At 29.4% G+C, this 57,671-nt stretch carries 60 protein-coding genes and 1 riboswitch; of the genes, 59 read left to right on the top strand and 1 reads right to left on the bottom strand.

What is annotated here, in order from left to right; translation table 11 throughout:
* Positions 1 to 81: 81 nt before the first annotated feature.
* A riboswitch (cyclic di-GMP riboswitch) is annotated at positions 82 to 167 on the top strand.
* 162 nt (positions 168 to 329) lie between these two features.
* The 58 genes from KGF48_RS10120 (at position 330) to KGF48_RS09835 (ending at position 55,211) form a co-directional block, all read left to right on the top strand.
* On the top strand, positions 330 to 839 hold the full coding sequence (locus tag KGF48_RS10120; protein WP_227868017.1) for a prepilin-type N-terminal cleavage/methylation domain-containing protein: 510 nt from the start codon (positions 330 to 332) through the stop codon (positions 837 to 839).
* 146 nt (positions 840 to 985) lie between these two features.
* Positions 986 to 2,662 carry a GspE/PulE family protein gene (locus tag KGF48_RS10115; RefSeq protein WP_227842875.1) on the top strand — a complete coding sequence of 559 codons (1,677 nt, stop codon included), beginning with the start codon at positions 986 to 988 and terminating at the stop codon, positions 2,660 to 2,662.
* Positions 2,663 to 2,673: 11 nt separating this feature from the next.
* Positions 2,674 to 3,882: a type II secretion system F family protein gene (locus tag KGF48_RS10110; RefSeq protein ID WP_227868016.1), complete on the top strand. Its 1,209-nt coding sequence runs from the start codon at positions 2,674 to 2,676 to the stop codon at positions 3,880 to 3,882.
* Positions 3,883 to 3,897: 15 nt separating this feature from the next.
* Complete coding sequence (locus KGF48_RS10105) at positions 3,898 to 5,604, top strand: PilN domain-containing protein (protein WP_227868015.1); 1,707 nt, start codon at positions 3,898 to 3,900, stop codon at positions 5,602 to 5,604.
* Entirely contained in the window at positions 5,597 to 6,514 is a 918-nt protein-coding gene (gene pilO / locus KGF48_RS10100) for a type 4a pilus biogenesis protein PilO (protein ID WP_227868014.1), read from the top strand. The genes KGF48_RS10105 and pilO overlap by 8 nt, the downstream gene beginning before the upstream one ends.
* Positions 6,515 to 6,540: 26 nt before the next feature.
* Entirely contained in the window at positions 6,541 to 7,107 is a 567-nt protein-coding gene (locus KGF48_RS10095; protein ID WP_227868023.1) for a prepilin-type N-terminal cleavage/methylation domain-containing protein, read from the top strand.
* A gap of 38 nt (positions 7,108 to 7,145) precedes the next feature.
* A complete protein-coding gene (locus KGF48_RS10090) occupies positions 7,146 to 7,673 on the top strand; it encodes a prepilin-type N-terminal cleavage/methylation domain-containing protein (protein WP_227868013.1) in 528 nt (175 codons plus the stop codon).
* A gap of 20 nt (positions 7,674 to 7,693) precedes the next feature.
* Positions 7,694 to 9,205: a hypothetical protein gene (locus KGF48_RS10085; RefSeq protein ID WP_227868012.1), complete on the top strand. Its 1,512-nt coding sequence runs from the start codon at positions 7,694 to 7,696 to the stop codon at positions 9,203 to 9,205.
* A 105-nt stretch (positions 9,206 to 9,310) separates the two neighbouring features.
* A complete protein-coding gene (locus KGF48_RS10080) occupies positions 9,311 to 10,393 on the top strand; it encodes a type IV pilus twitching motility protein PilT (protein ID WP_227829102.1) in 1,083 nt (360 codons plus the stop codon).
* On the top strand, positions 10,374 to 11,156 hold the full coding sequence (locus tag KGF48_RS10075) for an A24 family peptidase (protein WP_227839017.1): 783 nt from the start codon (positions 10,374 to 10,376) through the stop codon (positions 11,154 to 11,156). The genes KGF48_RS10080 and KGF48_RS10075 overlap by 20 nt, the downstream gene beginning before the upstream one ends.
* 102 nt (positions 11,157 to 11,258) lie before the next feature.
* Positions 11,259 to 11,909, top strand: coding sequence for a prepilin peptidase (locus KGF48_RS10070; protein WP_227839018.1), 651 nt, complete (start codon positions 11,259 to 11,261; stop codon positions 11,907 to 11,909).
* A 13-nt stretch (positions 11,910 to 11,922) separates the two neighbouring features.
* Positions 11,923 to 12,483 carry an aminoacyl-tRNA hydrolase gene (pth, locus tag KGF48_RS10065; protein WP_227839019.1) on the top strand — a complete coding sequence of 187 codons (561 nt, stop codon included), beginning with the start codon at positions 11,923 to 11,925 and terminating at the stop codon, positions 12,481 to 12,483.
* A 16-nt stretch (positions 12,484 to 12,499) separates the two neighbouring features.
* Positions 12,500 to 15,886, top strand: a complete 3,387-nt coding sequence (gene mfd, locus KGF48_RS10060) for a transcription-repair coupling factor (RefSeq protein WP_227868011.1) — start codon at positions 12,500 to 12,502, stop codon at positions 15,884 to 15,886.
* A 30-nt stretch (positions 15,887 to 15,916) separates the two neighbouring features.
* Positions 15,917 to 16,912: a peptidylprolyl isomerase gene (locus KGF48_RS10055; RefSeq protein ID WP_227868010.1), complete on the top strand. Its 996-nt coding sequence runs from the start codon at positions 15,917 to 15,919 to the stop codon at positions 16,910 to 16,912.
* Positions 16,913 to 17,035: 123 nt separating this feature from the next.
* Positions 17,036 to 17,575: a stage V sporulation T C-terminal domain-containing protein gene (locus KGF48_RS10050; RefSeq protein WP_227436300.1), complete on the top strand. Its 540-nt coding sequence runs from the start codon at positions 17,036 to 17,038 to the stop codon at positions 17,573 to 17,575.
* A 119-nt stretch (positions 17,576 to 17,694) separates the two neighbouring features.
* The gene (locus KGF48_RS10045) at positions 17,695 to 19,308 is read left to right on the top strand and encodes a polysaccharide biosynthesis protein (protein ID WP_227839021.1); all 1,614 of its coding nucleotides are present in this window, start codon (positions 17,695 to 17,697) and stop codon (positions 19,306 to 19,308) included.
* Between the two features lie 106 nt (positions 19,309 to 19,414).
* Complete coding sequence (gene mazG / locus KGF48_RS10040; protein ID WP_227839022.1) at positions 19,415 to 20,863, top strand: nucleoside triphosphate pyrophosphohydrolase; 1,449 nt, start codon at positions 19,415 to 19,417, stop codon at positions 20,861 to 20,863.
* A gap of 88 nt (positions 20,864 to 20,951) precedes the next feature.
* Entirely contained in the window at positions 20,952 to 21,230 is a 279-nt protein-coding gene (locus tag KGF48_RS10035; RefSeq protein ID WP_227436295.1) for an HU family DNA-binding protein, read from the top strand.
* 71 nt (positions 21,231 to 21,301) lie between these two features.
* Positions 21,302 to 21,544, top strand: coding sequence for an RNA-binding S4 domain-containing protein (locus KGF48_RS10030; RefSeq protein ID WP_227436285.1), 243 nt, complete (start codon positions 21,302 to 21,304; stop codon positions 21,542 to 21,544).
* A gap of 61 nt (positions 21,545 to 21,605) precedes the next feature.
* Entirely contained in the window at positions 21,606 to 21,860 is a 255-nt protein-coding gene (locus tag KGF48_RS10025; protein ID WP_003421411.1) for a YabP/YqfC family sporulation protein, read from the top strand.
* Positions 21,861 to 22,391, top strand: a complete 531-nt coding sequence (yabQ, locus tag KGF48_RS10020; RefSeq protein ID WP_227829095.1) for a spore cortex biosynthesis protein YabQ — start codon at positions 21,861 to 21,863, stop codon at positions 22,389 to 22,391. It begins immediately after the preceding gene.
* A gap of 5 nt (positions 22,392 to 22,396) precedes the next feature.
* Positions 22,397 to 22,681 (top strand): FtsB family cell division protein, encoded by a 285-nt coding sequence (locus KGF48_RS10015; RefSeq protein ID WP_227436281.1) that lies wholly within the window; start codon positions 22,397 to 22,399, stop codon positions 22,679 to 22,681.
* Between the two features lie 112 nt (positions 22,682 to 22,793).
* Positions 22,794 to 23,714: a Ppx/GppA phosphatase family protein gene (locus KGF48_RS10010; protein WP_227856999.1), complete on the top strand. Its 921-nt coding sequence runs from the start codon at positions 22,794 to 22,796 to the stop codon at positions 23,712 to 23,714.
* A gap of 89 nt (positions 23,715 to 23,803) precedes the next feature.
* The gene (spoIIE, locus tag KGF48_RS10005; protein WP_227868009.1) at positions 23,804 to 26,176 is read left to right on the top strand and encodes a stage II sporulation protein E; all 2,373 of its coding nucleotides are present in this window, start codon (positions 23,804 to 23,806) and stop codon (positions 26,174 to 26,176) included.
* Between the two features lie 350 nt (positions 26,177 to 26,526).
* Positions 26,527 to 28,416, top strand: coding sequence for an oligoendopeptidase F (gene pepF / locus KGF48_RS10000; RefSeq protein WP_227868008.1), 1,890 nt, complete (start codon positions 26,527 to 26,529; stop codon positions 28,414 to 28,416).
* Between the two features lie 117 nt (positions 28,417 to 28,533).
* A complete protein-coding gene (galU, locus tag KGF48_RS09995) occupies positions 28,534 to 29,499 on the top strand; it encodes a UTP--glucose-1-phosphate uridylyltransferase GalU (RefSeq protein ID WP_227839024.1) in 966 nt (321 codons plus the stop codon).
* 499 nt (positions 29,500 to 29,998) lie between these two features.
* Positions 29,999 to 31,618, top strand: a complete 1,620-nt coding sequence (rho, locus tag KGF48_RS09990; RefSeq protein ID WP_227829090.1) for a transcription termination factor Rho — start codon at positions 29,999 to 30,001, stop codon at positions 31,616 to 31,618.
* Positions 31,619 to 31,769: 151 nt separating this feature from the next.
* Positions 31,770 to 31,970, top strand: coding sequence for a 50S ribosomal protein L31 (gene rpmE, locus KGF48_RS09985; RefSeq protein ID WP_003421397.1), 201 nt, complete (start codon positions 31,770 to 31,772; stop codon positions 31,968 to 31,970).
* Positions 31,971 to 32,114: 144 nt separating this feature from the next.
* Entirely contained in the window at positions 32,115 to 33,008 is an 894-nt protein-coding gene (locus tag KGF48_RS09980) for a DUF1385 domain-containing protein (protein WP_227868007.1), read from the top strand.
* Between the two features lie 17 nt (positions 33,009 to 33,025).
* Positions 33,026 to 33,877 carry a peptide chain release factor N(5)-glutamine methyltransferase gene (prmC, locus tag KGF48_RS09975; RefSeq protein WP_227868006.1) on the top strand — a complete coding sequence of 284 codons (852 nt, stop codon included), beginning with the start codon at positions 33,026 to 33,028 and terminating at the stop codon, positions 33,875 to 33,877.
* 43 nt (positions 33,878 to 33,920) lie between these two features.
* On the top strand, positions 33,921 to 34,985 hold the full coding sequence (gene prfA, locus KGF48_RS09970; protein ID WP_227829087.1) for a peptide chain release factor 1: 1,065 nt from the start codon (positions 33,921 to 33,923) through the stop codon (positions 34,983 to 34,985).
* A 128-nt stretch (positions 34,986 to 35,113) separates the two neighbouring features.
* Entirely contained in the window at positions 35,114 to 35,794 is a 681-nt protein-coding gene (locus tag KGF48_RS09965; protein ID WP_227829086.1) for a ZIP family metal transporter, read from the top strand.
* 28 nt (positions 35,795 to 35,822) lie between these two features.
* Entirely contained in the window at positions 35,823 to 36,863 is a 1,041-nt protein-coding gene (locus tag KGF48_RS09960; RefSeq protein WP_227868005.1) for an L-threonylcarbamoyladenylate synthase, read from the top strand.
* Between the two features lie 16 nt (positions 36,864 to 36,879).
* Positions 36,880 to 37,329, top strand: a complete 450-nt coding sequence (locus KGF48_RS09955; protein ID WP_227829084.1) for a low molecular weight protein arginine phosphatase — start codon at positions 36,880 to 36,882, stop codon at positions 37,327 to 37,329.
* Between the two features lie 16 nt (positions 37,330 to 37,345).
* Positions 37,346 to 37,798, top strand: coding sequence for a ribose 5-phosphate isomerase B (gene rpiB / locus KGF48_RS09950; protein WP_227839029.1), 453 nt, complete (start codon positions 37,346 to 37,348; stop codon positions 37,796 to 37,798).
* Positions 37,799 to 37,833: 35 nt separating this feature from the next.
* Positions 37,834 to 38,463 (top strand): uracil phosphoribosyltransferase, encoded by a 630-nt coding sequence (gene upp / locus KGF48_RS09945; protein ID WP_227829082.1) that lies wholly within the window; start codon positions 37,834 to 37,836, stop codon positions 38,461 to 38,463.
* 291 nt (positions 38,464 to 38,754) lie between these two features.
* Positions 38,755 to 39,570, top strand: a complete 816-nt coding sequence (yqeB, locus tag KGF48_RS09940) for a selenium-dependent molybdenum cofactor biosynthesis protein YqeB (RefSeq protein ID WP_227839030.1) — start codon at positions 38,755 to 38,757, stop codon at positions 39,568 to 39,570.
* A gap of 227 nt (positions 39,571 to 39,797) precedes the next feature.
* The gene (locus KGF48_RS09935) at positions 39,798 to 40,235 is read left to right on the top strand and encodes a deoxycytidylate deaminase (RefSeq protein ID WP_227829080.1); all 438 of its coding nucleotides are present in this window, start codon (positions 39,798 to 39,800) and stop codon (positions 40,233 to 40,235) included.
* Positions 40,236 to 40,435: 200 nt separating this feature from the next.
* Positions 40,436 to 40,663: an AtpZ/AtpI family protein gene (locus KGF48_RS09930; RefSeq protein ID WP_227436243.1), complete on the top strand. Its 228-nt coding sequence runs from the start codon at positions 40,436 to 40,438 to the stop codon at positions 40,661 to 40,663.
* A 4-nt stretch (positions 40,664 to 40,667) separates the two neighbouring features.
* Positions 40,668 to 41,054: an ATP synthase subunit I gene (locus tag KGF48_RS09925; RefSeq protein ID WP_227436241.1), complete on the top strand. Its 387-nt coding sequence runs from the start codon at positions 40,668 to 40,670 to the stop codon at positions 41,052 to 41,054.
* Between the two features lie 2 nt (positions 41,055 to 41,056).
* A complete protein-coding gene (locus KGF48_RS09920; protein WP_227436239.1) occupies positions 41,057 to 41,761 on the top strand; it encodes a F0F1 ATP synthase subunit A in 705 nt (234 codons plus the stop codon).
* 62 nt (positions 41,762 to 41,823) lie between these two features.
* Positions 41,824 to 42,084 (top strand): ATP synthase F0 subunit C, encoded by a 261-nt coding sequence (atpE, locus tag KGF48_RS09915; protein WP_021386434.1) that lies wholly within the window; start codon positions 41,824 to 41,826, stop codon positions 42,082 to 42,084.
* Positions 42,085 to 42,207: 123 nt separating this feature from the next.
* The gene (gene atpF, locus KGF48_RS09910; RefSeq protein ID WP_227829079.1) at positions 42,208 to 42,705 is read left to right on the top strand and encodes a F0F1 ATP synthase subunit B; all 498 of its coding nucleotides are present in this window, start codon (positions 42,208 to 42,210) and stop codon (positions 42,703 to 42,705) included.
* On the top strand, positions 42,702 to 43,247 hold the full coding sequence (locus KGF48_RS09905) for a F0F1 ATP synthase subunit delta (protein WP_227868004.1): 546 nt from the start codon (positions 42,702 to 42,704) through the stop codon (positions 43,245 to 43,247). Before atpF ends, KGF48_RS09905 begins: the two co-directional genes overlap by 4 nt.
* 16 nt (positions 43,248 to 43,263) lie before the next feature.
* Positions 43,264 to 44,766, top strand: a complete 1,503-nt coding sequence (gene atpA, locus KGF48_RS09900) for a F0F1 ATP synthase subunit alpha (RefSeq protein ID WP_227868003.1) — start codon at positions 43,264 to 43,266, stop codon at positions 44,764 to 44,766.
* 27 nt (positions 44,767 to 44,793) lie between these two features.
* The gene (gene atpG, locus KGF48_RS09895) at positions 44,794 to 45,672 is read left to right on the top strand and encodes an ATP synthase F1 subunit gamma (RefSeq protein WP_227829076.1); all 879 of its coding nucleotides are present in this window, start codon (positions 44,794 to 44,796) and stop codon (positions 45,670 to 45,672) included.
* A 12-nt stretch (positions 45,673 to 45,684) separates the two neighbouring features.
* On the top strand, positions 45,685 to 47,079 hold the full coding sequence (atpD, locus tag KGF48_RS09890) for a F0F1 ATP synthase subunit beta (protein WP_227436232.1): 1,395 nt from the start codon (positions 45,685 to 45,687) through the stop codon (positions 47,077 to 47,079).
* A gap of 2 nt (positions 47,080 to 47,081) precedes the next feature.
* On the top strand, positions 47,082 to 47,342 hold the full coding sequence (gene atpC, locus KGF48_RS09885; protein ID WP_227436229.1) for an ATP synthase F1 subunit epsilon: 261 nt from the start codon (positions 47,082 to 47,084) through the stop codon (positions 47,340 to 47,342).
* Between the two features lie 474 nt (positions 47,343 to 47,816).
* Positions 47,817 to 48,197 (top strand): holo-ACP synthase, encoded by a 381-nt coding sequence (gene acpS / locus KGF48_RS09880; protein ID WP_227841391.1) that lies wholly within the window; start codon positions 47,817 to 47,819, stop codon positions 48,195 to 48,197.
* 14 nt (positions 48,198 to 48,211) lie between these two features.
* Positions 48,212 to 48,673 carry a CBS domain-containing protein gene (locus KGF48_RS09875; RefSeq protein WP_227829073.1) on the top strand — a complete coding sequence of 154 codons (462 nt, stop codon included), beginning with the start codon at positions 48,212 to 48,214 and terminating at the stop codon, positions 48,671 to 48,673.
* Between the two features lie 20 nt (positions 48,674 to 48,693).
* Positions 48,694 to 49,284 carry a germination lipoprotein GerS gene (gene gerS, locus KGF48_RS09870; RefSeq protein ID WP_227436217.1) on the top strand — a complete coding sequence of 197 codons (591 nt, stop codon included), beginning with the start codon at positions 48,694 to 48,696 and terminating at the stop codon, positions 49,282 to 49,284.
* Between the two features lie 14 nt (positions 49,285 to 49,298).
* Positions 49,299 to 50,456: an alanine racemase gene (alr, locus tag KGF48_RS09865; RefSeq protein WP_227841392.1), complete on the top strand. Its 1,158-nt coding sequence runs from the start codon at positions 49,299 to 49,301 to the stop codon at positions 50,454 to 50,456.
* A 32-nt stretch (positions 50,457 to 50,488) separates the two neighbouring features.
* A complete protein-coding gene (locus KGF48_RS09860; RefSeq protein ID WP_227436214.1) occupies positions 50,489 to 50,776 on the top strand; it encodes an antitoxin in 288 nt (95 codons plus the stop codon).
* A complete protein-coding gene (locus KGF48_RS09855) occupies positions 50,745 to 51,128 on the top strand; it encodes a type II toxin-antitoxin system PemK/MazF family toxin (RefSeq protein WP_003421356.1) in 384 nt (127 codons plus the stop codon). Before KGF48_RS09860 ends, KGF48_RS09855 begins: the two co-directional genes overlap by 32 nt.
* 171 nt (positions 51,129 to 51,299) lie before the next feature.
* Positions 51,300 to 52,127, top strand: coding sequence for a transketolase (locus KGF48_RS09850; protein WP_227841393.1), 828 nt, complete (start codon positions 51,300 to 51,302; stop codon positions 52,125 to 52,127).
* A complete protein-coding gene (locus tag KGF48_RS09845; protein WP_227868002.1) occupies positions 52,120 to 53,061 on the top strand; it encodes a transketolase family protein in 942 nt (313 codons plus the stop codon). Before KGF48_RS09850 ends, KGF48_RS09845 begins: the two co-directional genes overlap by 8 nt.
* 426 nt (positions 53,062 to 53,487) lie before the next feature.
* Positions 53,488 to 54,582 (top strand): hypothetical protein, encoded by a 1,095-nt coding sequence (locus KGF48_RS09840; RefSeq protein WP_227829068.1) that lies wholly within the window; start codon positions 53,488 to 53,490, stop codon positions 54,580 to 54,582.
* Between the two features lie 212 nt (positions 54,583 to 54,794).
* Positions 54,795 to 55,211, top strand: a complete 417-nt coding sequence (locus tag KGF48_RS09835) for a hypothetical protein (protein ID WP_255611832.1) — start codon at positions 54,795 to 54,797, stop codon at positions 55,209 to 55,211.
* Between the two features lie 180 nt (positions 55,212 to 55,391).
* On the opposite strand, the gene KGF48_RS09830 is transcribed toward KGF48_RS09835, so the two are convergent.
* The gene (locus tag KGF48_RS09830) at positions 55,392 to 55,961 is read right to left on the bottom strand and encodes a 5-formyltetrahydrofolate cyclo-ligase (protein ID WP_227841456.1); all 570 of its coding nucleotides are present in this window, start codon (positions 55,959 to 55,961) and stop codon (positions 55,392 to 55,394) included.
* Positions 55,962 to 56,115: 154 nt separating this feature from the next.
* Here KGF48_RS09830 and KGF48_RS09825 point away from each other — a divergent pair, with 154 nt between their 5' ends.
* Entirely contained in the window at positions 56,116 to 57,273 is a 1,158-nt protein-coding gene (locus KGF48_RS09825; RefSeq protein ID WP_227868001.1) for a S41 family peptidase, read from the top strand.
* The last annotated feature ends 398 nt before the right edge of the window (positions 57,274 to 57,671 follow it).

Genomic DNA, 57,671 nt, shown 5'->3' with positions numbered 1-57,671 from the left:
CTGTATTGCTAAAATGTGGTAACTATTATATAATATAAGTGGATATGTATCTCTATTATGAGTTATATATCATTCTAAATTTAATAAAATAGAAACGTTGATGTATGTTCTGTAATGTGGGCACCTTGGAACATATTGAGTTAGTGGTGCAACCGGCTATGAAATTGTATTTATGATACTTTTATTTTCATAGCTTTTTTTGTTCAAAGAAATAGTTATATGTCATGAATAAATCTGGTTGGTACGTGTAAATAATTTTACTTAGATTTTTAACCAGATATATTATAAGTAAGTATTAATTTAAAATATAAAATTGAGGGGGAATAAAAATGAAGTTAAGAAAGAATAAAAAAGGTTTCACTTTAGTGGAATTATTGGTAGTAATTGCAATTATAGGAATATTAGCAGTGGTAGCAGTTCCAGCTTTATTTAGTAATATAAATAAGGCTAAGGTAGCAAGTGTTGAGTCTGATTATAGTTCAGTTAAGAGTGCAGCATTATCTTATTATTCAGATGAGAATAAGATGCCAACTAGTGGTAGTTTAGATACTTTAAAGACTTACATGGATACTCTTCCAGACAAAGCAGATATAGGAGGAGGATATGAATTACTTTTAGTTAACAACAAATTAGCACTAAAGGTAGGTAATGGTACTCCTGCTAATGGAGTTACATTAACAAAAGCGCAAATAGAGAAATTATTAAGTGATTTAGGACCAAATAAAATATACACAGATAATAAACTGGAAACTGATTTAGAAAAAGATTCAACAGTAAAAGATGGGGCTCTATATATAGTTCTTATAGATAATGCTGAAATGGATTCAACAAATAATTAAAGTAATATTTTTATAAGAAATATTATAAACTTAATGAAAGATATAATAAAAAAGACAGGAAGAAAATCTTCCTGTCTTTTATACTATTTTATTTTATATCCAATCATAAATGGTGGTATAATTGAAATAGTAAAGGAGTGAAATTTGTGGCTAAAAAAGTTAGAATAGGAGACAAACTGGTTGAAAAAGGATACATAACAGAAGACCAGCTTAAATGGGCATTATCAGAGCAAAAAAATAGTGGAAAAAGACTAGGAGAATTTCTAGTACAAGAAGGACTTATAGATAGTAACTTATTAATAAGTGTATTAAAAGAACTTTTAGATATAGAAAGTGTATTTTTAGAAGGAACAGAAATAGATACATTAGCTACAAAGATGGTTCCAGAAAATATATGTAAAAGATATACTGTATTTCCGTTCAAAATCGATGGAAATAAAATATGTTTAGCCATGTCAGACCCACAAGATAGAGAAGCAGTTCAAGATGTAAGACGTATGTCAGGTAAAGATGTCGAAATATTTATATCAAGTGCAGAAGATATAAACAAAGCAATAGGTCATGCCTATGCACATTCAGAAATAAATAAAGCAATGACTGAATACAACAAAAACAAGACTGGTGGAATTAGAGAAACAGTAATCCTTGAAGAGGATGTAAATGCTGCTCCAATAGTAAGGCTAGTAAATAATATACTAGAAAATGCTGTTAGAATGGAAGCAAGTGATATACATATAGAACAAAGTGAAAATTACATGCGTGTTAGATTTAGGATAGATGGAATGTTAAGAGAATATATGAGGATGAACTCTGCGCCATACAAGGCAGTAATAAGTCGTATAAAAATAATGTCAGATATAAATATATCTGAAAAGAGGATTCCACAAGATGGTAGAATATATTTAAAAGTAGATAATAAACCGATAGATTTTAGGGTTTCTACAATGCCAACCAATAGGGATGAAAAGATAGCCATGAGGGTACTTGATAAGAGTAATTTTATGGTAAGTAAAGAAGTACTAGGAATAGATGAACATGGCTCTAAAATATATGACGAGTTAATAAATACCCCTTATGGGCTTATATTAGTTGTTGGACCTACTGGAAGTGGAAAAACTACTACATTATATTCAATGCTAAATCAATTGAATACAGAAAATAGAAATTTATTGACAATAGAAGACCCTATAGAGTATGAATTACCTGGTGTAAATCAATCTCAAATAAATGAAAAGGCAGGACTTACTTTTGCTAGTGGGCTTAGAGCTTTTATGCGTCAAGACCCAGATATAATAATGGTTGGAGAGATAAGAGATACAGAAACTGCCGAAATAGCAATTAGAGCCTCTCTTACAGGACATTTAGTTTTAAGCACATTACATGCAAATACAGCAGTTGGAGCAATTTCACGTCTTTTGGATATGGATGTGGAAAGTTTTTTGATAACTTCATCTCTTTTAGGGGTAATATCTCAAAGACTGACACGAAAAATATGTGAGCATTGTAGAGTTTCATATGAAGCAGATACTGGAGAAAAAAAGGCTCTTGGTATTGATATAAACGAATCAGTAACTATCTATAAAGGGCAGGGCTGTGAAAGATGTAATAATACTGGATATAAGGGACGTCTAGGTATATTTGAAATGCTTGAAATTACACCAGAAATAAAAGAGCTAATAGACTCCTCTGCAAATCAAAGAGAAATTTTAAAGTTAGCTAAAAAACAAGGTATGGTTAGTCTAAAAGAGGATATAGTTAAAAAGGTTTTAGGTGGAAAGACAACAGTAGAAGAAATGATTAGAATAATTTTGATGACTGATTAAAGGATGATATTATGAAAAGTTTTAAGTATACAATAATAAAAGAGGATGGGAAAAAGCAAACTGATGTGATTGAAGCTAATGATTTTAATCAAGCTAAAAGTCTTCTTAGAAAAAGAAATCTTAGAGTTCTTGAAATCAAAGAAAGTAAAAGTAAAAATATAAATATATCTTCTAGAAAGAGAAGAAAAGACTTAGGGGCTGACCAGATAAGCCACTTTTGCAGACAGTTTGCTATTATAGTGTCTTCTGGTATAAATAGTATTTCTGGATTAGAAACATTAGCAGGAAGGTCAACTAATGTTACATTAAGAGAAGAAATAAATCGTATAGTAGCAGAGATAAAAGTAGGTTCTACTATTGCTGATTCAATGCTTGCACCAAAGTCGAAGTTTCCAAAGTTACTTGGTGCCATGGTAGCTACAGGTGAAGCTACAGGTAAACTAGATGAAGTATTAAAAAGTATGGCTTCATTTTATTCCAGTGAGCATAGAGTTAAGCAAAAACTTAGAAATGCGGCTACATATCCATTAATAGTTTTGATTTCTTCATTTATAATGATTTTTATATTTACAGCATTTATGGTACCTAAGATGATTAATTCAATTACAACAGTAGGTGCTACTCTTCCACTTATAACAAGGATTGTTATGGGATTTGGTACGTTTATGAAGACATTTTGGCCAATAGTACTTTTAGCTATTATATTGTCTATTTACCAATTTCAGAAGTATCTAAAAACACCAGTTGGTAGAGCTCAAAAGGATAGAGTTATAAATAAAATTCCTGTTTTGGGAAAAGGGATAAACTGCATGGTGGCTACACGATTTTCAAGAGCATTGTATCTATTTGTATCAACAGGATATCCATTAGTACAAGGGCTTGATTATATCATAGATAGTGTAAATAATACTATGGCAGAAAAGATTTTAACATCAGCAAAAGATGGAATAACAAGAGGTGAAGGTCTAGCAGAAAACTTACAAAGATATACGTATTTTGATTCAGTTTTAGTGCAGATGATAGCAATAGGGGAGCAGACAGGGGAATTAGAGAACATAAGTAGACAGATGGCCGAATTCTATGAATATGAATCCGAAATTTATCTAAATAGAATGGCATCAATGATAGAACCTGTTTTAATAATTGCAGTTGGTATTATAGTTGCGGTACTGGTTGTATCAATATTCATGCCAATGCTTAGTATATATGATGCTATGTAGGAGGGAAAACAACAAATGAATAAGGTTTATGTATCATATTATGGGGATTCTATATCCATAGTTGAAGGCAGATACAAACATGATAAAGATAAGTTTTATATAAAAAACTTTAATGTATTTTCAATAGAGGATATTGCTCAAGATTTTTCTAAAGAAAAGTATGCTCTATTGAGATATGCATTAGAAAATGTAAAGTTAAAATCAAAACACATAGTGTTTTGTTTGAATACGAGAGATGTAATTCTAAAACCTCAAAAGTTGCCTAAGATGGATAAAAAAGATTTAGATGGATTTATGAAGCTAGAAATGGATGAAATGATGGCTTTAGAATCAGATGAGTATGTATTTTCATATGAAGTATCTAGTGAGATATCTGATAGGTCAGAAGGAGAAGAGGCTAGTTTAAATCTGATTATTGGAGCTATAAAAAAGGAAGAAATAAATGCAATTGTAGATATAATACATGAATTTGATTTGGTATTGGATAGAATAGATACATTATCAACGGCCTATTTAAGAATTCTCAAGAACTTAGATTACAATGATATAATGGTGACAAATATAAGCGATAATAGCACAATTATAAACATATATAAAAAAGATACTTTATTTATTAGTGATAATATACCGATAAGAATAACTGCTAAAGATATGGAAATGCAATTATTAAATGTGGTCGAAGAGTCAAAAGGACTTATGAATTACTATTCGTCAAGAAACTTTGGTAAGGTAACAGATACTATATTGATATTGGGGAAAAGGTACTCTAATAAATTAATTTATGAGGCTTTTAGTTCTGCATTTTCAAACTATGTTTCTCAAGGTCTTACAGAGATAATGGATATAGCTGATATGGTATCTGGTGATATAGATGAAGATGATATAAATTCAATTGTAGAACTTTTAGGTTGTATGATAGAGCCTAAAGGTAAAAAAGATTTTGAAAATATAAATTTTCTACCAATGGATATACTCAGAAAACAAATGAAAGCTAAACAAATAAAAAGTGTAATGAAGATAGCGCCCGTAGTTATTTTAGTGGTTTCTATTCCATATTTATGTTTAATTTTTTCAAACAGTTTAGCTAATAAAGAACTTGAAAATGTAAATGATGAAATAAGGAATATTGAATCTGCTTACTATCAAATTGGAAATATAGAAAAAATGATACAAAGTAAAACAGAAGAAATAAAGGTATATGATATGTTAATTGGGAAAAAGGTTAAATGGGAAAATCTATTAGATGATATAGATAAAAATACTCCAAGTAGGGTTGAACTGACAAGCTTATCAACAACATATCAAGGAGTAGGAACAACTAATAAAACTGAAAGCTCAGACAACAGTAAAACTAATACAAATAATGATGAAGCTAAAACAAGTACAAATACAAAAAGTAATAATAATGAAAGTAAAAATAGTAATGACTTAAATGAAGATAAAACTGTAAATGTGGCAGAGGCGTTAAATGGTAATGAGGAGTCTGATAGTAATACAGAAGCAGATGATAAGACTCCATTATATGATAAGATACCAAATGTTTTGAATATAGAGGGAAATGCTAAGGATTCTTCTTATGTAGGGCAATTTTTATATAAATTAAAGGGATTGTATTATTTTGAGGATGTTAAACTGCATAGTATAAAAAGCAATGGAGAGGATTCCAACTATACATTTAATATGACATTATACCTGAAAGAAGGTGTATTGACTAATGAATAAGGACATATTTAAAAAAGATAAAAAAGATATAAAAGATATATTTAAAATGGAAGTTAGTCTAAAGGGAATTCTTATAAAAGTTGTAATTTTACTTGCTATTTTATCCTATGGATATTTTGGACTTTATCCACAATATGAGAAATATGTTTCTACGAAAAATTCTGTAAAACAAGCTACACAAAAATTAAATACATATAAAGAGAAAACAGCTCTTATGCCAAAATATGAAAAACAACTTAAAAATATTGAGAATGAATTAAATGAAAAAAGTAAAAATCTATTATATGATATGCAAGATGGTCTGTTTCTAATTGGTTTAGACAAGAAAATGAAAACATATAATATTGACTTAACTAGCTATGATGTTGGAAACATTAGAGAATATGAACATTTTTATGGAATATCAACAACAATAAGTGTTAGAGGGGACTATAGAAATGTTAAAAAATTGATGGCTTATTTAGAAGAACAAAAAAATGTTACTCAGATATTAGACTATACTATGACTTCATATATAGAACCAGAAAAAGAAGAGCAAGAGACAACAAGTAATAAAGATCTAATAAAAAATGTGAACATAAATAAAGATACAAAAATATATTGGGTAGAAGGCGAAGATAAATGGCATTTATATAATGACTGTCCATTGATAAAAGAGGGAGAAATTCTTAAGAATGACAAACTTTTAGATAGGTCAACAAGTTATCTATGTAATACATGTGTACTTAGAGCTGCAACAGAAAAAGAAACAAAAAAAGAAGTAGCGACTCCAGAAGCAGAAGGTGTAGTAGAGGCTACGTTTAAATTTATAATGTATACGAAAGAAAATACTACAATGGTACTTGATACAGATAATCCATCTTCATGGAGACCAGGAAAATATAATCCATTTAAATCTAGTGCAAAATAAAACCAAAGAGGTTTTAAAGATAGGTGATGAGCTTGTACAAAAACAATGAAAAAGGTCTTACTTTATTAGAAATAATAGTGGCTGTATTTATATTGACTATAGTTTTAAGCATTTCTTATAAAGTATTTAATGGTATAACATCAGCAGTAAAAAAACAACAAATCATTACAGATGCTCAAGTAAATATTAATTTAATTAATAAATATTTAAATAGAGACTTAGAAAACTGTAAGGATGTAACAAAGAACAGTTCAGGTAGCGGTTATGAATATAATATAGAAACTCCAGAGAATACAGTAAAGTATGAAGTATCTATAGAGACCAAAAACAATACAGGAGTATACTCTGTAACAAGAATCCAAGAAAATACCACTAATATTGAAGATGCGCTTAGAGAAGAAATAATCTCTAATCAACCATTAGTTCAAAACAATAAAGAAATGAAGGAAACACCATTTAAAATAGAAAAACAAGCTGATAAATCTATTTATACGGTAAGTGTATATTATAATGAATCAGCTCAAGAAGGCCAGAAAAGCAGTAACTTAAATAATAAGACTTATACATTTGATGTTATGTCAAGAATTGGGTAAATGAAAATTTATTTAAAAAATAAGTAGGTTGATAAAATATGGGTAAAAAGAGTAATGAAAAAGGATTTTCTTTAATTGAAGTATTAGTAGCTATGGCGATTATGGGAATTATATTATTTGCATTTTTTAATATTATCAATACTAATGAAAAGGCCAACACTAAAAATGAAGCAGATATAAGTTCCTTAAATTATGTTCAAAGTGAAATAGAGAATTTAAGAGAGAAAATAAAAAGTGGAACATTTGATTTTGACAGTATAGATAAGCGAGAAGATGGAACGGTGGAATATGAAAAATTAATAGATAAATCAAATAAAGTTGTATATGATAAAGTACTTAACAAGGATGATGTGAGCTTGTATGATACTCCATATAAAGAGATTACAACAATAGAAGATAAAGATGGCAATATAATTGACAAGGAAAGTATTACAAACAAAGTAAAGGTTATTGTAGAGGATAAAAGTGGTCAAATATACAAAATAACTGCAACAGGGAAAAGCATGAATGACTATTCAAGTAAAAAAGAAGTTAAAATTGTAACTGAAATATTTAAAGATAAATAATTTTACTTGGGGGTGAGATTTTGAGGAAGTGGAATAAGATAAAAAACGAAAGAGGAGCGGCGTTAGTTTTAGTTTTGGTTGTAGTAGCATTGCTTTCTATTGTTGGGGTGACATTTTCAAATCAAATAGCTAATAGAATAAAGTCTACAAAGACTACTAATGAGGGTATACAGGCCAAGTATTTAGCAGAGACATGTGTGGAAAATAGTGTTGATAAAGCATATGAAAAGTTGTATGATGAGCTTGAAAAAATAGATAATGAGTTTAAAAAATATAACAATAAGGAAAATAAGGTAACTTCAAGAACAGTATCAAATGAGAATAAAGAGGAAAATCTTGAAGAAATACAACTTAATTATATGAATAATATAAAATATTATCTAGCTACAGCTTGTAAAGAGTTAGAGAAAGCAAGAGATGAACTAATAGAAGTAGAAAAATTAGGTATTATGCAAGATGGTGATGCGAATATGGTTCACTCTTCTATTGATTCAAATAAAAAATTTATATTAGCGTTGGGTGAGAAATACAATACTGGTGATATTTCTAATATAACACGACAAAAATTAGAATCAGATATTGATAATATGGTTAATTATGAATCAAAGCTTTTAGGAAATGATATGATGTTTAAATTCTTTTTAAAAGATGGTAATGTTGAAAAAGATGAACATATTGATAATGCGTTTATACACACATATAAAGCTTTGGATAAAATTTCTTTAGCTATACAAAATATGAATGAATATAGGCATACGATATTTCATCGTAATTCGTCAAAAGTAGAAGTTTTAGATGAAATTCCAAATCAAACACAATATTTAGAATTGATACAAAGGGATTTGATTGATAGAAATTGGAGTAAATGTTGGGATGAATTGAATGAATATATAGAAGAAATTCCAAATAGAAGCAAAGAATTAAATGATTTGAGAGCTAAATTATTTGATAATGTACAAAAGTTTGAAGTTCTAAGTTTAAATATATCTAAAGGAGAAAAAAATACATCAGAAAATTATGTACAATACAAGAATCTATTATATGAAATTATAGAGCAGTTTAATAAAATCAAGATTGAAATGTACAGAGAGCTACCTTCAAATTTTGATGCATTTGGATTAAGTGAAACTTTGAAACAACTTCAAAGAGAAACACTGACAGAGATAAAATGTAGAATAAAAGAACTAAAACCTCAAGAGGTGGCTAAAACAGAAGATATATCTTTAAAAATACCTTTTTATAAAGCTGAATATGATGCGACAAAAGAAGATTGGTTAAATCTAATTGAGAATGGATATAGCACAGAGATGAAATTTACAGTTACTGGAGATAAAAATGGAATAACTGAGATAGAACCAGAGAAAATCGAAAAAATCATTCCTGGATTAGGTGAGGAAGTAAATTCAAATTCAAAATATAAAGTTCAGGCAACTGTAAACTTTAAAATCAAGAAAAATGAGTCAGATAACGATAATATAAAAGATATAATTTCAATTAGTCATGACATAAGTTCATATAAAAAAATAAACTAGATACAAATAAAAGATAATTTAGTGTAAATTAAGTAATAAAATAACCTTATGTATTTATTACTAAAAAAGTAAGTAAACTAATAGAAGATATGGAGAATAAATATTATGTATATTTATGATTTATTAGAACAAGGTATAAGATTGAACGCATCAGATATACACATAACAGTTGGTACAAATCCTGTAGCTAGAGTCAAAGGAGGATTTGTAAAGCTAAGTGAACAAATCTTGACACCAGAGATAACAATGCAAATGGCCAAAGACATAGCAGGGGAATCTATGTTTAAAGTAATAGAAGAACATGGAGAAGCTGACTTTTCAGCTTCTCTAAAAACTGGAGAAAGATTTAGGGTAAATTCCTATAGACAAAAAGGAAATTATGCGATAGCAATAAGAACTATAACAGCAGAAATACCAACTTTTGAGAAACTAGGACTTCCAGAAAACATAAAATCCTTTACTGAAAGACATAAAGGATTGGTTTTAGTTACAGGGCCTACAGGAAGTGGTAAAAGTACGACACTTGCAAGTATGATAAATATAATAAATGAAACACAACAAAAACATATAATTACACTAGAAGACCCAATAGAGTATGTCCATCACCATAAACAAAGTTTAGTAAACCAAAGAGAAGTAGGAACTGATACAGAAAGTTTTCACTCAGCTCTTAGAGCTATTTTACGTCAAGACCCAGATGTAATTCTAATAGGGGAAATGAGAGACCCGGAGACTGTGTCAATAGCATTAACAGCCGCAGAAACAGGACATCTAGTATTTTCAACACTACATACAGTTGGTGCTGCTAAGACGATAGACAGAATAGTGGACATGTTCCAGCCAGCTCAACAACAACAAATAAAAACTCAATTGTCTACAGTTTGTGAAGGGGTAGTATCACAACAATTACTTCCTACATCAGATGGGAAAGGTAGGATAGCTGCAATTGAATTGATGTTTGCAACACCAGCAATAAAAAACCTAATAAGAGAAGGAAAAACATATCAAATTCCAAATATGATACAAACTGGAGTTAAAGCAGGTATGAAAACTATGGATCAAGATTTGATGGAACTTTATAAAAATGGAAAGATTACAAAAGATATGGCACTTAGTAGATGTACCGACCAAGAATTTATGACTAGAATGATAGGTGGCGTAAATTATAATGGAAATTATAGTCGTTAATTTATATGTATTTGTAGTTGGGATAGTATTTGGAAGTTTCTTTAATGTTTGTATTTTTAGGATTCCAGAAGGTATATCTATCTCTAGCCCCCCATCTCATTGTATGAGTTGCAATACTAGACTAAAACCTATGGACTTAATACCAGTTTTTAGCTATTTAATGAGCGGTAGAAAATGTAGGTATTGTGGTGAGAAAATTTCTAGCAGATATGCTATAGTAGAGTTAATTACAGGAATTTTATTTTTAACAGTGTTTATAGTTTATGGAATATCTATATCGACTATTTATTATTTGGTTCTTGTATCTTTATTAATTGTAATAACATTTATAGATATTGACCACTTTATAATACCAGATAGGATACTAGTTTTTGGAGCTATATTTGCTATAATTTTTAATCTCCTACTAAAAGAAGTTTCAATTAAAGATTCAATTATAGGTGCTTTTGTATGTGGAGGAAGTGTTTGGCTTATAGTAGTTCTAATTGAATTTATAATAAAAAAAGAATGCATGGGTGGAGGAGATATTAAACTATTCGCAATGTTAGGCTTATATATGGGTACTAAAAATGGTCTTTTAACAGCTTTACTGAGTGTTTATGTAGGAGCAGTATATGGAATTTGTGTGATAGTTTTTAGTAAGATAAAGGGAAAGAAATACAATTCTGTTATACCTTATGGGCCATTTATATCAATTGGAGCATTGATAACAATTTTATTTGGAAGACAATTACTTGAATTTTACTTTTCTATACTTATGTAGATGATAGTTAAATTTAATGTAATTTTAATTTTTATAAAAGTGAATTAAAGTAATCAATAAGGACAATATTATTATTAACCCTACTACAGAGTACTGTAGACTATGGAGTATATAATAATAATTTCCTTATTTTTTGCATATTTGATAAATAAATCCTTATATATTTTTTGTGATGGAGTAAAGAAAAATTCGTATAATATGCTTTTTATTTACATAGTAACTGTAGTTTTATCTGTATTAATATATCTAAAATTTGGGATTAGTGCAGAATGTGTACAATACATAGTATTAATTCCATTTTTAATAATTATATCTATTATAGACTGCTACACAATATATGTATATGATATAACAATAGTTAGTGGTATAATAGTTCAAGGTGTAATTTTTTTAATCTTTTGCAATATAGTACAAATTGACTATATAAGTCATATATTTGGACTGGCAATAGGTTTTATTATACCTTATATTATTGCTAAATTTACAAAAGGATTAGGCTATGGAGATGTAGGTCTCTATAGCTTATGTTGCTTTGCATTGGGAAATAATTATGGATTTTATGTGATAGTTTTATCATTTATTTTAGCATTTTTATTTTTTGTTATTTTATATGGAATTAAAATTTTTAAAAATATAAATATCAAAAAACAAATTCCTTTTACACCATTTATTTCTCTAGCGACAATTATAATAATATTTACAGAGTATAATATATTTGATTTTTATTATAGTTTGTTATATAAATTTCTATAACAGGAGGTAAAAAATGTACGTAGTAGTAGGGTTAGGAAATCCAGGAAAAAAATACGAAAAGACTAGACATAACGTTGGATTTGATGTCATAGATATTCTTGCAAAAGAATACAACATTAGTGTTACTAAAATAAAACACAAAGCTTTAATTGGCGAAGGTAGAGTAGGTACTGAAAAAGTATTACTAGTAAAACCACAAACTTATATGAATTTAAGTGGAGAAACATTAATAGATATATATAAATATTATAAGGTAGATTTAAATACTATAGTAGTAGTGTATGATGATATAGATTTAGATGTTGGAAAGATACGCATAAGAAAAAAAGGAAGTGGTGGTACTCATAATGGAATGAAATCTATAACGAAGTGTTTAGGTTCAAATGATTTCCCAAGAGTAAGAGTAGGTGTATCTAAGCCAGAAGTTGGCCAAGACTTAGCAGATTTTGTACTTTCTAGATTTAGAAAAGAAGAATCTGATAATATAAATGAAGCACTAGAAAAAGCGGCGTGTGCTGTTGACTCAATAATAAGAGAAAATATAGACATGTCTATGAATAAATACAATGGATAGTGAGAGGGAGATTTAAATGAATGATGTTTTTTTATATCCTTTGCAGAACTCAAAAGAGTATAAAGATATAATAAACTGCATAAAAAATACAAAAGGCTCATCATTGGTTAATGGACTTTTGCCAGTACAAAAACCTCATATATCATATTCTATGTTTAATGATTTGTCACGACAAATGATTTTTATCACAAGTAGTGATTTAGAAGCAAAAAAAGTATATGAAGATTTAAATTTTTATGTTGGGGATAAAGTCGAATATTTAGGATTTCAAGATATTTACTTTTATCATTTAGATGCAAAGGACAGAAACGAAGAAGCAAAAAAATTAAAGGTATTATTAAAACTAGCAAAGAAAGAAAAAATAATTTTAGTAACTTCTATTGAAGCAGTTTTAAGAAAATATATACCAAAACAAGTTTTACTTGATAGTGTATCTCATTACAAAGTGGGGGATAGTTTAGATTTAGAAAAATTAACTGAGAAGTTAGTTTCCTTAGGATATGAAAGAGTTTCAAAAATAGAGGGGTTTGGTCAATTTAGTATAAGAGGTGGAATTATTGACGTATTCTCACTTGAGTATACAAATCCGATTCGTATGGAATTATTTGATGATGAGATAGATTCCATACGAACTTTTGACGTATTTTCTCAAAAATCAATTGATAAGTTACAACAGTTCTCTATAACTCCTTCAAGAGAATTTATTTATCCAGAAAAAACTACAGATGCATTAGTTAGGTTAAAAAAGGAAACAACTAAAAATACTGATGAAGGAACCTTTCAAAATATAGAATATATATCAAGTAAGACTTATTTTGAAGGTGTAGAAAACTATATAGATTATATCTATCCAGAAGAAAACAAAAGTATATTTACTTATCTAGCAGATGATGCAATAGTATTTATCAATGATATAACAAGACTTAAGGAAAGATGTGAAAATTACTTAAATGAGTTTAGAGAAAATTACAAACTAAACCTTGAAAGAGGTTTGGCTGTTAAAAATCAAGGAAAACTATTATACCATTATACAGATTTGGAGTACCTAGTAAAAGACAAGTCTGTGGTCTTGAATTCACTATTACCAAAGTCTATAAATAACTTTTCTGTAAAATCCATAATAAATTTTGAAAGTAGAGAAGTACCTACATTTAATGGAAAAGTAGACTTACTTGTAGAAGAATTAAATCGGCTGAAATACAATGGTTATAAAATAATTTTGGCTACAAATACATTGGAAAGAGCAAATAAATTAGGAAAAGATTTATTGGATAAAGGCTTAGAAACGACTGTTTCTAAAGATAGAGATATTGAAATTAAATCTTCTCAAATTGTAATTGTACCTGCACATATAAATAGTGGTTTTCAGTATAAATCTATAAAATTTGTTGTTATAACAGATAATGAAATGATAGGTGTTTATAAAAGAGCCTCTAAGACTAGTAATAAAAAAGCCAAAAAAGGAAAGAAGATAGAGTCATTTTTAGATTTAAGCGTTGGAGATTATGTAGTACATGAAAATAGTGGTGTAGGTAGATACACAGGAATTGAACAGATTACAGTTAATGCAATCAAAAAAGATTACATGAAAATAGTTTACCAAGGTGGAGATAATTTATATGTACCAATAGACCAGATGGATAAAGTACAAAAATATATTGGTGCAGAGGTAGAAAAAGTTAAGTTAAATAAGCTTGGAACCAATGAGTGGACAAAGGCAAAGGCAAAAGTCAAAAAAGAAATTGAAGATATGACAAAAGACTTAATTGAACTCTATGCAAAACGTGAAAAGATACAAGGGTATAAGTTTTCAAAAGATACACCTTGGCAGGCAGAGTTTGAATCATTGTTTCCATATCAAGAAACAGAAGACCAATTAAAAGCAATAGAGGAAACTAAAAAGGATATGGAATCAAGTAAAGTAATGGATAGACTTGTCTGTGGAGACGTTGGCTATGGGAAAACAGAAGTAGCAATTAGAAGCATTTTTAAGGCATGTATGGACCAAAAACAGGTTGCAGTATTAGTTCCAACAACAATACTGGCTCAACAACATTACAATACATTTAAAGAAAGGTTTGAAAATTATCCTTTGAGAGTGGAAGTTTTAAGTAGATTCAAGACTCCAAAACAACAAAAGCAGATTATTGAAGATGCTAAAAAAGGGTTAGTAGATATTCTAATTGGTACTCATAGAATAATATCTAAAGATATAAATTTACCAAACTTGGGTCTTGTAGTTATTGATGAGGAGCAAAGATTTGGTGTAAAGCACAAAGAAGCCTTAAAGAAAATTAAATCTACAGTAGATGTGCTTACACTTTCAGCAACTCCTATACCAAGAACTCTACATATGTCTTTAAGTGGGATAAGAGATATGAGTGTTATAGAAGAACCCCCACAAGAAAGACATCCTGTAATAACATATGTTACTGAGAGTAAGGAAAGCGTAATTCAAGATGAAATAGAAAGAGAATTAAGTAGAGGTGGACAGGTATTCTTTGTATACAATCGAGTTGAGCATATTGAAGAAATGGCAAGTATGATTCAAAAGCTTGTCCCAGATGCTAGAGTAGCTGTTGCACATGGAAGAATGACCTCTAAATCACTAGAAAATATAATCTTAGGATTTTTAAATAAAGACTATGATGTGCTAGTATGTACTACAATAATAGAAACAGGTATGGATATATCCAATGCAAATACTATGATTATATACGATGCAGATAAAATGGGATTAGCTCAGTTATATCAGTTAAGAGGTAGGGTTGGAAGAAGTTCCAGACAAGGATATGCCTATCTCATGTATGAAAAAGATAAGACTTTAAGTGAAATAGCAGAAAAAAGATTAAAGGCTATTAGGGAATTTACAGAATTTGGCTCAGGTTTTAAAATAGCGATGAGAGACCTTGAAATCAGAGGGGCTGGAAATATTTTAGGTTCTCAACAACATGGTCATATGGCAGTTATAGGTTATGATTTATATGTCAAAATGCTTAATGATGCAATTAAAAAGGTTAAAGGTGAGCCTATTGTTGAAGAAATTGATGTTGAAATAGATTTAAGTGTAAATGCATATATTCCAGACAATTATATTAAGGATGAATTGATTAAGATTGAAATGTATAAGAAAATTGCTTCTATTGAAAATAGGGAAGATATGTTGGATATACAAGAAGAACTTGAAGATAGATTCTCTGATATACCTAAACCAGTACAAACACTACTTACAATAGCTTATATAAAATCGTTGTGTAAGATATTAAAAATAGAAAAAATTAGACAAGTAAAAGATGAAATATTATTAGTTCCAATAACAAAGTATAGAACTAAACAAAAAATAGGTTATAATATAGTTACAGAATTAGAAGAACTGTTAGAAAAAATGTGCAAGGTCAAATAACTTGTAAATTTAAGAAGGGATGTTTTAAATTTGAAAAAAGTAATAACGTTAGTAATAGCTATGATAGTTGTAGTATCAATAACAGCTTGTAGTGCAAGCACAGATGGAACTGTAGCAACAGTAAACGGTACAAAAATATCATCAGATGAATTTAAAAAAACTATAGCTCTTTATAAAGATTCTATGGAACAAACTTACGGAAAAGATATCTGGGACAAAGAAGTTGAAAAAGGAGTAAAGTATAAGGACAAGTTTAAAGACTTAATTCTTGAACAACTTATAACTACAGAAGTTATATATTCACAAGCTAAAAAAGATAACTTACTTCCTAAAAAAGAAGATGTTGAAAAAAGTTTTAAAGATTTAAAAGATGCTATGAGTAAAGATGAAAAATATAAAGAGCAACTTGAAAAATTAGGTATAGATGATACATTTTTAAAAGACCAACAAGAAAAAGATTTAGCTATGCAAAACTATCAAGCTAATTTTACTAAAGAAACTAAAATATCAGATGAAGAAATGAAAAAATACTATGATACACATAAAGATGAATTCAAAAAAGATGAGGTAGAAGCTTCTCATATTTTATTAAAAACAGTAGATGACAACAATAAACCACTTTCAGAAGAGAAAAAGGCAGAAGCTAAGAAAAAAGCTGAAGAAGCCCTTAAAGAAGTTAAATCAGGTGAAGATTTTGCAAAGGTTGCAAAGAAATATTCACAAGATGCTTCAGCAAGTGATGGTGGTAAATTAGGATTCTTCTCAAGAGGTCAAATGGTCGCTGAATTTGAAGAAGCAGCATTTTCTATGAAAAAGGGTGAAATATCTAACTTAGTTGAAACTCAATATGGATACCATATAATCAAAGTAACAGATAAAGTAAATGAACAAACACCATTTGAAGATTCTAAAGAAACTATAAAAGATCAATTATTAAAAAACAAATATCAAGAGAAAATAGAAAAATTAACTAAAGAAGCTAAAGTAGAAAAAGATGAAAAAGTAATAAATACAATCACAATCTAAAAACTAAAAAAATAGTAATATGCTTAAAAAAGCTATATCTGGAGAAGATATAGCTTTTTTTGTATATTTTTCTTAACAATGGTAAAAATAAACTTAAAGTAATTTATGGAGGGATTAAAAAATATGAAAGCAACAGGTATAGTTAGAAGAATAGATGATCTTGGAAGGGTAGTTATCCCAAAGGAGATAAGAAAGACATTAAGAATTAGAGAAGGAGATCCTTTAGAGATATTCACAGCAAAAGATGGAGAAGTCATACTTAAAAAATACTCTCCAATAGGAGAATTAAATGAATTCTCCCAAGAATATGCTGAAACATTAGCAGAAGTATTAGGATATGGTGTATTAATAACCGATTTAGATTCTATAATAGCTGTATCTAAACTTCCTAAAAAAGATTATAAAGAAAAAAGTATAAGTGATGAGTTAGAAGCAATAATAAGTGAAAGAACAGTAAAGTACTCAAAAGATAAAAATATTTTACCTTTATTTAAAGAAGACCAAAAGGAATATATTAGTCAAGTTATTATGCCTATAATTAGTGCATCTGGTGACTGTATAGGTTCTATTGTAGTTGTTTCAAAAGATAAAGATACAATTGCAGAAAGTGAAGAAAAATCTTTAAAAATAGCTGCTAACTTTTTAGGAAAACAAGTTCAATAATTTTATCATAAAGACCTTTTACGTGAAGGTCTTTTGAAGTTTTTGTTTAAAATATTGAATATAGCATTAAAAATATGGTATATTAAAGTTTGTTATATAAACAGTATGGAGGTTATGTTATGAACAATAACAAAAACAAAGACTCCTTTTTAAAAGGAGCCCTTATACTTGGGCTAGCAGGTGTAATCGTAAAAATAATGGGTGGATTTTTTAGAATTCCCCTTGGGAACATGATTGGTTCAGAAGGAATGGGATACTATCAGGCGGCTTATCCTGTGTACACTCTATTTTTAACATTAGCTACTGCTGGATTCCCAACAGCTGTGGCAAAATTGGTTTCGGAAAAAGTTGCTATTGGAAATTATAAAGGTGCAAATAAGATATTTAAAGTATCGCATACAGTTTTATTTATAACTGGTATAATATCATTTTGTATATTGTTTTTTGGAGCCGACTACATAGTAACAAACATAATGAAAAATCCTGGTGCATTGTACTCTATGAAAGCTATTGCTCCAGCTTTATTATTTGTTCCAGCGATGTCAGCATATAGAGGCTATTTTCAAGGTAGACAAGACATGACTAAGATTGCTGTGTCTCAAGTTGCAGAGCAATTTTTTAGAGTTGTATTAGGTCTTACTTTGGCCTACCTACTTATGAAAAGTTTTGGGCAAACTTTAGGAGCAGCAGGTGCTATATCAGGAGCTACAATAGGTTCAGTAGCATCTATGGTTTATCTGATGTTTGCTTATATGTTAGGAAGAAGAGAACGTAGAGCTGAGATAGATGCGAGTCAAAGGTTCAAGGATGAACAAGTTTCTTATATCTTTAAAAAGCTTTTAACAGTTGCTATTCCGATAACAATAGGTGCATCAGTAATGCCACTTGTAAATATGATAGATAATGTTATTGTAATAAGAAGACTTATGGAAGCAGGCTTTACATATAAAGTAGCAAATTCAATGTTTGGTCAATTGACAGGTATGGCAATGGCAACAATAAATTTACCAGCCGTTATAACAACTGCAATGAGTATGAGCTTAGTTCCAGCTATTTCTAAAGCATATGCATTAGGTAATAAATCAAAGGCTAGAAAAGATACTAAAAGTGCTGTTAAGGTGACTTTACTTATAGTATTACCTTGTGCGTTTGGTATGGCATCATTAGCGATACCAATAATGGGTCTTTTATTTCCACATGAGCCATCATCTGTAGGAACTATCTTGTTTACTCTTACTCCATGTGTACTGTTCCTAGGATTAATACAAACATTAACAGGTATAATTCAAGGAATGGGAAAACCAATAGTTCCCGTAATTGCTCTATGTGTGGGTATGTTATGTAAGATTGTTATAAGTTACACATTGACAGGTATACCAGATATCAATGTATTAGGTTCAGCTTTTGGAACAGTTACAGCATACTTTGTGGCAGCTATGATTAACTTATTATATGTTAAAAAATATATGAATGTAAAATTTCCTAAGAAGGAATTTATAATAAAACCATTTATAACAGTTATGACAATGTTTATAATGGTTAAGTTGAGTTATGGTGCTTTAGTTGGATTATTGGGCAATAGTCTATCTACAATAATCGCAATAGGTGTTGGTGGGATTGTGTATGTAGTAGTTATTCTTGGAATAGGCGGAATTAAAAAAGAAGAGATATTAACTATGCCAAAAGGTGATAAATTATATAAATTGTTAAAAAAAGTTAAACTTATAAGATAATATAGGAATATATATGCAAATAAAGGAAATACTATACAAATAGTAAAGCTCCTTATTTGTATAATAATACAAAAATAAAGTGAAATTTGCTAATGGGAGTGATGTTATGGGTAAGATAAGTATTGTAGGGCTTGGACCAGGAGACTATTCTCTTATAAGCCAAGGTGTACTGGAATCTTTAAAAAACAGCCCTAGAGTCTTTTTTAGAACAGAGAAACATCCAATAATTGATAAACTTAAAGAAACTATACAATACACTTCTTTAGATTACTTTTATGAAAATGAGGAAAACTTTGAGAGTGTTTACTTAAAAATATCTGAATTTATTATAGAAGAATCTACAAAAGGTGATTTAGTATATGCGGTTCCTGGTCATCCAAGGGTCGCAGAAAAGACTGTAAGTATAATAGAGAGACTTGCCGATGAAAAGCACATAAAAGTGGAGATAGTACCTTCTATGAGCTTTGTAGACGCTATGTTTAACTATTTAGCTATAGACCCATCTGATGGATTTAAATTGATAGATGCCTTTGAGATAGAAAACTCATACATAGATTTAGATACAAGTATGATAATAACTCAAGTGTATGATAAATTTATAGCATCAAATGTAAAGTTAAAACTTATGGAATATTATGATTATAATCAAGAAGTATGTATAGTAAATGGAGCAGGTGTCAAAGATTTAGAAAGTAAAAAGTTTATAAAATTATGTGAATTAGACAGAAATGAAAACTTTTTTGACTATTTAACTAGCTTATATATACCCAAAAGTTCTAAAAAGATGTATAATACAGTACATGACTTAGAAATAATAGTTAATACATTAAGAAGTCCATCTGGATGTGAATGGGATAAAAAACAAACACATCAATCATTAAAAAATTCTGTTATAGAGGAAGCATATGAACTTTGTAATGCAATTGATAATAATGATATAGATGAAATGGTAGAAGAGCTAGGAGATGTTCTTTTACAAGTTATATTCCATTGTCAGATAGGTAATGAGGAAGGCTACTTTGATTTAAAAGAAGTGGTAAATGGTATATGCAAAAAATTAATTCATAGACATCCTCATATATTTAATGGTGTAAAACTAGATATGTCTAAGTTTGAAAAAACTTGGGAAGAGTTAAAGAAAGAAGAAAAAGGCGAAAGCACTGTAACAGATGGCCTTAGAAGAATACCAAAACATTTACCAGCTCTTATGAAGGCTAGTAAAGTTCAACATAAAGCAGCTCTTGTTGGCTTTGATTGGGACAATGTAGAAGATGTATTTAAAAAAATTGAAGAAGAATATCAGGAATTACTTGACGAACACAGGGTCGGGAATATAAAATACATAAAGGAAGAACTAGGCGATTTATTATTTTCGATAGTAAATCTAGCTAGATTTTTAGACATAGACTCAGGAGAAGCCTTGAACTGTACTACAGATAAATTCATAAATAGATTTGAGTTTGTAGAAAAAAGTGCAATGAATTTAAATAGAAAATTAGAAGACATGACACTTGAAGAGATGGATGAATTTTGGAATCAGGCTAAAAAACAATAAAATTGTGGAAGGAAATTTGTCAAAAATCTAGAACTTTTATCAGAAAGATAGGAGTCTATATTATAAACATTTTTAGGAGGTAAATATCGTGAATAAAGCTGAATTAGTATCAAAGATGGCAGAAAAAAGTGGATTAACAAAGAAGGAAGCAGAGGCTGCGTTAAACGCATTTATGAGTTCTGTTCAAGATGCACTAGTAAATAATGAAAAAGTTCAATTAGTTGGATTTGGAACATTTGAGACAAGAGAAAGAGCTGCTAGACAAGGAAGAAATCCAAGAGATCCAGAGCAAATTATAGATATACCAGCTTCTAAAGCACCAGTTTTCAAAGCTGGAAAAGGATTAAAGGATACAATAAATGGATAATTAGAAATCTTGTGAAAAAGTGTGGATAAATTTACCACACTTTTTCTATAGAGCTAAGGAAGGTGATAATTATGAGATTAGATAAGTTTTTAAAAGTATCTAGGATTATAAAGAGAAGAACTGTTGCTAAAGATGCATGTGATAAAGGAATTGTCACTATAAATGGAAAAGTCGCTAAATCTTCTTCAGAAGTGAATATTGGAGATACACTAGAAATACAATTTGGAGAGAAGAAGATGAAGTTTAAGATAAATGAAGTAAGAGAGCATGTATTAAAAAATGATGCAAAAGAAATGTACGAAATTTTAGAATAAAATTAATAGTCCTCTAGTATATTAATAGTAGTATTAGTGAAATATTTACTGGGGGGATATTATGGAACAGAACATAACTTTGAAAGATAGATCAAAGCTGGTTATTTCAGGAGTCGAGCACATATATTCTTTTAATGATAAAAGAGTAGAGCTTAAAACTTCTGTAGGCGAGATGGTGATTGAAGGCGAAAACCTAGATATGAGCAAGCTAAGTATAGACGAAAATATAATTAGCATAGATGGAACTATAAATTCTATGGTATATGCAAAGCCTAAAAAGCCACAAGAAAGTTTTTTGAAAAAGGTATTTAGATAGATGATACCTTTTACTCAAGATGTAAGTATTTTCTACGCTACTATTTATGGTGGAATACTCATAGGAGTGTTGTTTGATTTTTATAGAGGCCTGAGAGGGAGTTTTAAATTCATCAATTATTTTGCAATAATTTTTGATGTATTGTTTTGGTTTCTAGCAACCATTATAATATTTATAACAATAAACCTTACAGAGTTTTTTAATTTAAGATATTACCATTTTGTGGCTTTGTTTATTGGTTTTATTTTATACTATAACACCATAAGTAAAATTGTTTTATCAATTATCAATAAAATAATTCGTTTTGTGAGGAATTCTTTTAAAAAAGTTACACACTACATAGTCAGTTTTTTAAACAATTTGTATTACGTTATAATCTATTCACTACACCTACTATTTGATATTATATTTTATATACCAAACATATTTATGGCAACAAAAAAAAGTATAAAGAGAAAATCAAATAAAAAATCAAAAAACAAGAAAAAATCAAAATCTAAGAAAAAAACTAAAACTAAAAAAAGGGTGTAGGAAAAATGAACTTAAGAAAAAAATTTTCAGGACAAATTATTGTTATCAGTTTATTTTTAGGAATATCAATTTTTAGTATAATGACAGGATTTGTATTTGAGTACGAAAAAGCTAAAGAATATAAAACAGAAATAGCAAGTCTAAATAAACAATTAAAAAAGACTGAAATACAAATAAACAGCTTAAAGAAAGATGAAAAATCATATGAAGGAGACTTAGAAGAAATAGCTAGAAAAAGGTTAAACATGGTAAAGCCTAATGAAACCGTTTATGTAGATATAAATCGCTGATTAAAACTGGCTAATAAGTCTACAAGAATATTGATTTTAAAATTTAAGATTAAATAAAAAAGTCATTCAGTTTAAGGATGACTTTTTATTTTGATTAAGGAGGAATTTTATAATGAAAATAGGAGCTATTGATATTGGGACAAACTCAATGAGATTGTTGATAGTAGATTATGTAGATGGAAAACTTATAAATAGAAAAAAATTTGTTAATACAACTAGAATTGGGCAAGGCGTAGATAGCGAAGGATATATAAAGGAAGATGCGATTCAAAGAAATATAAAAGCATTAAAAGAATTCTCTGACAAGTGTAATGATGAAAAATGTGAAAATATTTATTGCATGGGGACATCTGCCCTTAGAGATAGTAAAAATGGAGATTACTTTGTTAAACTAGCAAAAGAAGAAGTTGGTATAGATGTTGATATAGTTACGGGTATAGAAGAATCAAATTTGGGCTTTAAAGGTGTTTTAGAAGGTATACAAGAGGATAATGATATTATTGTTATAGATATTGGAGGAGGTTCAACAGAGTTTATTGTAGGTGATTCAGATGGAATTAAATTTAATAAAAGTGAAAATGTAGGAGCTCTTAGAATGACAGAGAAATTTTTAAAACACGATATCATTGAAAATGAAGAGTTTGAAGCTATGAGTTCATTTATATATAATGAAATTAGTGAGACTTTAAATTACATAAAAGAAAAGGGATTAAAAACTCTTATAGGTATAGGAGGTACAATCACATCATTGTCAGCAATGAATCAAGAATTAGAAATTTACTCTATGGAAAAAATACATAACAGTAAAATATGCAAAAAAGAAATAGAAGAAATTCTACAAAAATTAATAAAGATGACATTAAGTGATAAAAAGAACTTAAAAGGGCTACAAGAAAAACGTGCGGATATTATAACTGCTGGTGTAAAAATATTGAATATAATAATGGAAAAATTAGAAATAGAAGAAATAACCGTAAGTGAATACGATAATTTGGAAGGCCTAATATGTCAAAAGTCAAAAAAAATGTATTAATATTTTTTGATATTTGGAACCGATTATGACAAAAAAAATTACTCCTCTTTGTTACAATTCTTAATATAAACAAAAGAGGAGGTTTTTTTATGCAAAGAAGTGTAGCAGTTGTAAAGAACAAAACTGTAAAACCAAATGTCATAAAATTAATAAGCGGATATATTGATTTTACTACGGCGGCATTCGCCGTAATGGGATTTTTACTTAGTAGGTCTATTATAGTAGACTCTGTAGCTCCTTTAGGAATTGCCTTTTTTATATGTGCATCAAAGATTGATAAGTATAAGATACCTGTATTTATATCAACATTAATAGGAATATTGTTATCATTCAATGATTTTGGAAATGTAGCAAAATATGCTGTGTGCCTTACAATATTTATGGCATTAAATAAGAAACTAAAACTATTAGATTCAATTGCCAAAATGGCGTTTATAGGTGCAGTAGTATTACTTCCAATTTCCATGGGACAAGCTTTCTTTTCAGATAGGTGTGTATATAATCTGCTTGTTGCAGGTGTAGAAGCAATAATAATGTTTATATCTATATATGTATTTTCTTATGGTATAGGTTTAATGGCCAATGTCAACAATAGGATGTCTGTACGGACAGAAGAAGCCATATCAATAAGTTTACTGCTAACCTTTAGTATAATGGGGATAGGAGATATATCTTTGTTTGGAATATCGATAAGGACCATTTTGTCAACTGTATTGATATTACTGACCTCAATAGTAGGTGGAGCTACTATGGGAGCATCTAGTGGTGTAATTATTGGTGTGGCATCTATTTTAAATAATATGACATCAGCTATTTATATGGGTATATATTCTTTTTCAGGATTAATAAGTGGTGCATTTAATAAGATAAACAAATATTTCTGTATATTAGGATATATTCTAAGTTGGACAATAATATACCTATATACTTCTGGTATTACTTCAAACATGATGCAACTAAGAGATATATTGTTAGGGTGTTTGATAGTGCTTGTGTTGCCAGAAAGATTATTCAATAAGATTGAAAAATTAATAAAAAGTAATGTAGCTTCAAATGAAATTGTATACGATTATATTATGAGAAGCAAAAACTTAACGAATAGTCGATTAAATAGTATATATAAAACTTATGATGACCTTGCAGATACATTTGATAAGATAAGAGAAAAGGATAAAGTGTTAGACCAAAGAGACATAGCGAATGTAATAGATATGATTCATAATGATGAATGTAAAAGTTGTAGTATGAGAAGAATGTGTTGGGAATCAAGATTTAATCATACATACACTATGATATATAATATTCTTGAAAAAATTGAAGAGAAAGGAGAATTAAGTGTAAACGATATACCTAAAAATTTTAGAAAGGAATGTATGAAGCCAGAATCAATAGTGAAAATATCAAATCACTATTATAAAATGTTTGTATTAGATTATGATTGGAGTGTGAAGTTTTCAGAAAGTAGAAAATTAATAGCAAACCAGATAAGAAGTATTTCAAAATCAATTAAATCGCTGTCTCAGGACTTAGAGGGCGATATAATGTTGGATATAGAGAAAGAAAAAAATATATATGAACAATTAGAGAGATATGATATAACTGTTGATAAAGTAAGTTACTTAACAAAGAGTAACAGCGAATTTGAAATATCAATAGAAAAGAAGACTTGTAACGATGGTTGCATGTGTGAAAATAAAATTGTAGATATAATTTCAGACCTAGTAGGAGAGAATATGTCTGTTAGAAAAATAGGATGTCACTGTTTAGGAGGTAAATGTAAAGCAACATTTGTTAAGTCTCAAAAATATAAGGCTGTTACAGAAGTTTCAGCAATGTCTAGGGATGGACATATCCTTTGTGGAGATAATTACACATATATGGAGATAAATGATGGTAAATATATGATGGCTATAAGCGACGGTATGGGAAAGGGTAAAAAAGCTTATGAAGAGTCTTCTGCTACTATTGATATACTAGAAAAAATGATAGATGCAAAGATTAAAGATGAAATAGTCATAGATACTATAAATAATATGTTGTTATTAAAGTCTTCAGAAGAAATGTTTTCAACTCTCGATTTAGGTATTTTAGATTTAAAACGAGGTTGTTTAGAAACTATAAAGATGGGAGCATGTTCTACCTATATAAAAAGAGAGGATGGAGAAGTTGATTTAATATCATCATCATCTTTACCTGTTGGTATATTATCAGATGTAAAGATTGATAGAAAAAATGTAAAAGTTAAGGAAGGTGACTATGTTATAATGGTTTCTGATGGAATTGTAGATGCAGGAAGAAATAACAATTTAGGCGATAATTGGTTAATATATTTCTTAAAAAACATAGAAACTACTAATCCAAAGGAAATTTCAAATTTAATATTAGATAGAGCATTGGAGTTACAAGCGTTACAAATCGAAGATGACATGACTGTTCTAGTTACAAAAATATGTACAAAATAAAATTTATAAATTTCTGTGTATAATATGTGGATAACTTGTGTATAATATGTTAATAGACTTTTGAAAAAAGTAAAGTTATTAACAAAAAAAACGTATAAATCAACAAAATTTGTTGATAAGTATGGCATAAATGTTAATAAAATGTAAAAAAAGAAAAAATAAAAGCTATTATCAAAAGAGATTCATGTTGAAATAACTAAATTTCTAAGCAAGTAAAGCCTGTGAATATGTTGATTATTATGTGGATAACTATTAATTCGATATTTATTTATATAGTATGAATAATTGAATAATATATCTAAAAAAAGCCATCCTATTATTAAGTAAACTTATTGAAAGGATGGCTTTTTATGAATAGGAAATTGTGCAAAGCAATAATACCTTTATTTATCTCTATTTTTTGCATGTTAATAATAAGTATAAAAGCTGACCAAGGATATCAAGAAAATAATGATAGAGCAATTACTGTCATGAATAATGATACTGAAGATGATGCTGAAAAAAAACAAGAAATAGATTATGAAAAAACATGTTGGAATTTACAGTCTCTATTTAAAAGTGATGACCAATGGAAAAAAGAACTTAAGAGTTTTAATAAAGATACAAAAGAACTTAAAAATTACATAGGTAAAGTTACAAAGTCACCAACGCATTTGTCTTTTGCGTTAGATATCAAAGAGAAACTTGATATAAGATTAAATAAACTTTCTGCCTATGTAAAATTAAAACAAGATACTAATAAAAATTCATATAAATATTTAGATATGAGTGATAGTATGGGTAAATCTTATGGAGACTATATGGGGATTTGCTCAGATTTAGAGTTAGAGATATTAAAATTATCAAATAGAGATTATAAGAAGATTATTTCAAATAAAAATATAAATAGAAAATATGGTGTATATTTAAGAGATATAAGAAGAAATAAAGTACATTATTTGGATGATAAATCAGAAGATATTCTAAGTAAAGTGTCTTCAATAAGTAGTCTTCCAAGTCAAGTATATGAATTATTTAGAAATATGGATAGAAAAACTAATCTGACACCAGCTCAATATGCAAGTGAATTGGAATCTCCAGATAGAGAAAATAGAAAAAAAGCTTATCAAGATGAACTCATTACTTATAATGATAATATAAATACAATTGCGGGCTTGATTACTGGCCAAGTTAAAAAGAATATATTTTATTCTCAGGAAAGAGGTTATGAGTCGTCTTTAGAAATGTATTTAGAATCTGATAATGTAGATGAAAAAGTATACAATAATTTAATAAGAACTGTAAACAGTAATATGGATAGTTTACACAAATATATAGACTTAAGAAAAAAAGTCTTAAAGTTGGATAAGGTTCACTCATATGATATGTCTGTACCTATAGTTAAAGCTGTTGATAGTAATATCAACTATGAAAAGGCACAAAGTATAGTATATTCAGCATTATCACCTTTGGGAAAAGAATACAATGATGTGGTATACAAAGCGTTTAATGAAAAATGGATAGATGTTTATTCACATGAAAATAAAGTAAGTGGTGGATATTGCTTATCTGTCTATGAAAATCATCCATATATACTTTTAAATTATAATAATTCATTAGGCTCAGTTTCAACTTTATCACATGAATTAGGTCATGCTGTATATGAATATTTAAGTTCTAAGAATCAAAATTATTTTAATTCAAATCCATCTATATTTACTCATGAAGTTGCGTCTACTACTAATGAGGCATTGCTTTATGAGATGCTTATAAGAGAATCTAAAAGTAATGGAGAGAAAGCCTATTATATAACACAATATCTAGACTTAATAAAGGATACTCTTTATACACAAACTATGTATGCTGAATTTGAAAAAACTATACATGAATTAGTAGAAAAAGGAAAAAGTGTAAATGCATTAGTGTTAAACGATGCTTGGGGACAACTTCTTAAGAAGTATTATGGGCAAAACTATGAATTAGACCAATTATCTAAGGTCGGATGGGCAAGAATCCCACATTTTTATAATAGTTTTTATGTCTATAAATATGCTACAGGTTGTAGTGCAGGAGTGAGTTTCGCCCAAGATATACTAAAAAATGGCTCAGATAATTATATAAATTTTCTTAAAAAAGGAAGCTCAGATTATCCAATAGACTTATTAAAAGGAAGTGGGATAAATTTAACTAATACAAAACCTATAGAAAATACAATCAAAAAATTTGACAGCTTGGTAGCAGAACTTGAAAAGCTATTATAAAAGATTTATTATAATCCACATGGAAAATATATTGAATTAATGTTAAAATATACTAAAAGTTTAAAGTCCTATTTTATAATAGGACTTTTTATCTATTAATTAGTGGGAGATGATTCTATGCAAGTTAAAGTTAAAAAAGCTGTAATACCAGCAGCAGGCTTAGGTACTAGATTTTTGCCAGCGACAAAGGCACAACCAAAAGAAATGTTACCAATAGTTGATAAACCAACTCTACAATACATAATAGAAGAGGCTGTAGCTTCAGGAATAGAGGAAATACTAATAATAACAGGCAGAAATAAAAAATCTATTGAAGACCACTTTGATAAATCTGTAGAATTAGAACTTGATTTAGAAAAAAAAGGTAAAAAAGAGTTGTTAGAAATAGTACAAAACATATCTAACATGATTAATATACATTATATAAGACAGAAAGAGCCAAAAGGACTGGGAGATGCGATTTATTGTGCTAGACACTTTATAGGTGATGAACCTTTTGCTGTAATGCTAGGAGATGACATTGTAGACAATGATGTGCCTTGTTTAAAACAATTAACAGACGCATATGAAGAGTATAGAACTACAATATTAGGTGTGCAAAAAGTGAATCCAGAAGATACTAATAAATATGGTATAATAGAAGCTAAAAATATAGAGGGCAGGGTTTATAAAGTAAAAGATATGGTAGAAAAACCAGAATCAGGAAAGGCACCTTCAAATATAGCTATTTTGGGTAGGTATATAATAACTCCTGAGATATTTGATATACTTAAGGATTTACCACCAGGTAAAGGTGGAGAAGTACAACTTACAGATGCTTTAAAAGTATTGTCTAAAAAAGAAGCCATGTATGCATATAACTTTGAGGGTAAGAGATATGATGTTGGTGATAAATTAGGATTTTTAGAAGCGACTGTCGATTTTGCTCTAAAGAAAGAAGACCTTAAGGAAGATTTTATTAAGTATTTAAGACATGTTTGTAATGAATTTGATAAAGATGTCAATGTGCTATACAATAATACAAATGAAGAAATAGATTCAGATAAGATTTGCGAAATTAAGGAGCTCGAAATTCAAAAATAATTAGGAAAGGTGATGTAGTGTGGCAAAATCAAGTCAAAAAAAGATTAATAGAATAATAGCTGTTGGGATTGTGGGTGTTCTTGTATTAACAAGTATAACAGCTGTTTTAAGTATGATTGCAGCTATGTTATAGAAATAAATAACTACTGTGGTGTACATAAATATAAAAACCATATATAACTTGATGTAGTCAAAAATTTACAGAATTCTAGTTATATATGGTTTTTAGAATTTATAAAGATAAAAAATAATTTTTATAACAGTTGCATATTTTAAGGGAAAATATTATTATAAGATATAAATATAGTGATAAATTTATAGAAGCGTGCTAAGATTGGACTTGAGATATAATAAATATAATGGATAATAATGTTTTAAATTTTATTTATTGACCATAATGTATAAATAGTGATATTATTAGACTTAACTGTTTGAATAAAACTTTTCTTTTTCATGCCTTCAATTTCCAAAAAAAGTATATATATAAATGAATATATAGATGAGGAGGATTTTTTTGATTTTAGATGATAAAGTATTAGAAGGATTGGGTAGTAAAACATTAGTTGAACTACGAGAAATAGCAAAAGAATTAAAAATAAAATCAATTACTACATATAAGAAAAATGAGCTAATTGAGATTATAAATTCTAAGAGCAAGAATGAAATAAAAACAAATGAGATAAAAGCAAATGAAGAAATTAAAGATAAAAATGAAAATATAAAAGAAGACATGAAAAATAGAAAAGAAAATATAGAGAACGAAAGCATAGAAAAAGAAGTTGAATATAAGAGCCCTGCCAAATCATATAACAAAAAAGAAATAGATAATCAGAATATTTCCCAAAGCCAAGATAACAGAAACCAAAAAAATGATTATAATAAGACATCAAATACAAATGATTACAATAAGGCATCAAATACATGTAATAGAATGGTCAGAAATAATAATAAAAACTATTATATGCCTAAACAAGTAGATGAATCTAAGATAGTAGATGAATTCAACACATCAAAGGAAGATGAAGTAGTCGGTGTACTTGAGATTTTACCAGATGGATTTGGTTTTTTAAGAGGCTCAAATTATTTATCTACTGAAGGAGATGTATATGTTTCACCATCTCAAATAAGAAGATTTAATATGAAAACAGGAGATAAGATTAAGGGTATAACTAGACATCCAAAAAGTGGAGAAAAGTTTAGAGCACTTTTATATGTTCAAAAGATAAATGATGAGAACCCTGATACAGCTATACAAAGAAATGCATTTGAGACATTGACACCAATCTTTCCAGAAGAACGACTTACACTGGAAACAAATAGAAATGAGATAGCTACAAGAATTATAGATTTAATTTCTCCTATAGGTAAAGGACAAAGAGGATTGATAGTTGCACCTCCAAAAGCTGGGAAAACAATTCTTTTAAAAAGTGTCGCAAACAGTATAGCTAAAAACCATCCAAATGTTGAACTTATAGTCCTTCTTATAGATGAAAGACCAGAGGAAGTTACTGATATGAAGGAATCTATTGAAGGAGATGTTATATATTCTACTTTTGACCAAGTATCAAGTCATCATGTTAAGGTTGCAGAAATGGTATTAAATAGAGCTCAAAGACTAGTTGAACACGGTAAAGATGTAGTAATCTTACTAGACAGTATAACTAGACTTGCAAGAGCATATAACCTTACAATATCTCCTACAGGTAGAACTTTATCTGGAGGTATTGACCCTGGTGCACTTCATGGACCTAAAAAATTCTTTGGAGCTGCCAGAAATATAAGACAAGGTGGTTCTTTGACAATACTAGGAACAGCACTAGTTGAAACTGGCTCTAGAATGGATGATGTAATTTTCGAGGAATTTAAAGGTACAGGAAATATGGAATTACACTTAGATAGAAAATTAGCTGAAAAAAGGATATTCCCTGCAATTGATATTTATAAGTCTGGGACAAGAAGAGATGACTTATTGCTTGATGATGAAGAAAAAACAGCTCTTTGGAGATTAAGAAGAGAAATGAGTAATAATTCAGTGATGGAAATTACAGATAAAGTCATTGAACTTATAAAAAGGACTAAAGACAATAAAGAATTTGTAAAATCGATAAAGAGTTTGTAAAATCAAGGAATAATTGTAAAAATAGATTATATAAAGTAATAGAAAAATCACTTGAATGGCATAATAAGTTGTGCTATAATAATGTAGTTGATAATGTAAAAAGAAAGTTAATATAATTAATTTTTTTAAATAAAGAGAAGAGGTGACTATAATGCAAAAGGAAATACAACCAAAATACAATCCAGTTGAAGTGCGTTGTGCTTGTGGGAACACATTTGTTGCTGGTTCAACTAAGGACGAAATAAAAGTTGAAATATGTTCAGAGTGCCATCCATTCTATACAGGAAAACAAAAGAACATAGAAAAAGGTGGAAGAATCGACAAATTCAAAAAAAGATTCAAAATGGACTAATTTTTATAAAAATGGAGTTGGAGGAAGCCAACTCCTATTTTATTACAAAAAAAGATTCATATTCTACTTTAAATTGTCTTTTTGTATTATAATAATAAATATGTTAAATCAAGTATTTAAAATGCAATTGAATGAGGTGAGTGGATGGGAAAACAATCTGTAGGTGGTCAAGCTGTTATTGAAGGCGTAATGATGCAATCAAAAGATAAAAGAGCTGTAGCTGTTAGAAAAAGTGACGGAGAAATAGCCTTAAAAGAAGATAGAATAAAAAGTTGGGTAAGAGATAAGAATATAGATAAGATACCTTTTATTAGAGGTTCTTTTGTTATGATAGATACAATGATTCAAGGAATAAAGAGTTTGAACTTTTCTTCAGAGTTCTTTATGGAAGAAGCTGAAGAGGATAAATTTGATTTATTTATGAAGAAGATTTTTAAAGACAAGGCAAATGATATACTTATAGTATTTTCCTTGGTTGTAGCGATGATACTTTCTGCTGGTTTATTTATTTTTATACCTACACTAGTAGGAGGGGCCTTTTCTAAGGTAATACCTAGTGATTTTATGCTCAATTTAATAGAAGGTATTATAAGGATAGTTATATTATTTGCATATATAGTATTAATTTCTAGAAGTAAGGATATAGAAAGAGTATTTCAATATCATGGTGCAGAGCATAAATCTATATATTGTTATGAAAATAATTTGGAACTTACAGTAGAAAATGCTAGAAAATTTAAAAGGCTTCATCCTAGATGTGGTACAAATTTTTTATTTATAGTTATGGCTGTATCAATAATATTGTTTGCATTTTTTGGTTGGCCAAATCCAATACTTAGGATATTTATGAGAATCATATGTGTTCCTATAGTAGCAGGATTATCTTATGAAGTAATTAGAATTCTTGGAAGATATGACAATGGATTCACTAAGATTATTGCATATCCAGGTATGATGTTGCAATACTTTACAACTAAAGAGCCTGATGATGAGCAGTTAGAAGTAGCTTTAGAAGCATTAAAGGCAGTAGTAGATTAAAGAAAAGGGTATTTATTATGACGATAAAAGATATAATTATTAAATATTCAGAGGAATTTAAAGATATAAGTGATACTCCAAGACTAGATACAGAATTGTTATTACAAAAAGCATTAGGTGATGTTGATAGATTGTATATTCACTTAAATCTAAATAAGGAATTAGATGAAGAACAGAAAACAAAATTTATAGGTTTTGCAGAAGAAAGAATAAATGGAAGACCAATAGCATATATAGTTGAAAAGAGAGAGTTTATGGGGCTAGATTTCTTTGTTAAGGAAGGAGTATTAATCCCAAGACCAGATACAGAAACTTTAGTAGAAGAAATAATTGAAATATGTAAAGATAGAAAAAATGTAAGCATACTAGATATAGGTACTGGTTCAGGTGCTATTACAGTTAGTTTAGCAAAATACATTGAAAATTCCAATGTGACATCTTTTGATATATCAGAAATAGCTCTAGAAATAGGAAAGAAAAATGCTATTATAAATGAAGTTGATGAAAAAATAGAGTACATCAAATCAGATTTATTTACAGCATTAAATGATAGTAATATAAAATTTGATATTATAGTTTCAAATCCACCATATATAAAAAAGCAAGATATAGAAACATTACACACACAAGTTAAGGATTATGAGCCATATAATGCGCTTGAGGGTGGAGAAGATGGATTGGATTTTTATAGAAAAATAACAGAACAAGGAAAGAAATATTTAAATGAATGTGGAATATTAGCATATGAAGTTGGTCATAATCAAGCTGAAGATGTAATTAATATTATGAAAAGTAATGGATATAAACAAATATATACAAAGAAGGATATACAAGGCATTGATAGAGTTGTTATAGGCTACAATATATGATATAATCAACAATTGATATGTTACATTTAATCGAGGTGAAAGTATGTTAAAAAAATTAGAGGTATTGGAAGATACATATAAAGACTTAAGTGAAAAAATAGGTGATCCTGATGTAATAAATGATCAAAAAGTTTGGCAAAAGTATATAAAAGAACATGCTGACTTAGAGCCTATTGTCATGAAATACAGAGAGTATAAAAGTGTTTTAGATAGTATAAAGGAATCAAAAGAAATTTTACAAGAAGAGTCAGACGAAGAGTTAAGAGAATTAGCAAAAATGGAGTTATCTGAAATGGAAGAAAAAGTAACTCCAATAGAAGAAGAAATAAAAATACTACTATTACCTAAAGACCCTAACGATGATAAGAACGTTATAGTTGAAATTAGAGGTGGAGCTGGAGGAGATGAAGCAGCTCTATTTGCAGGTGATTTATTTAGAATGTATTCGAGATATGCTGAGAGAAGAAGATGGAAAATAGAATTATTAAGTGCTAGTGATACTGGAGTGGGTGGATATAAAGAAGTATCTTTTATGATAAAAGGTAAAGGAGCTTACTCAAGATTAAAGTATGAGTCTGGAGTTCATAGAGTTCAAAGGATACCATCAACTGAATCTGGTGGAAGAATACACACATCAACTTCTACTGTTGCAGTATTACCAGAAGTTGAAGATGTAGAAGTTGACATAAATCCAAATGACTTAAGAATAGACGTTTTCCGTTCTTCAGGTAATGGAGGGCAAAGTGTCAATACTACTGACTCTGCTGTTAGGGTAACACACATACCTACAGGTGAAGTAGTATCTTGCCAAGATGGAAAATCACAATTAAAAAATAAAGAGCAAGCTTTAAAAATATTAAAAGCTAGACTTTACGATAAAGCATTGGCAGAACAACACAAAGATATAGCAGCAGAAAGAAAAAGCCAAGTCGGAACTGGTGACAGATCAGAAAGAATAAGAACATATAATTTCCCTCAAGGTAGAATAAGTGACCATAGAATAAATTTAACTTTATATAAGCTAGATGCATTCTTAGATGGGGATATAGATGAAATGATAGACGCTTTAATTACTGTTGACCAAACAGAAAAAATGACTGCAATATAAGGAATGTTTTAAAAGAGCTGTTTCTTTCTAGAAATTATTTTCTATTTTGAAACAGCTATTTTGCATTTTAGGTCATGTTATCATATTCTACTGTATATAATTGTTATATACAAGTACAGGAGGGTTATATGATACTAAAAGTAACGATGATTGGACTTTTGGCAGGTGTTATAGGGACAGGATTAGGGGGAGTCATATCAGCTATCTTCAAAAGAGAAGTTGATAAATACCTAAATTTCTTTATGGGATTGTCTGGCGGGATAATGTTGGCTGTAGTAGTATTTGATTTGATGAAAGAATCTATGGATAAAATGGGAGTAATCAATACAGTTATATTTACATTTGTTGGAGCTCTCATAACTATGTACATAAAAACAAGATTGGATGTATCTGGAAGCATGGCATCTGGATATCTTATATTCATAAGTATATTACTACATAATTTACCAGAAGGATTAGCTATTGGTTCTTCTTTTATGTCAACTGAAAGTTTAGGTATCACTCTTGCTATAGTAATAGGTCTACATAATATACCAGAAGGGTTAGCTATGGCATTGGGTCTGGTATGTAATAAAATGAGGATGAGTAAAGTTATTTTATTTACAATAATAGCTGGATTACCTATGGGTCTAGGAAGTTTTTTAGGTGTTTATTTTGGAGGAGTATTTACTTCTCTTATAGGTGTGTTTCTTGCTACAGCAGGAGGTACAATGATGTATGTTGTATTGGAAGAAATTTTTCCACACTCAAAAAGTGTGTATTGTATAGTTGGTTTTTTGTTAGGTACAATAATTGTAAACTATATCTAAAATTAAAATGAAAGCAGGCATACGAAAGATGAAGACTATTATAAGTAATATTGATATAAATAATATTGATTATGAGGAAATAAAAATACAAGCAAAACTTCTTAGAGAAGGTAAAACGGTTATTTTTCCAACTGAGACAGTATATGGATTAGGTGCAAATGCATTAGATGAAAATGCAGTAAAGAAGATTTATGAAGCTAAAGGAAGACCTAGTGATAATCCACTTATAGTCCATATTTATGAAAAAGAAGAAGTTTGTGATTTAGCTAAAGATATAAGTAATAAAGCTAAGCTTGTTATGGAAAAGCTTTGGCCAGGGCCTATAACCATAATACTAAATAAAAAAAATATAATTCCATATAGAACTAGTGGAGGGCTTGATACAGTTGCAATAAGAATGCCTTCTCATATTATTGCCAGGGCAATAATAAAAGAAGCAGGTGTACCTATTGCAGCTCCTTCTGCAAATATATCAGGGAGACCATCTCCAACAAAAGCGAAACATGTATATGAAGAAATGAATGGAAGAGTTGATGGAATAGTTTTAGGAGGAGATAGTAACTTTGGATTGGAATCGACTGTATTAGACCTTACAGGTGAGATTCCTATGATATTAAGACCTGGAAGTATAACTAAAGAAGTTTTAGAAGAACTTCTTGGCGAAGTAAGGCTTGACCCATCATTAAGTAAAAAAGAAGATAATCAAAAAGCCAAGGCTCCAGGAATGAAATACAAGCATTATTCACCAAATGCAGATGTATATATTATATCTGGAAAAAGAGAAAGTGTAGCAACAAAGATTAATGATATGATAAAATCTAATAAAGAAAAAGGTCTAAAAACAGGTGTAATGTGTATTAGTAGAAATAAAGAGTTTTATAATGGAGAAGTAATAGATTTGGGAAGTACTCTTGAGGAAGTAGCAAGTAATTTGTTTGATGCTCTAATAGAAATGGATAAAAAAGGTATAGATGTCATATATTCAGAGGAATTTCCTAAGAGTGGTGTTGGACAAGCAATTATGAATAGATTACTTAAGTCAGCAGGATATAAAGTAATAAAAGCTTAAAAGGGAGTTGTGAAATATGAATATACTTATTGTATGCACAGGAAATACTTGTAGAAGTCCCATGGCTGAAGTTATATTAAAGAAAGTTATTGAAGAGTCTGGAAAAAATATTGAAGAATATTGTATATCTTCAGCAGGTATATCTACAGTGAATGGTATGGATGCTTCTAAAAACTCTATAGAAGCTTTAAAAGAACTTGGAATAGATTTATCAAAGCATAAAAGTAGAGTAATCACTAAAGATTTAATAGATAAATCAGATATTATACTAACAATGACTAAATCTCATAAAGAAATTTTAGTCCAAGCAGTTCCAAAATGCAAAGAAAAAGTGTATACTTTTAAAGGGTTCGCAAATCAGGATGAGTCAGATATATCTGACCCATTTGGTGGAAGTTTGGATACTTATAGAGATACTATGAAAGAAATAATATATTCTGTCAACAAAATAGTAAAAAATATATAAAATGGAGGATAAAGAAATGAAAATAGGATTAGGCTGTGACCATGGAGGATATAATTTAAAAAAAGAGATAATAAACTATTTAGAAGGAAAAGGTATTGAATGTGTAGATTATGGAACTAATAATGCTACAGATTCTGTTGATTATCCTGCTTATGGAGAAATAGTTGCAAATGCAGTTATAGATAAAGAGGTAGATTATGGAATATTATGCTGTGGTACAGGGATAGGTATATCTCTAGCTGCCAATAAAGTTCCTGGAATAAGATGTGCAGTTGTGTCAGATGTATTTTCTGCAAAAATGTCAAAAGCACATAATGACGCAAATATGTTGTCATTAGGTGAAAGAGTTTTAGGTAAAGGTTTAGCACTTGAAATAGTTGAGGCTTGGATTAGCACAGATTTTGAAGGTGATAGACATGCTAGAAGAGTAAATATGATTAAAGCAATAGAAGAAAAACATAATAAATAATAAAAATTACAGTTTTATCAGGAGGAATTATCAAAATGAGTAAAGTGGTAGAGACAAACCATCCATTAATACAACATAAATTAACTTTAATGAGAGATAAAAATACTGGTTCTAAGGATTTCAGAGAACTTTTAACTGAAATTGCAATGTTAATGGGATACGAAATAACAAAAGATATACCATTAAAAGATATAGAAATAGAGACGCCTATTCAAAAAACATCATCTAAAGTTGTTGCAGGTAAAAAATTAGCTATAATTCCAATTTTAAGAGCAGGGCTTGGAATGGTAGATGGATTAGTAAGTTTAATGCCAGCAGCAAAAGTTGGTCATGTAGGATTATATAGAGACCCAGAAACATTAAAACCAGTTGAATATTATTGTAAACTTCCTCAAGACATAGGAGAAAGAGATATAATAGTAGTTGACCCTATGCTTGCTACAGGAGGTTCTGCTGTTGCGGCAATAGATTTACTTAAATCTAAAGGAGCTAAAAGTATAAAATTAGCTAATTTAGTAGCTGCTCCAGAAGGAATACAAGAAGTACAAAAATATCATGATGATGTTGATATATATGTTGCATCAATTGATGAAAAATTAAATGAACATGGATATATAATTCCTGGGCTTGGTGATGCTGGAGACAGATTATTTGGAACTAAATAAAAATTAATAACTATAAATATTTATTGGGAACTTTCTTATATAGTAAAAATTATTTAATATAAGGAAGTTCCTTTTTATATGTATTTTCTCAGAATAAGAATTCTTGAATTGATAAATTTCTCGAATTGAGAATAAAAAGCTTTTACCAATTAAAAAAGAATGGCTATTTTACACGAGTTTATAACTTATTAATAATTTAAAATATGGCATGTTAGTTGCTTACGATTAAATTGATATGTATTAATTGAGTTTAAATTAAAATATTAATGATATTATTGGGAGTGATAATACATGACAAATTGTATAGTAGTAAGAGGAGCTGGAGATTTAGCAACAGCAGTTATATATAAATTACATAATAGTGGTTTTAAAGTGGTTGCATTAGAAATAGAGGAGCCTTTAGCTATACGAAGACAGGTTTCTTTTTGTGAGGCTGTCTATGAAAAAGAAGTTACTATTGAAGGTATAGAGTGTAAACTTTGTAAAAACGAAGACGAAATCGAAAAAACGTTATCTCAAGGTAAAGTAGCACTTATTGTAGACCCAAAAGGGGAAAAATTATCTAAGATAAATCCAGTTGTTTTGATTGACGGAATATTAGCCAAAAAAAATTTGGGTACAACTAAAGATATGGCTCCACTTACAATAGCTTTGGGACCTGGATTTTGTGCAGGAAAAGATGTTGATGTGGTCATAGAGACAATGAGAGGTCATAATCTAGGAAGAATAATAACTAGTGGTAGAGCTGAAAAAAATACAGGAATACCAGGTGCAATAAAAGGGATTTCCAAAGAAAGAGTAATGCACTCAGAACATAGTGGAATAATGGAAAATGTATGTAAGATAGGCGATATAGTTGAAAAGGGTGATTTACTTTGTTATATTAATGATTATGGAAAAAAATATGAAGTTAGAGCAACAATATCTGGAGTTCTTAGAGGATTACTAAAAGATGGAGCGAAAGTAAATAAAAATTTAAAAATATTAGACATAGACCCTAGAAAAGAGGAAGTTAAGAATGCTTTTACGATATCAGATAAAGCTAGATGTATAGCTGGAGGGGTTTTAGAAGCCATATTAAAAAATGGAATCTATCCAATAAATTAATTTATAATAAATAAGACTATTAATATTTCATTAAGGTGATATAATAAATTTAATAGATTAAGGAGAGCATATAACGGGTATTTAAAATTTAAATGGTAAAAATGCTCTTTTTTTATTGGACATTCAATTGACATGTGTATATAATATAAAAATAAGTATTTATTTAGGAAGAAATCTAATAAATATATATGAGACCAGTACATAAACAAAGAGGAGAAAAGTAAATTATGAGACCATCATGGGATGAATACTTTATGGAAATTGCAGAAGTGGTAAAAAAGCGTTCAACTTGTATTAGGAGACAAGTCGGAGCTGTTATTGTAAGAGATAAACAAATTCTAACAACTGGATATAATGGTTCCCCAAGAAATCTTGAACATTGTGAAAATATTGGATGTAAAAGACAGGAACTAAATATTCCTTCAGGAGAAAGACATGAACTGTGTAGGGCATTGCATGCTGAGCAAAATGCTATAATACAAGCAGCTCATAATGGTATTAGTGTAGCTGGAGCAACTTTATATGTTACTACAAGACCTTGTGTTTTGTGTGCAAAAATGTGCATAAATGCAGGCATATTGAAAATTGTTTATGAAGGTGATTATCCAGATGATATGTCTACAGAATTGTTAAAAGAAGCAGGAATAGAACTTATAAAATTCTAGTAGATAAATTTTTTAGTGAATAATTTTAGGGTGACAATAAATGATAAAATTTGACACTGAAATACATGCTCATGAAATGATTAAAAGAAAGTGTTTGAAAAATAATCAGATTAGTAGTAAGATATATTTTATAATTAAATAAATTTATTATATAGATTAATTACATGTTATTTATTTTGTAATAATGAGGGATACTATTTATGAGTAAAAAAAATACACATATGGAAATTGCAAAGCTGTTTAGTTTAATAAGTCAAATAGGATTGATGATTGTAATATCAATATTAGGATGTACTTTCTTAGGAAAATTTTTAGATAGTAAATTAAATACAAGTCCAGTTCTAACAATAATATTTTTACTGTTAGGGGTTGGAGGTGCTTTTAGTGGTGTTTATAAAACTCTAATAGTATATACACGAAGGAAGTGATATATTGGATATAAAATTACTTAACCAAGTAAGGTCAGTAACAAAGGGTATAGTAATATTTGATGTAATTTTAATTGTGCTAATGTTGATAACATCAACATTAAGTAAGCCAGTATTTTTAGGACTTATATTTGGCTCTATAATAGCTATGTTAAATTTTAGATTATTAGCAATATCACTAGAAAAAACAGTGTCATTGCCAGCTGGAAAAGCACAAGCTTATGCATCAGCACAATATACCATTAGGCTATTTATAATGGCAGTTGTTCTATTTGCTTCAGCTAAGGTTCCACATTTAAATATAATCGGAACAGCACTAGGATTATTGAGTACAAAGTTTGTCATATTATCAAAAAACTTTATAAATAAATTAAAGAGGAAGGAGGCGTAAGTATGAGTCAAGCGCATTATTATCTCATAGGAAACTTTAAAATTAGTGAAACAATACTAGTGAGTTGGGGAATAATGGCCTTTTTAGCGATAGCATCTTATTTTTTAACTAGAAATTTGAAAAAAGTTCCAACTAGTAAAGTTCAAATATTTTTGGAATTTGCAATAGGTGGTCTTGCTAAAATGGTTACAAATGTTATGGGTAAAAACACAGTAAAAAGAATGCCATATATGATACCATACATAGGAAGTTTGTTTTTATTTTTCGCGTGCTCAAATTTAAGCCCATTACTTGGATTAAGATCACCAACAACTGACCTAGATACAACTGCTGCATGGGCAATGATTACATTTTTTATGATTTATTTTGCAGGAGTTAAATTTAAAGGAGTATCATACTTTAAAGAATTGGCTCAACCACTTGCCATAATGTTACCAATTAATATTATAGGTGAGTTAGCTAGACCAATATCATTAAGTTTCCGTCCATTTGGAAATATTTTAGGTGGAACAATTATAATGGGTCTATTTTATCAACTTTTAGGTTTTATATCTAGTCTAATACCAGGATTATCAATACCGATTGGACAGATATTAATACCAGTTCCATTACACTTGTACTTCGATTTATTTGCAGGATTGTTACAAGCATATATATTCATAATGCTAACAATGGTGTTTATATCAAGTGCAGGGGAATTAGATTAAGAAATCAACTTATATTAAGATAAAAAATAAAAAACAATTTAAATTTTAAGGAGGAAATAATTATGGAAACAGCAATAGTAGCGGCAGCATCAGCAATAGGAGCAGGAATAGCAGTTGCAACAGGTATAGGTGCAGGAATTGGTCAAGGTGTAGCAGCAGGTAAGGCAGCAGAAGCAGTAGGAAATCAACCAGAAGCTAAAGGTGATATAACTTCAACTTTATTACTAGGTGTTGCTATAGCAGAGTCTTCAGCAATATATGGCTTGGTTGTATCAATAATACTTCTATTCGTAAATCCATTCTTCAAATACTTAGGAATGTAGATTTAGTCCTTAAATATTTTGAGATAGGTTTTATAGATAAATCATCTCAAACTTATAATCATGAGATGAATTTTATCATCTCGTGATTATAAGTAGTTATGATTTATGGAAAGGAGGATAATTATGGAAAAAGCACTAGTAGGTATAACATGGGAATTTGTATTCCAAATTGTTAATACTTTTATAATATTTTTACTTCTAAGAAAGCTTTTATTTAAGCCAGTTTTAAATATAATCCAATCAAGAGAAAATGATATTAAAAATGACTTAGCAGAAGGCGAAAAAGCAAAAACTGAAGGATTGGCGCTAAAAAAAGAATATGAGTCAAAAATCAATTTTGCTAAAGATGAAGGTCAAGAAATCATAAAACAAGCAACTATAAGAGCAGAGAAAAAATCAGATGACATAATAAGTACTGCAAAACAAGATGCTCTTGATATAAAAGATAAAGCAAGCAAAGATATAGAACAAGAAAAACAAAAGGTTATGAATGAAATTAAAAGTGATATATCAAATATAGCACTACTTGCGGCATCTAAAGTTATTGAAAAAGATTTAGATAAATCTAAACATGAAGAATTGATAGAAAACTTTATAAAAGAGGTAGGGGAGGCTAAATGATAAACGTAGTAGCAAATAGATATGCCGAAGCCCTATTTCAATTAGGAGAAGAAGAAAATTCAACTGATATATTATTTAAAGAATTAGAAAAAGTAGTAGATATGATGACTAAAGTTAGCAAAGATTTCTACAAAGTTTTAAAATCACCATTAGTTTCAAAATCAGAAAAGAAAAACTTGGTAGAAATCATTTTTGATAAGGAAGTAAGTTCTAACATAAAAAACTTCTTAAAAGTTTTAGTAGATAAAGACAGAATAGCGTTTTTGGAAGACATAGAGTTAGCTTATAAAGACTTATTAAATAAGAAAAATAATATAACTGATGGTGTTGCAATAAGTGCGATTCCAATGAGTGAAACAGATATTAAAGAACTTGAAATTAAACTTTCAAACAAATACAACAAAAATGTTACTATAGAAAATGTAGTTGACAAGACTATACTAGGGGGAGTTCTAGTTAGAATTGGAAATGAGCAAATAGATGGCACTGTAAAAACTCGTCTAGATAAGATGAAAGAAAAGCTATCTGAAGTAATATCTTAAGAATGGCGGTGAACCCATGAACTTAAAACCTGAAGAAATAAGTTCTATAATTAAACAGCAAATAAAGAATTATGAGAATAAAGTTGAATTGACAGATACAGGTAGTGTTTTAACAGTTGGGGATGGTATAGCTAGTGTATATGGATTAGAAAAAGCTATGTCTGGTGAGTTACTAGAGTTCCCAGGTGAAGTATATGGTATGGCACTTAACTTAGAAGAAGAAGTAGTTGGAGCTGTTATACTTGGAGATGACAGTGGAATAAAAGAAGGCGATATAGTTAAGAGAACTGGAAGAATAGTTGAAGTTCCAGTTGGAGAAGCTTTAATAGGTAGAGTTGTAAACTCTCTAGGTCAGCCAATAGATGGAAAAGGACCTGTAGCTTGTACAAAAACTAGACCAGTTGAATCTGAAGCACCTGGTATAATAGATAGAAGATCTGTTTATGAGCCATTACAAACAGGTATAAAATCAATAGATTCAATGATACCAATTGGTAGAGGTCAGAGAGAGTTAATAATAGGTGACAGACAAACTGGTAAAACATCTATAGTTGTTGACACTATATTAAATCAAAAAGGAAAAGATGTTATCTGTATATATGTAGCAATTGGGCAAAAACGTTCTACTATAGCTCAATTAGTTAGTTCATTAGAAAAAGGTGGAGCTTTAGACTATACAATAATAGTTTCAGCAACAGCATCTGAATCAGCACCACTTCAATATATAGCACCATACGCTGGAGCAGCTATGGGTGAAGAGTTTATGTACAATGGAAAACATGTGCTTATAGTATATGATGATTTAAGTAAACAAGCCGTTGCATATAGAGAAATGTCATTATTACTTAGAAGACCACCAGGACGTGAGGCATATCCTGGAGATGTATTCTACTTACATTCAAGATTACTTGAAAGAGCAGCTAAGTTATCTGATGAATTAGGAGGAGGCTCAATGACTGCCTTACCTATAATAGAAACTCAAGCTGGAGACGTTTCTGCGTATATACCAACAAATGTTATATCTATAACAGATGGTCAAATATACTTACAACCAGAATTATTCTATTCAGGTGTAAGACCAGCAGTTGACCCTGGTATATCAGTATCAAGGGTTGGTGGTTCTGCGCAAATTAAGGCAATGAAAAAAGTTGCAGGTACATTAAAACTTGCATATTCACAATATAGAGAGCTTGCAGCATTCTCACAATTTGGTTCTGACTTAGATGAAGATACTAAAAAGAGACTTGCTCAAGGTGAAAGAATCGTTGAGATACTAAAACAAGGTGAGCATCAACCAATAAAAGTTGAAAATCAAGTTATGATAATATATGCTGTTATAAATAATCATTTGGAAGATATTCCAATAGATAATATAGCTAGATTTGAATCAGAATTGTATGCATTTGTAGATAATAATTATCCAGAAATATCAAGAAAAATATTAGATGGAGAAGACTTCACTCATGATTTAACAGATGCAATAAATGAATTTAAAGAAAAGTTTGTTGTTGAAGTATAATCCTTTTTAAAAAAGGAGGTAAATTAATTGGCAGGAGCTGGAATTAAAGCGATTAAAACACGTATGGGTAGTGTTGAAAGTACAAAACAAATAACTAAAGCAATGGAACTTGTTGCATCTTCTAAGCTTAGAAAAGCAAAAGAAAAAGCTGAAGATTCAAGGGAATACTTTAATACTTTGTACGATACAGTAAAGGATATTGCCCAAACAACACGTGGAGTTAGAAATGAATTTTTAAAAGTAAGAGAAGTAAAAAATAAATGCTATATAGTAGTAGCTGGAGATAGAGGTCTTGCAGGTGGATACAATTCCAATGTATTAAAGGAATCTGTATCTCACATGGAAGGAAAAAAAGAAACAGTTATCACAGTAGGAAAGAAGGCTCACGAGTTTTTTTCTAAGAGAAATTACAATATAGCAAAAGATATAAATAGTGTTGAAGCTTGTGGATATGAAGAAGCGATAGAAATTTCACAAACTGTTATTGACCTGTATAAAAAAGGTGAAGTAGATGAAGTTTATATAGCTTATACAAAATTTAAATCAGCTTTATTACAAGAAGTTGAAGTTTTAAAATTGCTTCCATTGGTGTTTGAAAAAGATACAGATGACCAAGCCATTGTAATAAAAGAAGAAAAACAAAATAAATCGAAAGTACAATATATACCATCAGCAGAAGCCGTCTTAAGTTATATTGTGCCTCAGTTTGTATCAGGTACAATATATGGTGGGATTTTAGAATCTTTTGCATCAGAGCAAGGAGCTAGAAGAACTGCGATGGAATCAGCCACAGATAATGCGAATGAAATGCTATCTAATTTAGAGTTAAGTTATAACAGAGCAAGACAGTCAGCTGTAACTCAAGAAATAACAGAGATAGTTGGTGGAGTTGAAGCTCTAAAATAGGGAGGTTAGGAAATGGCAAATGTAGGTGAAATAGTACAGATTGTAGGAGCTGTACTAGATGTTAAGTTTGATAATGAACAAAGCCTACCTAACTTATTAAATGCGTTAGTAATAAAGTTAGGAGATAAAGAAATAGTTGCAGAAGTTGCTCAACATATAGGTGATGATACAGTAAGATGTATCTCTATGAGTGCAACAGATGGACTTGTAAGAGGTATGGAAGTTGTAGATACAGGAGGACCAATAAGTGTTCCTGTTGGAGATGAAACTCTAGGTAGAATATTCAATGTTCTTGGAAAACCAGTTGATGGAAAGCCAGCTCCAAAGTCTGCGCCTAAGTTACCTATACATAGACCAGCACCAGCATATGACGAACTAGAAACTACAGCTGAAATACTAGAAACAGGTATTAAGGTAGTTGACTTGCTAGCACCATATCTAAAAGGTGGAAAAATAGGTCTATTTGGAGGAGCAGGAGTAGGAAAAACAGTTTTAATACAAGAACTTATAAACAATATTGCCAAGCAACATGGTGGTATTTCTGTATTCTCAGGTGTAGGAGAAAGAACAAGAGAAGGTAATGACCTTTATGGAGAAATGAGTGAGTCTGGAGTTATAAACAAGACAGCTCTAGTATTTGGTCAGATGAACGAGCCACCTGGAGCAAGAATGAGAGTTGCTTTAACTGGACTTACAATGGCAGAACATTTTAGAGATGAGCAAGGACAAGACGTTTTACTTTTCGTTGATAATATATTCCGTTTCACACAAGCTGGTTCAGAAGTTTCAGCACTTCTAGGACGTATGCCATCAGCCGTTGGTTACCAACCAACATTAGCTACTGAAATGGGTGCACTTCAAGAGAGAATAACATCAACTAAGAAAGGTTCAATAACATCTGTTCAAGCAGTATATGTACCAGCAGATGACTTAACTGACCCAGCACCAGCTACAACATTCTCTCACTTAGATGCAAAAACAGTTTTATCTAGACAAATATCATCACTTGGTATATACCCAGCGGTTGACCCTCTTGAATCTACATCAAGAATTCTTGACCCTAGTATAGTAGGAAAAGAACATTATGAAGTAGCCAGAGGAGTTCAATCAATACTTCAAAGATATAAAGAACTACAAGATATAATTGCCATACTTGGTATGGATGAATTATCTGATGAAGATAAGTTAATAGTTGCACGTGCTAGAAAAATACAAAGATTCTTATCTCAATCGTTTACAGTTGCAGAGCAATTTACAGGAAACCCAGGTCAATATGTTCCTGTTAAAGAAACTGTAAGAGGATTCAAAGAGATACTTGAAGGTAAACATGATGACTTACCAGAGTCAGCATTCCTGTTTGTAGGTACAATAGAAGATGCTGTTAAAAAAGCGAAGGGAAGTATGTAGTCATGGCTAGTGAATTTTCATTGAAAGTTGTAACTCCAAATGATACGTTTTATGATGGAGAAGTTGAAATGATAGTAGTTAGAACTACAAAGGGAGACAAAGGGGTATTGAAAGGTCATATACCGTTTGTTTCAGGCATACCTGTAGGAACTTTGAAGATAAAAAAAGATGGAAATTTTAAAGAAGCAAAAATATCAGAAGGATTTGTTAATGTAGACCAAAATAAAACTGTCATATTGACAGAATCTGCTGAATGGATTTAATAATTTAATATAAAACATGAAAAGTCATTTTTACTAAAATTATTTTTGGTCAAAATGACTTTTTTTATAATTTTGGTGTTAATAAAATAACAAAAAATAGAGTATAAAATATAGTGGAAGTGTAGTGACAGTAAATTCACAAAGTGTTTGAATTTACTGCAAAATTATGTTGCAATTAATAAGATAAAGAAGGTTTAGATAGATTATATAGAAGTGAAAAAATATTCATATAAGAAATCTATATAAAATTTTTATAAAATTTAAAAAATTTGCTTAGTTGTGTAGTATAATAAATAATATAATAGATTTACATAGATTATTTATTATAAATAATTTTAAAAGTTACAATTTTATTATAATGATTATTAAATTGGGATAAGTAACATAAACTAAACAATAATAGGTATTATCAATAGTAAATTTATAAATTCATTATTAAATGAAAAGAGCTATTATAAATTTTCTGGAGGAAAAATGGATATATTTGATATTGGAGTAGACATAGTTGAAATTGACAGAATAAAAAAAGCTGTAGAAAAAAATAATCGGTTTTTAAAGAAAATATTTACAGATAAAGAAATTGAATATTTTAATTCTAAAAATTTTAAGGCAGAAAGTATAGCTGGTAATTTTGCAGCTAAGGAAGCTATAAGTAAATCTATGGGTACAGGAATCAGAATGTTTAACTTTAAAGATATAGAGGTTATCAGAAATGAAATGGGAAAACCAATAGTAAAAACTTATAATAATCTGGCAAAAATGTGCATAGATTATAATGTTTTAGAAATAAAAGTTTCAATATCACATTCAAAAGATTATGCTATAGCAAATGCGATAACTATAATTAAGGACTAAGGAGTGATTACATTATGATGGATAAAACAGCAAAAGAAATAATGACAACAGATGTAATAGTAGCAAAACAAGATGATAGTATAGCAGATGTAGCTAATATGCTAATTGCGGAGAAAATAGGAGGATTGCCAGTTGTAGATTCAGAAAATAAAGTTGTTGGAATAATTTCTGAAACAGACATTCTTAAAAAAGAAAAATATATAGAAGCACCTCTATATATAAATTTATTACAAGGGCTGATTTTTTTAGATGATTTAAAAAAGGTAGAAAAAGACATAAAGCAAGTAGCAGCTTATAAAGTCGGAGAATTGATGTCTAAGGACATAATAAAAGTTCATGAAGATGATAAGTTTGACGATGTGGCTAATATAATGATTAAAAAATCAATAAACAGAGTTCCTGTAGTAGATGATGACAATAAACTTAAAGGTATAATTTGTAGATATGATATAATAAAAGCTTTATATAATGAATAGACTAAAGTAGGAGGTGTGATGTGAGAAAAAAGTGGACTATAGTATGTATTATGTTCTTGGCACTGGTTATAATTGTAATAGGATGCCAAAAACGACAGTCCACAAAAGAAGAAGTATACAAAGATTTTCAAAAGCAGATTTCTGATATGAATTCTTACAGTTGTAAAGCTGAAGTAGAAGTAGTTGGAAATAAGAGCCCACACAATTATGTTTTAATTCATACTTATAAAAAAACTGATAACTATAAATTAGAAGTAATTTCCCCAAAACACTTAAAGGGGAAAAGTATAGAGTATCAAGGTGATAAAATATTAGTTAAAAATCCAAATATCAGTGATATAGTGGAATTGCCTAATACAGGAAAAAATAATCAATATCTTTTTATAGGAGACTTTATAAAAAATTATCTTCAAAACGAAGAGATGAAAATAAAGTTATCCAAAGGAAACTTGGTTTTGGAGACTTTTATTCCTGGGGATAATAAATATTTTAATAAGCAAGTATTATATGTAAATGCTGACACAAAGAACCCTGAAAAGATGGAAGTATTAGATAATGAAGGAGTGCCAAGATTTACAGTAAAATACAGAGATTTTGAATACAGAAACTAAGGGGGACTAAAGAAATGCAAAAAATAACAGTGCCTACATGGGCAGAGATAAATCTAGATAACTTAAGATTTAACTTAAAAAATATTAAAAATTTATTAGAAGAAGATATTAAAGTTTGTGGAGTAATAAAAGCTGATGCATATGGACATGGTGCAGTAGAAGTTGCAAAATTATTACAAAAGGAAAAAGTAGATTATTTAGCAGTAGCAAGAACTGCTGAAGGAATTGAGCTTAGACAAAATGGTATAACACTTCCTATTTTGAACTTAGGATATACTCCAGATGAAGCTTTTGAAGATTCTATAAAAAATAAAATAACTATGACAGTTTATTCTTTAGAAACAGCACAAAAGATAAACGAAATTGCAAAATCTTTAGGAGAAAAAGCCTGTGTTCATATTAAAATAGACTCAGGAATGACTAGAATAGGTTTCCAACCTAATGAAGAGTCAGTACAGGATATAGTAAAATTAAATAAATTAGAATATATAAATTTAGAAGGTATGTTTACTCATTTTGCTACAGCTGATGAAGTAAGTAAAGAGTACACTTATAAACAAGCTAATAATTATAAATTTATGTCTGATAAGTTAGATGAAGCTGGTGTAGAAATAGCTATAAAGCATGTATCAAATAGTGCAGCTATTATGGATTGCCCTGATTTAAGATTAAATATGGTAAGAGCAGGAATAATATTATATGGTCATTATCCATCTGATGATGTATTTAAAGAAAGACTAGAACTAAAACCAGCCATGAAATTAAAATCAAAAATCGGACATATAAAACAAGTTGAACCAGGTGTAGGAATAAGTTATGGACTAAAATATACAACTACTAGTATGGAAACAATAGCTACAATTCCAATAGGATATGCGGATGGATTCACTAGAATTCAAAAGAATCCAAAAGTTCTTATTAAAGGAGAAGTATTTGATGTGGTTGGTAGAATTTGTATGGATCAAATAATGGTTAGAATTGACAAAGATATAGACATAAAAGTTGGAGATGAGGTTATACTATTTGGAGAAGGTGAAGTTACAGCTGAACGTATAGCCAAAGACTTAGGAACTATAAACTATGAAGTGTTATGCATGATATCAAGAAGAGTTGACCGTGTTTATATGGAAAATAATGAGCTTGTACAAATAAACAGTTATTTGCTAAAATAAAACCATGATATTATAATCTGGGAGGCGATTTTGTGTACGATAAGAGTAAAGAAAAAATAGAAGTTACTTTACCAGACTCTCTGATTTCTGAAGTTGATAGTATTGTTCAGATGGAGAACAGTAACAGAGAAGATTTTGCAAAAGCTGCTTTTCAGTTCTATATAACTCAGAAAAAGAGAATTCATATTAAAGAATCTATGAAAACGGGTTATAGAGAAATGGGTCAAATTAATCTGTCATTAGCTGAACTAGGCATGACAGTTGACGAAGTATCTTCTGATGATAAAAATGAAGGGAAGATTGCCCAAGGTGAGTACTAATTGTGAAATAAAGCGTGGTGATTTATATTACGCTGATTTAAGTCCAGTTGTTGGTTCAGAACAGGGAGGAGTTAGGCCTGTTCTGATAATACAAAATGATGTAGGTAATAAATATAGTCCTACAGTTATAGTATCAGCTATAACATCTCAGATTAATAAAGCCAAATTACCTACTCATGTAGAGATAAGTTCCAATGAATATGGTCTTAATAAAGACTCAGTGATTCTTTTAGAACAAATCAGAACTATTGATAAAAAGAGACTGAGGGAAAAAATTGGTTGTCTAGATGAAAATATGATGATAAAAGTAGATGATGGGCTTCAAATAAGTTTAGGATTGTTTACTTTTTAAAGAGGGGTTTGTCTTTTGTTAGACAATCCCTTTTTTCTTTAAAAATATTTCATAGAGTTTAATTTTAGTGGCCTAAGCTAATAAAATCAAAAATAACGCAAAAAAATAGCATAAAAGTGATATAATAAGATGGAATTGATATAAAATTACAAACTCAAGGGAGGTAATTACATGAGAGACCATAAGGGATTAAATGAGATTGCGCGTATCATAAGAAGAGATATAGTCTCTATGATACATAGAGCCAAATCTGGACATCCAGGAGGGTCATTATCAGTAGTTGAAATACTTACTGCGTTATACTTTGATGAAATGAATGTGGATTCTTCAAAACCTAAAATGGAGGATAGAGATAGATTTGTATTATCAAAAGGACATGCTGCACCAGCATTATATGCAACATTGGCTGAAAAAGGTTATTTTGATAAGGAAGAATTAAATGGACTGAGGAAAATAGGAAGAATGTTACAAGGACATCCAGATATGAAAGGAACACCTGGCGTGGAGATATCCACAGGTTCTTTAGGGCAAGGTTTTTCGGCTGCATGTGGGATGGCTATGGCATCAAAATTAGATAATGCACCATGGAATGTATACACTTTACTTGGTGATGGAGAAGTTCAAGAAGGTATAGTTTGGGAAGCTGCTATGAGTGCTGCACATTATAAGCTTGATAATTTAATTGCTTTTTTAGACAATAATGGACTTCAGATAGATGGAAACATAGAAAGTGTAATGAACTTAGGTTCAATCGTTGATAAATTTAAGGCTTTTGGATGGAATGTAATTGAAATAGATGGTCATGATTTTGACCAAATATTTGCTGCTCTTGATATAGCTAAATCAACAGTTAAAAAGCCTACAATGATAATTGCAAAGACTATAAAAGGTAAAGGAATATCTTTTATGGAAAATCAAGCAGGATGGCATGGGACAGCTCCAAATGATGCAGAACTAGAACAAGCCTTACTTGAATTAGGAGGTGCTGACAATGAATAAAATGGCAACAAGAGAAGCATATGGTAAAGCTTTAGTAAAATTAGGTCAAATAAATGACAATGTTGTAGTATTAGATGCAGATTTATCAAAGTCTACAAAGACACATGATTTTTATGAAGCATTTCCAGATAGATTTTTTAATATGGGTATAGCCGAACAAAATCTAATAGGTGCTGCTTGCGGATTATCAACTGCTGGAAAAATACCTTTTGCTAGTACTTTTGCTATGTTCGCTACAGGGAGAGCCTTTGAGATTATAAGAAATTCAGTTTGTTATCCAAAGTTAAATGTAAAAATTTGTGCTACTCATGCAGGACTTACTGTTGGAGAAGATGGAGCATCTCATGAAAGTGTAGAGGATATTGCAATAATGAGAGCTATACCAAATATGACAGTTCTTGTTCCAGCTGATGGAGTAGAGACAGAGAAGATGATTTTTGAAATAGCTAAATACAATGGACCTGTTTATGTTAGATTAGGAAGAAGTTCAGTTCCAGTTTTATTTGATGAGGATTATCATTTTGAAATAGGAAAAGGTGTAGTACTAAGAGATGGCAATGATGTCACAATTATAGCTTGTGGGATTATGGTGAATGATGCTATAATGGCACAAGAAAAATTGCAAGAAGAAGGCATTAGTGCCAGAGTCATAAATATGTCCACAATAAAACCTATAGATAAGGATTTAATATTAAAAGCAGCAAAAGAAACTAATACTATTGTAACTGTAGAAGAACATAGTATAATTGGAGGTTTAGGTTCTGCTGTGAGTGAGACAGTTGGAGAATCTTATCCAACTATTGTAAAAAAAGTTGGGATTAAAGATTCATTTGGAGAATCTGGTGCTCCAAATGAATTGTTAAAAAAATATGAATTAACTTGTGATGATATAGTAAAAGCTGTAAAAGAAGCTATTCTTGCAAAAAGAATGTAAGAAATATAAATTATGCATGTTTGTTAATAATATAATATGTGTATAAGAGAGATATAAAGCATTATATGAATTTATATCTCTCTTTTTTATACACTATATCAATTTATCAAAAACCTAACCAAATATTCAAATTTTTACAAAAATAGAGAAAATATTCAAATATATATTGACTATTCAGAAAAATATGACTAATATATAGTTTATAGGGAAATTAATTTTATACATATAATAACTACTTAAACAAAAATAATTTAAAGAATTGTATGAAGGGAGGTATACTGTATAAAAAGTATATTATAAGTTTTAAGTTATTATACAAAAAGTTTTAAAACAGTTATCATGGATTTTATGTTAAAGGAAATTGTAAGTAGTTTATCGAAGTAATTAAGCAGATGAAAAAATTTCACGTGGGGAGGTAACTGAGATATGTCAGAAAAAGTAAATGTTAAAACAGTCATCAGTTTCGCAGGAGCTTATGTAGCAACAGTAATCGGTTCTGGATTTGCAACAGGACAAGAAATAATGCAATTCTTCACTTTTTATGGGTTTGCAGGTATTATTGGTGGGATAATTTCAATGGTATTATTCTCATGGATGGGTGCTTCAGTAATGTCAAAAGGTAAAGAACTTCAACTTAAGGAACCTATCAAAATTTATCGTGTTTATTGTGGTAAGTATTTAGGAATATTCTTTGAGTGGTTTGGACCTTTATTCTTATTTGGTGTTTTCGTAGTAATGATTTCAGGAGCGGGAGCAACTTTAACTGAATACTATGGATTAAATCCATTTGTAGGTAGAATAGGTATGGCAGTAGTAGCATTATTAACTGTTTCATTAGGTCTTGATAAATTATCAAAGATACTAGGTGGAATAGGACCTGTAATAATAATATTTACACTTTTAGTTGGAGCTATAAGTTTAAGCAGTAATATAGGTAATTTATCTCAAGCAGGAGAGATTCTTAAAACTGTAGAGGTATCTAGACCAGTTCCAAACGCATATCTATCTGGTGTAATATACACTACTTATAATACAATCGTTGTCATGGCGTTCTTAACAGGATTAGGAGCAAGTGCTGCTAATAAAAAAGAAGCTGTTTGCGGTGGTATACTAGGTGGGGTAGCACTTATGGCAGCAGCTATAATGATGAACTTAGCAATGCTTTCTGATGTAGGAAACTTATATTCAAAAGCAATACCTTCATTATTCTTAGCTGATAAGATTTCACCAGTAGTTGGAGTTTTATTCTCAGTAGTTCTTATATTAGGAATATATACAACAGCTGTACCTTTATTATGGTCAGTAACTAATAGATTTGTAGATGATAATCATCCTAAATTTAAATTAATAACAGTAATAACAGCTATATTAGGTCTTATAGGTGGATTCTTACCATTTGATAAGCTGGTTGGTATCTTATATCCATATACCGGATATATGGGCGTCATAATACTGGTTTGTGTTCTTTATAGACAGATTACAAAAACATCTGGCTATCAAGAAGGAGTTAATGGTAAATAAATAATTTAGAACTGTAAAATAGAGAGTTATATAAAAACAATTAAATTGTTTTTATATAACTCTTTTTTATTTTATAATTTATTTGTCATAAAATCCTTTTTTTATTATTTCATATTTAAGGGTAACTATAATAAACACTTTATTATTGATAATTTAAAGTCTAAGACAAAATTATGAATCATATATTTAAATAGATGGAAGGAGTGATAAAATTGGATGTAAAGTTTAATATTAAAGGTATAATTTATGGAGTTATAGCTCTTATATTTGTGATAGGAGGGTTTATATTCATACCAAGTATGTTTATAGAAAAAACTAAGCCAATAGATTATACAGTATTGCAAAGGAATTCAATACCAGAAAAGATACTAGATGTTATGGACAAATACACAAATGAAGAAAGGGCATTAGCAGCTAAAATTGATAATAAAATATACATCATAGTAACTAGGGGAAATAATAAATATGGTATTGAGATGGATAACATAGAAAGTGTAAGTGAAGAAGGAAAAGAAGTTTTGAGAGTTAAGATAAAGTATAAGGATAAGGAGGATTCTCTTCCATACATAGTGGTTGAAACAAATATAAGTGAACTTCCAGATAGAATAGAATTGAATTCTACTAAATAAATATATATTTTGTAATTAGATAACTATTTATTTGTATAGTAAAATAAAGTCATGGTTTTTATTAATGTAAATAAATCATGTCGAGGCTTTATTGATGTAAAAGCCATGACTTAAAATATTCATTGAATAATATAAAAATTAAATATTAAACAGAGTGTTATATTAATAGTATTGAGAGTGTTAATTATTTGGTGTAAGAATTCTGGTTTCAGTAACTATATAGTTTAATTGTGCATCATGAGTTTCTTTTGGAATAGAATCAAATACCTGAAAGTCAAATGCTATTCCTATAGTTATTGCGTCTTTTCTTAAGTTCTCTAAAAATCTATCATAAAATCCTCCACCATATCCTAATCTATAGCAATGTATGTCATATGCAACAGCTGGAACAATTACAACATCTAAAGATTTAATATCAATTGTAGGTGATTTTTCGTTAGGTTCCCTTATTCCATATGCACCAATTTTTAGTCCATTATCTAAATCTGTTATTTGAGTAGGAATTAATGTATGATTTTCTTTTATTGTAATAGGGCTTGAGACTATTTTCTTTAGAGATAAAAGCTTTTTGATTAAATTATCTGTGTTAACTTCATTATTAAAATCTAGATAAAGCATTATATTAGTTGCGTTTTTTATATCCTCCACTTGAAGTAATTTTTCTGTTATCAAATTTGAATTATTTAGTACAAACTCAGCACTTTTATTTTTTCTATGTTCAATAACTTTTTTTCTAAATTCTTTTTTCATAAAATATTTCTCCTTTAATATGTTATAATGTGAACAGAATTTGTATTCTAATATAAATTTTAGTATAGTTTATTGTAATAAGGCAATATATTTGGGTAAATGTAATAAAAATAACAGCTAGTCATATAATATATAATAGTTTATGTAAAAGGAGATGTATCTTGTGATTTCAAAAAAGAAAGCTATTTTTTTAGGGATGATTTTAGTAATTATAACAGCTATGGCCACATCAGCGTTTCAACTTACATTAGGGAACAAAGTTGTAGTATCAAAAGAACTCTATGAAGGCTATAAAAAATATGATAAGTTGTTAGGATTAGAATCTATTATAAAACAAGATTTTTATAAAAAAGTCTCTGATAAAGATTTAGTGGATGGAGCATCAAAGGGGTTATTTCTAGGAACAAATGACAAATATTCTGGTTATTACACTAAAGATGAAATGGAAAAGCTAATAGAAGATAGTGAGGGCTCTTATGTTGGTGTAGGAATGTATATAGGAGCATCAAAAGATGGAGGACTAGTAGTAGTTCCTATGAAAGATTCTCCAGCAGAAAAAGCAGGAGTAAAAGCAGGAGATAAATTAATAAAAGTCAACGGAAAATCTGTATCATATAAAAATTCGGATGAAGCTGTGAGTATGATGAAAGGTAAAAAAGGTAAAAAAGTAGAGCTAGTAGTATTGAGAGAAGATAAACAACTAAGCTTTGAGTTGAAAACAGAACAGATAGTTGAGAAAAGTATAGAAAGTAAAGTAATTGATAATGATTTAGGATATATAGAAATTACCCAATTTATATCAAGTACATATACTGATTTTGACAAAGCTTTAAAAGGATTGAAAGAAAAAAATATTAAGGGATTAGTAATAGACCTTAGAAACAATCCTGGAGGTATGTTGGATATATGTAAAGAAGTTGCTGATGAATTAATTGGTGAAGGAACTATAGTATATACTAAAGACAATAAAGGAAATACAGAATACTTAAAATCTGATAAAGAAAAATTGGGACTTCCAATAGTAGTTTTAACCAATGGAGAAAGTGCTTCTGCTGCTGAGATATTAACAGCTGCAATTGTTGATAATAAAGAAGGTATTTCTGTAGGGACTACGACTTATGGTAAAGGGCTGGTACAGTCAGTTGTAAGGTTGAAAGATGGAACAGGATATAAATTAACTACTGCTCAATACTTTACACCTAATGGAGATTATATCAATGAAAAAGGGATAAAACCTACAATTGAAGAAAAAGATGAGAAAAAACAATTGGATGTAGCAACTGAATGGCTTAGAGAGCAGATTAATAAATAGAATTTAAAGTTTGTAGATGTAATAGAAAATAAAAAAATTGTTATAAGTAAAAATATAGAGTGGATAAAACTAACTTTTGGTATTGTTTCAACATTTTACTATATAGTTTTATTGTTAAAAGTTTTAACTTAGCTTTTAAAATATGGGTAATTAAACATTTTAAAATACATGTAAAAATATTACTGGAAATTTAGCAGTCCAGTAATATTTTTTTGATTTAAGGAATATTAATATTAATAATTCTATTTTCTAATACTATACCTACTCTTATGTGAACTACCATCCACTTAACTACCTACGGTAATGTTTGAAGTGGTGGCTTCTTGGTCAAGATAACTATTGTTATCAGTATCTCCAAGCTATTAGGCTAGTTCCTAACCCTTATGATTACCATTTAT

It is taken from the genome of Clostridioides sp. ZZV15-6388 (genome assembly GCF_020657755.1).
Lineage (GTDB): Bacteria > Bacillota > Clostridia > Peptostreptococcales > Peptostreptococcaceae > Clostridioides.
This window is presented reverse-complemented; position numbering and strand designations above follow the sequence as displayed.

Bases quoted from the DNA above. Each gene is read 5' to 3' on its own strand.
- KGF48_RS10120 (WP_227868017.1), top strand. From the start codon at position 330: ATGAAGTTAAGAAAGAATAAAAAAGGTTTCACTTTAGTGGAATTATTG.
- KGF48_RS10110 (WP_227868016.1), top strand. From the start codon at position 2,674: ATGAAAAGTTTTAAGTATACAATAATAAAAGAGGATGGGAAAAAGCAA.
- KGF48_RS10105 (WP_227868015.1), top strand. From the start codon at position 3,898: ATGAATAAGGTTTATGTATCATATTATGGGGATTCTATATCCATAGTT.
- pilO (WP_227868014.1), top strand. From the start codon at position 5,597: ATGAATAAGGACATATTTAAAAAAGATAAAAAAGATATAAAAGATATA.
- KGF48_RS10095 (WP_227868023.1), top strand. From the start codon at position 6,541: ATGAGCTTGTACAAAAACAATGAAAAAGGTCTTACTTTATTAGAAATA.
- KGF48_RS10090 (WP_227868013.1), top strand. From the start codon at position 7,146: ATGGGTAAAAAGAGTAATGAAAAAGGATTTTCTTTAATTGAAGTATTA.
- KGF48_RS10080 (WP_227829102.1), top strand. From the start codon at position 9,311: ATGTATATTTATGATTTATTAGAACAAGGTATAAGATTGAACGCATCA.
- KGF48_RS10075 (WP_227839017.1), top strand. From the start codon at position 10,374: ATGGAAATTATAGTCGTTAATTTATATGTATTTGTAGTTGGGATAGTA.
- KGF48_RS10070 (WP_227839018.1), top strand. From the start codon at position 11,259: ATGGAGTATATAATAATAATTTCCTTATTTTTTGCATATTTGATAAAT.
- pth (WP_227839019.1), top strand. From the start codon at position 11,923: ATGTACGTAGTAGTAGGGTTAGGAAATCCAGGAAAAAAATACGAAAAG.
- mfd (WP_227868011.1), top strand. From the start codon at position 12,500: ATGAATGATGTTTTTTTATATCCTTTGCAGAACTCAAAAGAGTATAAA.
- KGF48_RS10050 (WP_227436300.1), top strand. From the start codon at position 17,036: ATGAAAGCAACAGGTATAGTTAGAAGAATAGATGATCTTGGAAGGGTA.
- KGF48_RS10045 (WP_227839021.1), top strand. From the start codon at position 17,695: ATGAACAATAACAAAAACAAAGACTCCTTTTTAAAAGGAGCCCTTATA.
- mazG (WP_227839022.1), top strand. From the start codon at position 19,415: ATGGGTAAGATAAGTATTGTAGGGCTTGGACCAGGAGACTATTCTCTT.
- KGF48_RS10030 (WP_227436285.1), top strand. From the start codon at position 21,302: ATGAGATTAGATAAGTTTTTAAAAGTATCTAGGATTATAAAGAGAAGA.
- KGF48_RS10025 (WP_003421411.1), top strand. From the start codon at position 21,606: ATGGAACAGAACATAACTTTGAAAGATAGATCAAAGCTGGTTATTTCA.
- yabQ (WP_227829095.1), top strand. From the start codon at position 21,861: ATGATACCTTTTACTCAAGATGTAAGTATTTTCTACGCTACTATTTAT.
- KGF48_RS10015 (WP_227436281.1), top strand. From the start codon at position 22,397: ATGAACTTAAGAAAAAAATTTTCAGGACAAATTATTGTTATCAGTTTA.
- KGF48_RS10010 (WP_227856999.1), top strand. From the start codon at position 22,794: ATGAAAATAGGAGCTATTGATATTGGGACAAACTCAATGAGATTGTTG.
- spoIIE (WP_227868009.1), top strand. From the start codon at position 23,804: ATGCAAAGAAGTGTAGCAGTTGTAAAGAACAAAACTGTAAAACCAAAT.
- pepF (WP_227868008.1), top strand. From the start codon at position 26,527: ATGAATAGGAAATTGTGCAAAGCAATAATACCTTTATTTATCTCTATT.
- galU (WP_227839024.1), top strand. From the start codon at position 28,534: ATGCAAGTTAAAGTTAAAAAAGCTGTAATACCAGCAGCAGGCTTAGGT.
- rho (WP_227829090.1), top strand. From the start codon at position 29,999: ATGAGGAGGATTTTTTTGATTTTAGATGATAAAGTATTAGAAGGATTG.
- rpmE (WP_003421397.1), top strand. From the start codon at position 31,770: ATGCAAAAGGAAATACAACCAAAATACAATCCAGTTGAAGTGCGTTGT.
- KGF48_RS09980 (WP_227868007.1), top strand. From the start codon at position 32,115: ATGGGAAAACAATCTGTAGGTGGTCAAGCTGTTATTGAAGGCGTAATG.
- prmC (WP_227868006.1), top strand. From the start codon at position 33,026: ATGACGATAAAAGATATAATTATTAAATATTCAGAGGAATTTAAAGAT.
- prfA (WP_227829087.1), top strand. From the start codon at position 33,921: ATGTTAAAAAAATTAGAGGTATTGGAAGATACATATAAAGACTTAAGT.
- KGF48_RS09965 (WP_227829086.1), top strand. From the start codon at position 35,114: ATGATACTAAAAGTAACGATGATTGGACTTTTGGCAGGTGTTATAGGG.
- KGF48_RS09960 (WP_227868005.1), top strand. From the start codon at position 35,823: ATGAAGACTATTATAAGTAATATTGATATAAATAATATTGATTATGAG.
- KGF48_RS09955 (WP_227829084.1), top strand. From the start codon at position 36,880: ATGAATATACTTATTGTATGCACAGGAAATACTTGTAGAAGTCCCATG.
- rpiB (WP_227839029.1), top strand. From the start codon at position 37,346: ATGAAAATAGGATTAGGCTGTGACCATGGAGGATATAATTTAAAAAAA.
- upp (WP_227829082.1), top strand. From the start codon at position 37,834: ATGAGTAAAGTGGTAGAGACAAACCATCCATTAATACAACATAAATTA.
- yqeB (WP_227839030.1), top strand. From the start codon at position 38,755: ATGACAAATTGTATAGTAGTAAGAGGAGCTGGAGATTTAGCAACAGCA.
- KGF48_RS09935 (WP_227829080.1), top strand. From the start codon at position 39,798: ATGAGACCATCATGGGATGAATACTTTATGGAAATTGCAGAAGTGGTA.
- KGF48_RS09930 (WP_227436243.1), top strand. From the start codon at position 40,436: ATGAGTAAAAAAAATACACATATGGAAATTGCAAAGCTGTTTAGTTTA.
- KGF48_RS09920 (WP_227436239.1), top strand. From the start codon at position 41,057: ATGAGTCAAGCGCATTATTATCTCATAGGAAACTTTAAAATTAGTGAA.
- atpE (WP_021386434.1), top strand. From the start codon at position 41,824: ATGGAAACAGCAATAGTAGCGGCAGCATCAGCAATAGGAGCAGGAATA.
- atpF (WP_227829079.1), top strand. From the start codon at position 42,208: ATGGAAAAAGCACTAGTAGGTATAACATGGGAATTTGTATTCCAAATT.
- KGF48_RS09905 (WP_227868004.1), top strand. From the start codon at position 42,702: ATGATAAACGTAGTAGCAAATAGATATGCCGAAGCCCTATTTCAATTA.
- atpA (WP_227868003.1), top strand. From the start codon at position 43,264: ATGAACTTAAAACCTGAAGAAATAAGTTCTATAATTAAACAGCAAATA.
- atpD (WP_227436232.1), top strand. From the start codon at position 45,685: ATGGCAAATGTAGGTGAAATAGTACAGATTGTAGGAGCTGTACTAGAT.
- atpC (WP_227436229.1), top strand. From the start codon at position 47,082: ATGGCTAGTGAATTTTCATTGAAAGTTGTAACTCCAAATGATACGTTT.
- acpS (WP_227841391.1), top strand. From the start codon at position 47,817: ATGGATATATTTGATATTGGAGTAGACATAGTTGAAATTGACAGAATA.
- KGF48_RS09875 (WP_227829073.1), top strand. From the start codon at position 48,212: ATGATGGATAAAACAGCAAAAGAAATAATGACAACAGATGTAATAGTA.
- alr (WP_227841392.1), top strand. From the start codon at position 49,299: ATGCAAAAAATAACAGTGCCTACATGGGCAGAGATAAATCTAGATAAC.
- KGF48_RS09855 (WP_003421356.1), top strand. From the start codon at position 50,745: ATGAAGGGAAGATTGCCCAAGGTGAGTACTAATTGTGAAATAAAGCGT.
- KGF48_RS09850 (WP_227841393.1), top strand. From the start codon at position 51,300: ATGAGAGACCATAAGGGATTAAATGAGATTGCGCGTATCATAAGAAGA.
- KGF48_RS09845 (WP_227868002.1), top strand. From the start codon at position 52,120: ATGAATAAAATGGCAACAAGAGAAGCATATGGTAAAGCTTTAGTAAAA.
- KGF48_RS09840 (WP_227829068.1), top strand. From the start codon at position 53,488: ATGTCAGAAAAAGTAAATGTTAAAACAGTCATCAGTTTCGCAGGAGCT.
- KGF48_RS09830 (WP_227841456.1), bottom strand. From the start codon at position 55,961: ATGAAAAAAGAATTTAGAAAAAAAGTTATTGAACATAGAAAAAATAAA.
- KGF48_RS09825 (WP_227868001.1), top strand. From the start codon at position 56,116: ATGTATCTTGTGATTTCAAAAAAGAAAGCTATTTTTTTAGGGATGATT.